Raw genomic sequence first — 56,713 nt, 5'->3', positions numbered from 1 at the left:
GCTCGGATGGCGGAGCTGCTGCTGGAGCGCGGCGTGTACGTCATCGGCTTCTCCTACCCGGTCGTCCCGCAGGGCCAGGCGCGGATCCGCGTCCAGCTGTCGGCCGCGCACTCGACCGATGACGTGCACCGCGCGGTGGACGCCTTCGTGGCGGCGCGGGCCGCGATGGCGGCCGAAGCGGGGTCCGACGCGGGGGAGTGACCCGGCCGCTCCGGCCGGGGCCTGCGAAACTGGGAACATGATCGAAGCACGGCGGCTGCACATCCTGCGCGCGGTGGCCGACCACCGTACGGTCACCGCCGCGGCCGCCGCGCTCTATCTCACCCCCTCCGCGGTCTCCCAGCAGCTGGCCGCCCTGGAGCAGGAGACCGGCCACCGCCTGGTGGAGCGCAGCGCCCGCGGTGTCACGCTGACCGCCGCGGGCGAGATCCTGCTCACCCACGCCAATGCCGTGCTGGCCCAGCTGGAGCGCGCCGAGTCGGAACTCGCCGCATACGGCTCCGGCGAGGCCGGCGTGGTGACCGTCGCGGCCTTCGCCACCGGCATCTCCCTGGTCGTGGCGCCCGCGATCACCGAGCTCGCCGCCTCCTCGCCCGGCATCCGGGTCCGCGTCCGGGACGCCGAGGGCGACGCCAGCCTGCTGATGGTCCTCGACCGGCAGGTCGATGTGGCCGTCGCCGTCGAGTACCGGGGCGCGCCGCGTGCCGACGACCCACGGCTGACCCGCGTCCCCCTGTACGCCGAGCCGTTCGACGCCGTACTCCCGGTCGGCCATCGCCTCGCCGCCGCGGAGCGGGTCGCGGTCGCCGACCTCGCCCAGGACCCCTGGATCGGCCCGTACCCCGGCAACCCCTGCCATGACGTGGTCGTCCTGGCCTGCGAGTACGCCGGGTTCGAGCCGCGGCTGGAGCATTCCTCCGACGACTTCCGGGCGGTGGTCGCGCTGGCGTCGGCCGCGGCGGGGGTGGCGCTGGTCCCACGGTCGGCGCTGGGCGACGAGGACCTGGCGGGGGTGGTGGTCCGCCCCGTCGACGGCGTGGCGCCCACCCGGCGGGTCTTCGCCGCCGTACGCCGCGGGGCCGAGGAACACCCGCTGCTGAGCCCGGTGCTGACGGCCCTCCAGGGGGCGGCGGCACCTCAGGGCTGAGCGCGCGCCGGCCCCGAGCACACCGTCGCCCGGCCGTGTCTCCGCGCCTGCCCGGAGTCCGCATGGCAGGCTCGGCACGGCGGCGGCCGGCGTGACGCCAGGCGGCGCAATCCCGGCTCCGAGGAGGCGATGCGATGTCGGTCGGCCAGTCCGGACCGGTCGGCGGGGCACCGGCCACGGCGCCGCAGGACCCGTTCGCGCCGCTGCGCAGCCGCGGCTACCTCAAGCTCCTGGTGCTGGCCGCGCTGATCGGCGTACCGATCTGCGCCGTGGCGTTCGGCTTTCTCGCGCTGGTCCATGAACTGGAACCGCTGATCTACCAGGACCTGCCGCAGGCGCTGGGCTTCCACGACACCCCGGTGTGGTGGCCGCTGCCGATGCTCGCCACGGGCGGCGCGCTGGTCGCACTGACCATCCGTCACCTCCCGGGCAACGGCGGCCATGAACCGGCCGACGGATTCTCGCCCGCCGGCGCCCCCGCCCTCTCCGCGCTCCCGGGTATCGCGCTCGCCGCGCTGGCCACCCTCTCCCTCGGCGCGGTGCTCGGCCCCGAGGCGCCGCTGATCGCGCTCGGCGGCGGGCTGGCCGTCGGCGCCTTGCGCCTGGTGCAGCGGGGCCTGACGGACCAGGCCGCCGCCGTGGCGGGCGCCGCCGGCAGCTTCGCCGCGGTCAGCGCGCTGCTCGGCTCCCCGCTGCTGGGCGCGTATTTGCTGATGGAGGCCTCGGGGCTGGGCGGCGCGCTGCTGGGAGTGGTGCTGGTTCCCGGACTGCTCGCGGCGGGGATCGGCGGGCTCATCTTCACGGGTCTGGGCAATTGGACCGGACTCGGTACGTACTCGCTCGCCCTCCACAACGTCCCCAAGGCCGCCGAACCGTCCCTTGCGGAATTCGGCTGGGCCCTCGCCATCGGTGCGCTCGCCGCCCTCGCCGGGCTCGGCGTACGCCGGCTCTCCCTCTTCCTCAAGGACCGCGTCGCCCGGCACCGGCTCCCGGCCACGGTGGCGCTGGGCCTCGCGGTGGGTGCCCTGGCCGTCGCCTTCGCCGAGGCCACCGGCAAGCCGCCGTCCGAGGTGCTGTACTCGGGGCAGTCGGCGCTGGGAAACCTCTTCCACGACACCGCCGGCTATTCGGCGGCGGCCCTGGTGCTCCTCGTCGTCTGCAAGGGCCTGGCGTACTGCGCCTCGCTGAGCTGCTTCCGGGGCGGCCCCATCTTCCCGGCGATGTTCGTCGGCGCGGCGGGCGGCGTCGCCCTGGCCCACCTCCCCGGGCTGACGGAAACCGCCGGCTTCGCCATGGGCATCGGTGCGATGACGGCCGCGATGCTCCGGCTCCCGATGTCCGCCCTACTGATGGCCACCCTGCTGATGGGCCCCTCCGGACTCACCGTCATGCCCCTGGTGATCGTGGCCGTGGTGGTCGCGTACGTCCTGACGGCCCGCCTCACCCCTGCGCCCCGGGCAGGCGCACCGGCGCCGAACGCCGCGCACGGGCGCCGGTCGTGAGGGGTCGTCTCTTCGTCGGCGCGCGGGCGTAGGCCGTATCAGGCGACGTTCGGCACATCGCTCCCCGGTAATGGCGTGGTTCGAGATTAAATTTGTCGTATAAGCTGCGGCGAATTTTCGAAACTTGTTGCTCAGGGGTGGGGGATTTCCGGAATGCGCAAGATGTCGCAGGCCGTGGTGGTCGCGGTGGCAGCGGGGGTCGCGATGAGCGTGCTCGGCGGCTGCTCGTTCGGCACGGGCGGGGACGAGAAGAAGAAGGTCGCCGCGAAGAAGCTCGGCGACAAGGGCACGCAGTGCGCACTGCCGGTGCACTTCACCCTCGCGACGTCCTGGAAGGCGGAGGCCATCACGCAGGCGACGGTGGACCGGATGGGTCCGCTCGGCCATCAGGGTCCGCTCACGCCCGCCTGCGAGCTCGACGCCAAGCCCACCGGGCACATCGGCTTCCTCACCGTGTGGTCCGGCACCAAGGGCGCCGCCGCGCCCGGCGGCACCTCCCGCGCCCTGATGAAGAAGTTCGTCGCCGCCGAGCACTTCGCGAACAACGTCAAGTTCCGCGAGGTCAAGGCGGGTGGGCTGCCCGCCACGGAGGTCGGCTACACCGTCACCGACTGGTCCGCCGGCGAGGTCAGGCCCGAACGCGCGCTGGCCGTGATGACCGGGCACGGTGGCGTGGTCATCCATCTCGGAGGCCTCGACGCGAACGAGCACAAGGCGATGCTCCCGGCGTTCGAACTGGCCAAGAAGACCCTCGGCCTGACGTCCTGAGCGCCGCCGCGGGTTGCCCCGACCGGCCGCTCCTCCCGCTCTCCCCCTTCCGGGGGAGAGCGGAGATGGGTCACGTCGGCGATGTCCGGGGGCAGCTGCCACGGAGAGGATCCACGGCATGAACAAAGCCTTCGCCTTCACCACCGCCCCGCTCCTCGTCACCGCCTACGCGGGCCTCCGCGTTCTGGACGGCCTGGACGGCGAGCGCGGCCCCGGTCCGGCCTGGACGACCGGTCACCTCGCGTTCCTCGCCGCGTTGATCCTGTTCGTCCCGGTGTTCCTGGAACTGCGCCGACTGGCGGGCCGCGGCCCGTTCGCCACGGCCACGGCCGTCGTCGGCCTCGTCGGCGCAGTCTGCACCATGGCCCAGATCTCCCTCGACATCGCCGTCGGTGCGCTCGCCGCGGACCACGGCGCCATGCGGGGAATGTTCGCCGAGATCCAGAGCGTCCCCGGGGTGAACGTCGTCGTCTACACCGTGGGACCCGTGCTGCTCTTTCTCGGCCTGCTCGTGCTGTTCTGCCAACTCGCGGTGGCCCGGGCCGTTCCCGTATGGAGGGCGGTGGCGGTGGTGCTCGCCGTGCTGGTCTCCCTCCTGGGGCTGGACGCGCTGCCGGCCGTGGGCCTGCTGCTGTACGCCGGACTCGCGCCGTTCCCCCGCCGCGGCGCCTCTCCCGCCACCGCGCACAGCTGAGGGACCGCCGGAAACCCCGTGGAAGAATCCATCCCCCTATGACCGCGCTGCCCCTGTCCCCTTCGCTCCGCCGGCTGGCGGGTTCGCCGTGGTCGGAGGTCGCGCTCGCCGTCGTCACCACCGTTGCCCAGATGGCGCCCCTGCTTTTCGTGCACAGCGACAGCGGACGCCCCTGGCACTGGTGGGGGTACGTCGTAGCGGGCGGGGCCTCGCTTCCCCTGGCGGTGCGGCGGCGCGCGCCGGTGCCGGTCCTGCTGGTCTGCGCCACGTTCTCCAGCCTCTACGACCTCGCCGCCCCGCTCGCTCCGCAGCCGCTCTGGTACGGAGTCCTCATCGCGTTGCACGGGGTGGCGTCCGTCGCCCCACCCCGGGTGCGGATCCCGGTGTTCCTGGCGATCTGCGCGGCCGGCCTCGCCTCGGTCGGCTCGCCGAACACCGCGACCCGCGGCGTCGTCCTGTACGTCGCCGCGTACGCGCTCGGCCGGGCCTCCGCGGGCTCCCGCGCCGAGGCGGCCGTGCTCACCGAACGTGCCGCCCGCCTCGAACGCGAACGCCGGATGGACGAGGAGCGCGCCGCCGAACGCGAACGCGCCCGGATCGCCCGGGACATGCACGACGTCCTGGCCCATTCGATCAGCCTGATGGTCGTCCAGGCCGAGGCCGGGCCGGTCGTGCTGGACACGGACCCCGCCCGCGCCTCGGCCGCCTTCGGCGCGATCGCCGGCACCGGCCGCGACGCCCTGGACCAGCTGCGCCGGATGCTGGCCGACCTCAAGGACGAGGCCGACCCGCGCGCCCCGCAGCCGACGATCCACGACCTGCCCGCGCTCGCCCGCCAGGTCGCACGGGCGGGCCTGGAAGTGTCCTGCACCGCTGAGGGCGAGCCACGTCCGGTGCCCGCCGACTGCGGTGCCGCGGCGTACCGGATCGTGCAGGAGGCACTGACCAACGTGGTCAAGCACGCCGGCGCGGACCGTGCCGAGGTGCGGCTGCACTGGCGTGACGGCGGGCTGGAGATACGCGTCGTCGACGACGGCCGGGGCACGGGCAAGAACCTTCCGTCCGGCGGGAACGGCCTGAGCGGCCTCCGCGAGCGGGCCGCCGCCTGCGGCGGGACCGCGACGGCGGGCCCCCGGGAGGACCGCCTCCCGGGATTCGAAGTACGGGCGCGGCTGCCCCTGGCCGCGCCGGAAAAGGGGGTGGTGGCGTGACGATCCGTGTGGTGGTGGCCGACGACCAGGAGCTGGTACGCGCCGGGTTCGCCATGATCCTGGCGGCGCAGCCCGGCATCGAGGTCGTCGCGGAGAGCGGGGACGGGTTCGAGGCGGTCGGCGCCGCCCGCGCCCACTGCCCCGACGTCGTCCTGCTCGACATCCGGATGCCGGGGATGGACGGGATCGAGGCGGCCCGGATCATCTGCGGGGAAACGGACTGCCGGGTGATCATGCTGACCACCTGGGGGCAGGACGACTACCTCTTCGACGCCCTGTGCGCGGGCGCGAGCGGCTTCCTGCTCAAGGACGTCCGGCGGGACGACCTCGTGCACGCGGTCCGCGTGGTCGCGGCGGGCGACTCGCTGCTCGCCCCCTCCGTCACCCGCACCCTGATCGCCGCCTTCACCTCGGGCGCCGCCGTGCTGCCGCCGCGGACCGAACGCCTGGACGTCCTCACCGCCCGCGAGCGCGAGACGATGCGGCTGCTCGGCGGCGGCCTGTCCAACGCGGAGATCGCCACGGCGCTGGTGGTGAGCGAGCACACCGTGAAGACGCATGTCAGCAACGTCCTCACCAAGCTCGGACTCCGCGACCGGGTCCAGGCCGTGATCGCCGCCTACGAGACCGGCCTGGTGGTCCCCGGGCGCCTCACGAACTGAACCACGGCGGCGCACGCGTGGACGGGCAAGACACCCGGACGGGGCGACCGGATCACCAACTGCCTTAAGGGAAAGCCGAGTTCGCGTGATGCCGTACCCGATGCGTGCCTGGCGGCGGTGGCGTCGCTCGTAGCCCCATTGATCGCCGGCGGGCGGTGAACGCGGCGGCGGAAACGCCCATGACCGTTCTATGCGGTCCGGTGCCGCGGCGTCCGTCCCGTCTCCGTCCAGGTGGTCAGCTGCCGCTCCGTCCATGTGGTGATGACCCGCTCCGCCGGCACCCCGCACTCCTCTGCGCGGGCGCACCCGTAGATCTGCCAGTCCAGCTGCCCCGGCGCATGCGCATCGCTGTCGATGGCGAACAGTGTTCCGGCGTCCAGCGCCTGACGGAGCAGCCGGCGCGGCGGATCGAAACGGTCGGGACGACAATTGATCTCCACGGCCGTGCGGTGCGCCGCGCAGGCGGCGAACACCTCTTCCGCGTCGAACTGCGACTCCGGCCGCAGCTTGCCGGTGATCTGCCGGCCGGTGCAGTGGCCCAGTACGTCGACCAGCGGGTTGGTGACCGCGGCCAGCAGCCGGCGGGTCATCGGCCCGGCCTCCATGCGCAGTTTGGAATGCACCGAGGCGACCACCACATCGAGTTCCGCCAGCAGCTCCGGCTCCTGGTCCAGCTCGCCGCCGTCGAGGATGTCGCACTCGATCCCGGTCAGCAGCCGGAACGGCGCCAGCCGCTCGTTCACCTCCGCCACCAGCGCCAGCTGCGCGCGCAGCCGGTCCGGGCTCAGCCCGTGGGCGATGGTGAGGCGGGGGGAGTGGTCGGTGAGCACGCACCAGTCGTGCCCGAGGTCGCGGGCGGCCCCGGCCATCGCCTCCACGGGACTGCCGCCGTCCGACCAGTCCGAGTGCAGATGACAGTCGCCGCGCAGCGCCCGCCGCAGCCGCCGTCCTTGCTCCCCTTCGACCAGCGGCCCGCCGGCCTCCTCCTCCAGCCGCGCCAGATACCCGGGCACCTCGCCCGACAGCGCCTCCCCGACCACCCCGGCCGTCTTGGGCCCCAGCCCCTTGAGCCGCGCCAGCGAACCGCTCGCCGCGCGCCTGCGCATCTCGTCGGCGGACAGCCCGCCGATCACCTCCGACGCCTTGCGGAACGCCTGTACGCGGTACGTCACCGCTCCTTGCCGCTCCAGCAGAAAGGCGATCCGCTCCAGCGCCTCGACCGGCTCCACCTGCGGCTCCTTCCCGGCGTGCCGCGCAGTCCCCTCCCACGGTGCCGCACTCCGGGACCGGCTGCCACCGGCGGCCGACGGGCGGGCGGCGGACGGTCCCGGCGGCGGACGGTACCGGTCCATCGCCTGCGATCCGGTCCGATCCGGGGCACGCGCGCCGGGCTCGCGGGTGTGGCGGTGCCGTCGCCGCCGGCATTCCTACGCGGCGGAGGCACCCGGCCGGCTGACGTCCAGTGAAGGGGCGGGCGAAGCAACGCCGTTGGCCGGTGCGTGGCGGGCCCCGCGCGCATCGAAACGGGACGCCGGCGGGAAATCGCCCATTTCGCCCGCATCCCGCGTAGCGACATTATGTGGCTATGTCCGATCTCCGGATATCCGATCCGTTTCTGTCATGATGGCCCGTCAATTACTCCCCGCATTCCCGGCAATATCGCCCAGGAATGCAGTGTGGTGCATGTTTTGGCAATGTCCATGCAACGACTCTGGATAGGTGCCGAGGGCAACCTTGGCAGTTCCTCGGACGGGTCGTGGTCGAGTGTGGCGAAAATTGACGGCCTTCAGAAAATCTGCACATCGAATGCGCAGGCAGCACACGTCGCCTCGTCGTCCATCCATGCTCTGACCTGCGGATCAACGCTTTGCGACGGGAATGTCCAGTTCGGGGTAAAGGGCGCGCCAAAACATCAAGATCGAACCGGTGGGACATGTGAAGAAGCTGCCACCAAGTCATGGATGTGTGTCCACGTCAGGTAATTCGACGGAGGCTTGGAGTCCGGATCCGCGGTCGTCGGATTAGCAGACCAACGCGGCTGCATGCTTTGATCCTTCGCACCGCGGAAGTCGTACACGGGTTCTCGGTTTCGAGGCCCGACAACCGCTGCCGCGACCGGACCGCCCTGCCGGACGGCTCGGTCGCAGCTATTTGATATATGCATCCGAAAGGAATCATCATGCGCGAGATTCAGACCCAGGAAATCGCTGACAGCGAGCTGGACAACGTGGCCGGCGGCCTCGTCGGTGGCCTGGTCGGCACCGTCACCACCACCGCTGACTCCATTGCCCCGGTTTCGGGCGTGGTGAACACCGCCACCGGTCTGGTCGAGCAGACCGCCGGTGTCAACACCGCGGGCGTCACGGGCCTCGTCGCCGGTCTCTGAGACCCCTTGGCAGGTCGGCGTCCCCTCCTTGCCGACATGCCGGACCGGGCGCCCCGGAACCGCCAGGCTTTCGCCGGGTTCCGGGGCACCCGGCCTTCCGCTGTTCGGACCCGCCACCGTACGCTCGGCACCACAGCAGCATCGGCCGGGCCGAGCTGCCCCGTCCGTGGTGTGCCTGACAGATCCGTTGCAGTTGAGGGAAGAGTGTCGTGCAGTTCCGCCAACAGGCCCTTTCCAAGCTGCAGTCACCGGAGGAAATCGATCTCCCGGTGCGCTTCGCCCGGCCCCAGGGCTGGCTCGTACTGATCGTCACGGTCGCCGTGGTGATCGGCGCCTCCATATGGGCGGTGACCGGCACCGTCTCCTCCACGCTCAACGCCCCCGGCATCCTCACCCACGGCCAGGGCAGCTACATCCTGCAGAGCCCCGTCGCGGGTCAGGTGACCGCCGTACTCGCCGAAGAGGGCAAGCGGGTCGCCGCCAATGCGCCCGTGCTCAAGGTCCGTACCGAACGCGGCACCGTCGTCGTCCGCGCGATCGCCGCGGGCCGGCTGACCACCATGGTCGCCACCATCGGCTCCGTCGTCACCACCGGCGCCGACGTCGCCTCCGTGGAACGGGTCGCGGGCTCCGACGACGCCCTTACCGCGACGCTCTACGTCCCCGCCGACAGCGCGGCGACGGTTCCCGTGGGCGCCTCCGTCGATCTCACCGTCCAGTCCGTGCCCGCCCAGCAGTACGGCGTACTGCGCGGCCGGGTGCAGGCGGTCGGCAGGACCGCCCAGACCGGTCAGCGGATCGGCGCCTACCTGGGCAGCAGCCAGCTCGGCGAGCAGTTCTCGCAGCACGGCCCGCCCGTCGCCGTCCTGGTGAAGCTGGACCGCGCGCCCCGCACCAGGTCCGGCTACGCCTGGTCCACCTCCGACGGACCGCCCTTCGCGGTCGACTCGATGACCATGGCCGACGGCGCCGTCCACCTGGCCGCGCAGCATCCGATCGATTGGCTGCTTCCGTGACCGCACCGAACGACGCCGCCGCCCCGACCGGTTCCCCGCGGCAGCTGCCGCCCCCGGGCCGCCGCCGGCACCGCCCGGAACCCGCGCCCAGCGGCCGCCGGTCCCGCCGCGCCGCACCCCCGCAGAAGCCGAAGACCAAGAAGGTCCGGTCGGTACGTACTCCCACCGTCCTCCAGATGGAGGCCGTCGAATGCGGCGCCGCCTCGCTGGCCATGGTCCTCGCGCACTACGGCAAGCATGTGCCGCTGGAGGAGCTGCGGATCGCCTGCGGCGTCTCCCGCGACGGCTCCCGCGCCAGCAATCTGCTCAAGGCCGCCCGCAGTTACGGCCTGACGGCCAAGGGCATGCAGATGGAACCGGCCGCGCTCGCCGAGGTCCAGGCACCCGCCATCCTCTTCTGGGAGTTCAACCACTACGTCGTCTACGACGGCCCGGGCCGCAAGCTCGGCCGCAAGGGCGTCCACATCAACGACCCCGACAAGGGCCGCCGCTTCGTGGCGACGGAGGACTTCGACACCAGCTTCACCGGTGTCGCGCTCGTCTTCGAGCCGTCCGAGTCCTTCGAGAAGGGCGGCCGCAAGCCGGGCGTCCTGGGCGCCGTGCCCGCCCGTCTGCGCGGCACCAAGGGCACCCTGCTGGCCGCCCTGCTCGCCAGCCTGCTGCTGGTCGCCGTCGGCGCCGCGGTGCCCGCGCTCAGCCGCACGTACATCGACATGTTCCTGATCGGCAACCAGACCTCGCTGCTGGGACCGCTCTTCGCGTCGATGACCGCGATGGTCGCGCTCACCGCCGTACTGACCGGACTCCAACAGGCGAACCTGCTGCGCGGCCGGATCATCTCCTCCACCCTCAGCAGCGCCCGCTTCCTGCGCCATCTGCTCAGACTCCCGGTCACCTTCTTCGCCCAGCGCAGCCCCGCCGACCTCGTCCAGCGCCTCCAGTCCAACGACGCGGTCGCCGAAACCCTGGCCCGCGACCTCGCCGCGGCCGGCGTGGACGGCATCGTCGTCGTCCTCTACGCCGTGCTGCTGTGGACCTACGACCCCCAGCTGACCGTCATCGGCATCGGCATCGCGCTGCTCAACGTCGTCGCGATGCGCATCGTGGTACGCATCCGCGCCACCCACACCCAGAAGCTGCGCGCGGACAGCGCCCGGCTGACCAACACCTCCTACACCGGCCTCCAGCTCATCGAGACGATGAAGGCCACCGGCGGCGAGAACGGCTACTTCCGCCGCTGGGCGGGCCAGCACGCGGCCACACTCGAGGAGCAGCAGCGGCTCGGCGTCCCCAGCGCCTGGCTGGCCGTCGTCGCGCCCACCCTCGCCACGCTCAACAGCGCCCTCATTCTGTGGATCGGCGGCCTGAGGGCGGTCGAAGGCCATATCTCCATCGGCCTGCTCGTCGCCTTCCAGGCGCTGGTCACCCGCTTCACCGCACCCATCACCCGACTCAACGGCGTGGCCGGCCGCATCCAGGACTTCGCCGCCGACGTGGCCCGCCTCAAGGACGTCGAGTCCTTCCCCGCCGACACCCTCTACTCGCGCCCCGGGGCGGACGGCACCACCCGCCGCCTCAAGGGCCATGTGACGCTGGAGAACATCACCTTCGGCTACAGCCCGCTCGACAAACCGCTGCTCACCGGCTTCTCCCTCGCCGTCGGCCCCGGCCGCCAGGTGGCCCTCGTCGGCGGCTCCGGCAGCGGCAAGTCCACCGTCTCCAGGCTGATCTCCGGCCTCTACACCCCCTGGGAAGGCACCATCCGCATCGACGGGCAGCGCCTGGAGGACATCTCCCGCAGCGCGCTGGCCGCCTCCGTCTCCTTCGTCGACCAGGACATCTTCCTCTTCGAAGGCACGGTGCGGGACAACGTGGCGCTCTGGGACCCGTCGATACCGGACGACGCCGTCATCACCGCCCTGCGCGACGCCGCCCTCTACGACGACGTCATCGCCCGCCGCCCCGACGGCATCCACAGCCGCGTCGAGCAGGACGGCCGCAACTTCTCCGGCGGACAGCGACAGCGCCTGGAGATCGCCCGCGCACTGGTCCGGCGGCCCAGCATCCTCGTCCTCGACGAGGTCACCAGCGCCCTGGACGCCCAGACCGAGCAGACCATCATCGACAACCTGCGGCGGCGCGGCTGTGCCTGCGTGGTCATCGCCCACCGGCTGAGCACGGTCCGCGACAGCGACGAGATCGTGGTCCTCGACCACGGTGCGGTCGTCGAACGCGGCCGGCACGAGGACCTGGTCGCCGCCCAAGGCGCGTACGCCGAGCTGGTCAAGGAGCACTGACGTGTCATCCATGCATCCGACCGCGGTCGCGGGACCGGGCGAGATCGACGCGGTGACCCAGGCGATGGGCGGCCTCGGCACCGCCGTCGACTGCACCGGACTGCGCAGCGTCCCCCTCGAGGGCCCGCACGTCCTGTGGCTCGTCACCGGCGGCTCCCTCGACCTCTTCGCCGTCGACGCCGCCCAGGAAGGCCACTGGCACTTCCTCGGCCGGCTGGAGTCCGGAACCCTGCTGCTCGGCCCGGTCGAGGGCCCGCAGCACACCCTCCTGGGCCGCCCCTCGCAGGATTGCGCGCTGCGCCGCATCCCGCTGCGCGAGCTGCCCCGCCCCGAATACGGCGCCGAGTACGGGACGTACGGGAACGGGACATACGAGAACGGCTACGGCGATACGTACGCGGGCCAGGACGGCGGCCCGACGCCCCTGGAGCACGCCTTCGCGCTCGGCACCGGCCGCAGCCTGGGCGTGCTGTTCGAGGCCCCGCTGGACGGCCGGCCCGGCGATGACGCGGTGGCCGACGACGACATCCTGTGGATGCCGGTGCCGCCCGGCAGCGTCCAGTACGGCGCCTCCTACAGCGCGGAGGCGGCGGGCGATCTGCTGGTCGACCCCGCGATGTGGCAGCAGATGGTCAATCAGCAGTACCGGCTGCTGTCCGCGGTGGACCGCTGGATCGAGCAGCTGGAGCGGGCGCACGAGGACCGCACGGCTGCCGGCATCAAGGCGGGCGAGGCGGTCCGCGAACGCGCCGACCAGGCGCTGCTGGCCTCCATCGGCCGCCAGGACCGCGGCGGCCGGGGCACCAAGGCCGACCGCGCCACCGACGACGCCACCTTCGCGGTCTGCCGTACGGTCGCCGAAGCGGCCCGGATCACGCTGACCGAGCCCCCGAAGGGCGGCGCGGTCAACGACCGCATCAGCCCCGTCGAGCGGATCGCCGTCAGCTCCCGCATCCGCACCCGCGCCGTCCGGCTCGGCAACCGCTGGTGGCGGACGAACACCGGCCCCCTGGTGGGCCATCGCGCCAAGTCCGGCGCCGCGGTCGCGCTGCTGTGGCGCCGCGGCGGCTACGAGGCGGTCAACCCGGCCTCCGGGCTGCGCATCCGCATCGGCAAGGACAACGCCGACGAGTTCGAACCGCGCGCCGTCATGTTCTACCGCCCGCTGCCCGAGCGGCCCATGACGATGTGGCGGCTGATGCGCTTCAGCCTGACCGGCACCCGTATGGACGTCCGCAACCTCGCCGTCAGCGGACTGGTGACGGTCGGCCTCGGCGCGCTGGTCCCGATCGCGACCGGCAAGGTCCTCGGCGTGTACGTCCCGGCCGCCGAACGCAGCCTGATCGTCCAGGTCGCCCTCGCCGTCATCGTCACCAGCGTCGTCACCGCCGCCTTCATGCTGCTCCAGAACCTCACCGTGCTGCGCATGGAGGGCCGCATCGAGAGCGCCCTGCAGCCGGCGGTGTGGGACCGGCTGCTGCGCCTGCCGACCAAGTTCTTCACCGAACGCTCCACCGGAGAGCTGGCCAGCGCGGCGATGGGCATCAGCGCCATCCGGCGGGTGCTGTCCGGCGTCGGCCCGGTGGCCGTCCAGTCGGTCACGGTCGGCGCGATGAACCTCGTCCTGCTGCTCCTCTACAGCGTGCCGCTGGCGCTGGCGGCCATCGGCATGCTGGTCGTCATCGGCGCGGTGTTCCTCGCCATGGGCCTGTGGGAACTGCGCTGGCAGCGGCGGCTGATCAAGCTCAGCAACAAGCTCAACAACCAGGCGTTCCAGACCCTGCGCGGACTGCCCAAGCTGCGCGTCGCCGCGGCCGAGAGCTTTGCGTACGCGGCCTGGGCGCGCGAGTTCGCCCGTTCGCGCGAGCTCCAGCAGAAGGCCGGCCGGATCAAGAATCTGACCACCGTCCTCAACGCCGTCTATCTGCCGCTCTGCACGCTCACCATGTTCATGCTGCTCGCCGGCCCGGCCCGCGGCAGCATGTCGGCCGGGTCGTTCCTGACCTTCAGCACCTCCCTGACCATGCTGCTGACCTCGGTCACCCAGATCACCGGTGCCTTCGTCTCGGCGGCCGCCGCGCTGCCGATGTTCGAGCAGATCAAGCCGGTCCTGGACGAGACCCCCGAGGTCCGCGGCGCCAGTGCGCAGCCCGGCGCCCTCACCGGTGGGATCGAGGCCAAGAAGCTCTCCTTCCGCTACACCGACGACGGCCCCCTGGTCCTCGACGACGTCTCCCTCCAGGTCAAGCCGGGCGAGTTCGTCGCCATCGTCGGACCCAGCGGCTGCGGGAAGTCGACGCTGCTGCGGCTGCTCATCGGCTTCGACAAGCCGACCTCCGGCGGCGTGCTCTACGACGGCCAGGACCTGGCCGCCCTCGACCAGGCGGCGGTGCGCCGCCAGTGCGGGGTGGTGCTGCAGAACGCCCAGCCGCTCACCGGCTCCATCCTGGACTGCATCTGCGGCGCCGAGGCCTTCACTCAGGAAGAGGCCTGGGAGGCGGCCGAGATGGCCGGCCTGGCCGAGGACATCAAGCGGATGCCGATGGGCCTGCACACCATGATCTCCGGCGGTGGCGCGATCTCCGGCGGCCAGCGCCAGCGCCTGATGATCGCGCAGGCGCTGATCCGCCGCCCGCGCATCCTCTTCTTCGACGAGGCCACCAGCGCCCTGGACAACGAGACCCAGCGCATCGTCATCGAGAGCACCCGCAAACTCAGCGCCAGCCGCCTGGTGATCGCCCACCGCCTGTCCACCGTGATGGACGCCGACCGCGTCGTCGTCATGGCGGACGGCCGCGTCGTCGAGCAGGGCGCCCCCGCCGAACTGCTCGCCGACACCGGTGGGCACCTCCACGAACTGGTACGCCGCCAGCTGACCTGACGCGACCCGACGAGACCTGGCCCGAATCGACCCGATCCGACCTGACCCGACCCGGACGGCCGGTCCCGGCATCCCCGCATCCCCGTGGAACACCGCATATCGTGCAGGGCAGCGGACGGAGGATGAGATGGCCACAGCGAGGGACCTGTTCGGGGCGATGCCGCCCGACCGGCGCCACCGGCTGACCGAGATCGCCCACGACGTGTCGCTGCCCCGCGCCACCCGCCTCTTCGAGGAGGGCCGTCGGGCGGACCGGTTCTGGATCATCCGCAGCGGACAGGTCGCGCTCGACCAGCGCGTTCCCGGCCGCCAGGCGGCCATCGTGGAAACCCTCGGCCGCGACGAACTGCTCGGCTGGTCCTGGCTCTTCCCGCCGTACCTCTGGCACCTGGGCGCGGAGACCGTCGGCCCGGTGGAGGCGGAGGAGTTCGACGCCGCGGCCGTCCGCGCCCTGTGCGAGTCGGACCCGATCCTCGGCCGGGCGATGTACCACTATGTCGCCGAGTCGCTCGCCAACCGCCTGCACGGCACCCGCACCCGGCTGCTCGACCTCTACGGCCCCCACGGCAGCGGCCTCGAACCCTGAGCTGCCGACGGCCGGCGCCGGGAACCATAACCGCCACCCCGCCGACTACCTGTGCCGGGCCGCGATCGCGGCCGTCGGTGAGTGAGTCGTAGGGGAGAGGTCCATGCGTCCTTGGCAGAGGTGCGGGATGGCGGTGGTCGTCGCGCTGGCCGCGACCGCGTGTGGCGCCGGCAGCGGCGGCGGTACGGGGACGGATACGGACGCCGCGGGGCGCGCGGGCGACGGGTTTCCGGTGCAGGTGGCCGACTGCCGGGGCGCCCGCACCACGTTCGACTCCGCGCCCCGCAAGATCGTGACGAGCAATGCGGCAAGCCTGGAGATGCTGCTGCGGCTGGGCGTGGGCGACCGGGTCATCGGCACCGGATTCCCGCCCGGCAAGGGCGCTCTGCCCGGCAAGCTCGGGGCGCAGGCCCGCAAGGTCCCGGTGCTGGGGAAGTCCGTCATCGCCAAGGAGAAGCTGCTCGGGTCGGGCGCAGATCTCTATGTCGACACCTTCTCCTCGATGGGGAACATGGGCGGCGCGGGCAATGCGCCGACCGAGGAGGAGTTCACCGCGGCGGGGATCAAGCATGTCTATCTCGCGTCCACCGCGTGTGCGTCGATGGCGAAGAAGCCGCAGCGGGATCTGTCCGGGGTGGAGGGGGACATCGTCCGGCTGGGCGCGGTGACGGGGACGTCGCAGCGGGCGCGGGAGATCGTGGCCGGGATGCGGGCGAAGGTCGCCGCGGTGCACAAGGCCATCGGCGACGTACCGGAGCGCAAACGGCCCGGCTACTTCTTCTTCGACTTCGACGCGGGCACCAAACAGCCGATGGCGGTGTGCGGCAAACAGGTCGCCAACGCCGTGATCAGCCAGGCCGGGGCGCGCAATGTCTTTGCCGGGTGCGACGGCGACTTCAAGCCCGTCTCGTGGGAGGACGTGGTCACCAAGGATCCGGACTGGATCCAGCTGGGGGTACGCAACCGGGGCGATGCGGCGGCCACGGCGAAGGCGTACGACCAGGCAGCGGCGTTCCTCAAGAGCTTCCCGGCCACCAAGGGGCTGCGGGCGGTCCGGGACGGGAAGTTCCTGCGGATCGGGTCCGAGCACACGACGATTGCCGGGGTCGGCAATGCGGATGCGGTCGAGCGGATCGCGCGCACCCTCCACCCGGCCGAGTTCCCGGCGGGCCGGTAGTGGCGGCGGTCGCCGACGGGGCGCGCCGTACGGTTCGCGCGGTGCCGCTCGCCGTGGGGATGGGCCTCGCGCTGGCGGCGGCGCTGACCGCGGCCGTGGCGCTCGGCTCCACGGACATCGCCCCCGGCGAGGTGTGGTCGGTGGTGTTCCGGCGCCTGGGCGGCGCGGCCTTCCGGCCCGGCACCAGCGACCTGATCGTGTGGCAACTCCGTGTGCCCAGAGCCCTGTTGGCCGCCCTCGTGGGCGCCGGTCTGGGCCTGGTGGGTACGGCGGCCCAGGCCCTGGTCCGCAATCCGCTGGCGGACCCGTATCTGCTGGGCATCTCCAACGGCGCCTCCCTCGGCGCGGTCGCCGCGATCGTGCTGGGCGCGGGCACCGGAGGGCTGCTGGGCCTCGGGCTGTCCGGGGCCGCCTTCGCGGGCGCGCTCGGCTCGTTCGCGCTGGTGTGGTGCATGGCCCGGCGCGGTGGGGGCTTTTCGCCGCTGCGGCTGGTGCTGGCGGGCGTGGGAATCGGGCAGTTCCTGTCCGGGTTCACCAGCTATCTCGTGCTGCAGACCGGTGACGAGCAGCAGACCCGCAGCGTGCTGTTCTGGCTGATGGGAAGTCTGAGCGGGGCGACCTGGGACGTGCTGTGGCTGCCCGCGCTCGCCGTCGCCGCCGGGCTGCCCCTCCTCCAGGCCCGCGCCCGCGCCATGAACGCGCTGATCATGGGCGATGAGACCGCGGCCGGGGTGGGCGTGGACGTCACCCGGCTGCGCCGCGAGCTGTTCGTGGTGGCCGGCCTGCTGACCGGCGTCCTGGTGGCGGTCTCCGGAGCGATCGGCTTCGTGGGGCTGATGGTGCCGCATCTGTGCCGCCTGCTCGCCGGTGGCGATCACCGTCGCCTCGTGCCGCTGGCCGCGCTCGCCGGGGCGCTGCTGCTGGTGGTCGTCGATGTGGTGTGCCGTACCGCGATGGACGCCCAGGAGCTGCCGGTGGGCGTGGTCACGGCGATGATCGGGGCGCCCGCCCTGCTGTTCATTCTGGACCGGCGGATGGAGGCGGACCGATGAGCGGCGACAGCGGGGCGGCGGCCGACACCGCGGACGGACCGGTGCGGGTCGAGATCGAGGATCTGCACGTCGGCTATGCGGGCCGGGACGTGGTCGCGGGCGTGCACCTCGTGGCGGCCGCCGGCGAGATCGCCGGGCTGGTCGGCCCCAACGGCAGCGGAAAATCCACCGTGCTGCGTACCGTCTACCGCCATCTGCGGCCCACCGCCGGGCGCGTGCTGCTGGCGGGGACCGATATCCGCGCGCTGAGCCCCGGGCAGGCCGCCCGCCAGGTGGCCGCGCTCCCGCAGGAGCGCGGCAGCGACTTCGAGCTGACCGTGCGGGAGGTGGTCGTGATGGGGCGCACGCCGTACAAGCGGGCCTTCGCGAGGGAGGACGACGGCGACCGGGAGGCCGTGACCCGGTCCCTGGCCGCCGTCGGCATGGCCGGGCAGGCCGCCCGGCGGTTCTCCGCGCTGTCCGGAGGCGAGCGCCAACGCGTGTTGCTGGCCCGGGCGTTCGCGCAGGATCCGGACGTACTGGTACTGGACGAGCCGACCAACCACCTCGACGTACGGCACCAGGTGGAGCTGCTCTCCCTGCTCCGCGCACAACGCCGTACCACGCTGATCTCCCTGCACGACCTGAACGCCGCGGCGTCCCTGTGCGACCGGCTGCATGTGCTGCACAAGGGGGAGGTGGTGGCGTCCGGTACGCCGCGCGCGGTGCTCACCCCCGACCTGCTGGCCGAGGTCTTCGGGGTCCGCGCCGCGGTGACCGAACACCCGCTCACCGGCGATCCGTTGATCGCCTTCGACCACCGGCAGTCGGCGCGGGCGCGCGTCGGGGGCTGAGGCCGGGGTCCTCGCACCGGAAGTGGCCAGGTCCGCCCGGTGCGCGGCTCACTCCTCGAAGTCGTGAGAGCCGTATTCGACATAGCCCCGGTCGATCAGCGCCACCTCCAACTCCTCCTCGTCCAGGTCGGAAAGGTCGTCCAGGTCGTCGAGGGGTTCGTCGCCGAGCAGGACGTAGTCGCCGTCCTTCGCGATCTCGCCGACGAGCGGCGGGACGACGACGCCGTCCCAGTCCACGACGGCCTCGATCGCGCCGTCGAAGTCCCGGGCGAACAGTCCATCGGCAAGCTCCGTCTGCACCGTGTACGGATCATCCGCGCCGACGGCGAAGCCGGTGGGCTTGCCCGATCCGCGGAACGTGATGTCCGGATAGCCCTCCACCCGGATCGTGAGGAACGGGTGGAGGTCGATCGAGCGTATGCGTTCGCCCCGCTGATACACGTCCAAGGTCACCTCGGCGCCGTAATCGAAGAGCAGCCAGATGTTGACGGAGTCGTCGAGTTCGTCGTCCAGAGCGGCCTTGGCTTCGTCGAGACTGCCGCAGATGTGGTGCGCATCCTTCCTGGCCGCGCCGGGGGACACGCTGAACGTCACGTCGTAGAAGCTCTTGGGCACCATGCCCGGAAGCCTACGCAGGGGGACTGACAACCGGCGTCCACGGCCGGAATGTCAAGGCGCCTCGAAATGGCTCGGCCGCCCGTCGCGCAGCACCAGGCGGCCGCGCCGCTCGGCGTCCGCACGGCGCATCAACTCGCGCCGCCCGTCGGCATGTTGCAGCACACACGCATGCCACGGCGTCATCCACACATCCGGCGCCTCGAGCAGCCGTATACCGAATTTCGCCGAGCCGCGCGGCTGCGGATGGATGGACAGCCGGACCGCCCCCGGATGGTGTGCGGCGATCAGATCGCCCCAGGCGCGGCTGCGCTGGATCACACCGTATGCGCGGGCCCGGCACGCGCGCTGGAGCGCCGACCGGGTGCCGGTGAAGGACACCGTGTCCTCGAAGAGGAAGCGGGTGATGCCCTGGTACAGCCGCCGGGTCTCTTCGTCGCCGCCGCGCGTCTGTGACCTCAGGGTCTCCAGGGACGGCGCGTACCGTGCGTGGACCCGGGCGCGCTTTTCGTCGTACGGCAGGTCGCCGTGGACATCGCGCAGGTCGAAGAGGCGGAGACGGGTGAGGCCCGCGTCCGCGATCAGCGCGCGCAGGGCGTCGCCGTACGCGTCGATATGCGGGTCGGGGACGTGGACGAGATCGCTGAAGAGGTGGCCGTCCGAGCAGATGACGACCCGTGCACCGGGCGGGTGGACGGCGGCGATGCGGGCGCAGAGGCCGTCGAGGAAGCGCAGCGCGAGCCGTTCGCCCTCGTCGGGGAGGTGGCCCAAAACCTTGGCCGGGTTGGGGGATTTGCAGGGGAAGCCGGGGAGCGTGAACAGGATCGGTTCGCCGGCCGCGATGGCCGGGAAGAGTTGGCGGAGCTGGGGAAGGAAGGCGTCGGGGGCGGCCTCGTGCGGCCCGTCCAGCGTGCGGCGGTAGGGGAGGAGGGTGGCCAGGACCGCTTCGGCGGTCGCCCGGTGGTCGGTGGCCCCGCCGGGGCGCGGCGGTGCGGGGTGGGTCAGCATGTGCGGTCCGTGCCGTGTCCCATGGGGCAACGGGAGGGCGTCGGTTGGTCCGGGTCCGGCCCGTACGCCACCGGTAGCCGGTCGACGCCGCGGGCAAGCACCGCCGGGATCCAGGAGAGTTCGGCGTCCGCTGCGGCCATCCGCAGGCCCGGTAGCCGGCGCAGCAGCGTTCCCAGGGCGATCTGGAGCTCGATGCGGGCCAGCGCCGCGCCGGGGCAGAAGTGGATGCCGTGGCCGAAGGCGAGGTGCGGGTTGGGGGAGCGGTCGAGGTCGAGGGTGTCGGCGTCGGCGAACCGGCGCGGGTCCCGGTTGGCCGCGCACAGCGAGACGATCACGGAGTCGCCCGCCGGGATCCGGGTCCCGTGCAGATCGGCGTCCTCGGCGAAGAAGCGCCAGGTCGTCAGCTCGAAGGCGCTGTCATGGCGGAGCAGTTCCTCGACGGCCCGCGGCAGCAGCTCCGGGCGGCCGGCCAGCGCCGCCAGTTGTTCGGGATGTCGCAGCAGGGCGACCAGGGCGGTGGTGATCTGGTGGGTGACCGGCTCCTGGCCGGCGACCAGCAACTGGAAGATCATGGAGTCGAGCTCCGCCTGCCGCAGCGCTCCGGCATCCCGGGCGGCCACCAGGCGCGCGAGCAGATCCTCGCCGCCCTCACGCCGCTTGTGGTCCACCAGGTCGGCGATGTACTGCTGGAGCCCGCGCAACCGCGCCTCGTATGCGGGGCGGCCGGGGTCCTCGGGGCCGACCGGCGCCACGACCTTCCCCCAGTCGCGGTCGAAGCGGTCGGCGAACTCCCTCGACAGGCCGATGACTTCGGCCAGTACCCGGAAGGGGAAACGGGCGGCGAAGGCGTCGACGAGGTCCGCGCGGCCGGTGCCGGGGAGCGCGTCGAGCAGGGCGTCGGCCATGGCCTGGAAGCGGGGGCGGAGCGCTTCGACGCGCTGCGGGGCGAAGGCGTCGGTGATCAGGCGGCGCATCTCGGTGTGCTTCGGCGGGTCCTGGTGCAGCAGATGCACCTGGAGCTGGGAGTGCTGCGGCTCGGGCATGATCGAGGCGCGGGCTCGCCAGGCGGCGTTCCCCCGCGCATGGTGCTTGCCCAGCCGGGGATCGGTCAGTGCCTGGTGGGCGGCCTCGTATCCGGTGACGAGCCAGGCGCACACTCCGCTGGGGAAGCGGACCCGGTGGACCGGCCCGCGCGCACGCAACTCGGCGTACAGCGGGTAGGGGTCGCGCTTGTAGTCCGTCCCGTACAGCTCTACGGGTTCCGGCGCTGCGGACATGGTGGTGATCTCCTCAACTCCGTGCCCGGACGGCACGGCGTTGGAGAGGTCGGGCGGCGGGCGCCCGGAGTTCCCGCGGGTTTCGGTGATATCGATCGCAGGGCGCGCGGGGCAGGGCGGCCGGCCGTGCAGGGCGCGCAGTAAAGCCCGTTCCGGCAGCTGCACGCCTCTTCGCCGGGACCGCAAACCCAGTTAGTCGGTCGGGCCGGCGGCCGGGTTCCGCCGGAAATGCAGGACAAACCTCACGTGTCCGTCAGGGGCGATGTGGGCGTTGGGCCCCGCCTCCGGCTGTCACCATGGCGCCACCGCGCGGCTCATTCGCAGCCCGGCGCGTTCCTTCGCACTGTGCCACGTCCCCCACTGGAGCGGCGATGTCCCCCTCTCCGGCCGACCGCAGTCGGCCCGTTCTTCCCCAGGCCGTCCAACGGCTGCTGCCCGCCCGGCCGGTCCTCGGCTTCGCCGTCCTGCTGACGGTGCTCTTCGCGCTGTCGTACGGGGTCGGCGCCGCCGCCGGGCCGGTGGCGCCGGGGCTGCACCCCGCGGACGGCTCCCGTACCGGCGGCCCCGGACCCGCCCGCGACGGCGACATGGGCGGCATGCACGGGATGGGCGGCATGCGATGACGGCCACGCCCCCGCGCGATGCCACCGCCCTCCCGGCCCCGCCCCGCAGCACCACTCTCGCGGTCGGCGGGATGACCTGCGCCGCCTGCGTGGGCCGGGTGGAGAAGAAACTCGGGCGGCTGGCGGGCGTATCGGCCTCGGTGAACCTGGCCACCGGGCGGGCCCGGATCAGCCACCCCGCGGAACTGCCGGTCGACGAGCTCATCGCCACCGTCGAGGCCGCGGGATTCACGGCGCGGCTCCCCGAACCCGCCTCGCGGCCGGACGGCGGTGGAGCGTCCGACGAGCGCCCCGCCCCTGCGGACGGCGGCGCCCCCACGGACGGCGGCGCCCCCACGGACGGCGGCGCCCCCACGGACGGCGGCGCCCGCGCGGACCGTCACCGGCTGCTGCTGACGGCCCTGCTCTCCCTCCCCGTCCTGGCCCTGTCCATGGTCCCTGCCTGGCAGTTCCGGCACTGGCAGTGGCTGTGCTTCGCGCTCGCCGCGCCGGTCGCCGTATGGGGCGCGGCCCCCTTCCACACCCGCGCGCTACGGGGCCTGAGGCACGGCGCCGCGACCATGGACACCCTCGTTTCGCTGGGCGTCGCGGCCTCCTTCGGCTGGTCCGCGTACGCACTGTTCCTCGGCGGCGCCGGTGCGCCCGGCATGACGATGCCCTTCACGCTGCTGCCCGCTGCCGGCGACGGAACCGCGCACCTCTACCTGGAAGCCGCCGTCGGCGTCCCGCTGTTCGTGCTGGCCGGCCGCCGGATGGAGGCCAGGGCCCGGCACGGCACCGGCTCCGCGCTGCGCTCGCTCGCCGAACTCGCCGCCAAGGAAGTCACCGTGCCGGCGGACGGCGCCGGGTCGGCGGCTCCGCCGCAGCGGGTGAGCGACCGCGAGTGGCGGAGCATCCCGGTGGAGCGGCTGCGGGTCGGCGACCTCTTCGTCGTACGGCCGGGGGAGCGGGTCGCCACCGACGGCACCGTCACCGAAGGCAGTTCCGCCCTGGACCTGTCGCTGATCACCGGCGAGAGCCGGCCGGTCGAGGCCGGGCCGGGCTCGGAGGTGGTCGGTGGCGCGGTCAACTCCGGCGGGCTGCTGGTGGTCCGGGCCGATGCGGTCGGCGCGGACACCCAACTCGCCCGGATCACGCGGCTGGTGGAGGACGCGCAGACCGGCAAGACCGCGGTGCAACGGCTCGCCGACGCGGTGGCGGCCGTCTTCGTCCCCGCCGTACTGACCGTCTCGGTCACCGTCCTGGGCTTCTGGCTCGGCGCCGGGGCCGACCCGCAGGCCGCGGTCACCGCCGCGGTCGCCGTCCTCGTCGTCGCCTGCCCCTGCGCCCTGGGGCTCGCCACCCCGACCGCCCTGCTGGCCGCCACCGGGCGCGGCGCCCAGCTCGGAATCCTCGTCAGCGGGCCGCAGGCACTGGAGCGACTGCGCCACATCGACACCATCGTCCTGGACAAGACCGGCACCCTCACCACCGGCCGGATGAGCGTGACGGCCCTGACGCCGCGCGCCGACGGCCTCGACCCGGACCGGGTCCTGGGGCTGGCCGCCGCCGTCGAGCGGGGCTCCGAGCATCCCCTGGCCCGCGCCATCGCCGCGCACTCCGCACGGCTGGGTCAACTGCCCTTGTCCGTGGAGGACTTCACCGCCACCACCGGATACGGCGTACGCGGCACGGTGGACGGCCTCCGGGTGGGCGTCGCCCGGCCGCCCGGTGACCCCGCCGGCCTCCCGGCTCCCCTCCCGGCCGCCGTACGCGCCGCCGAATCCGCCGGCCACACCGCGGTCCTGGTCACCGTCGACGGCACCCCCGAGGCCGTCCTCGCCCTCGGCGATGCGCTCCGCCCCGACGCCTACCGGGCCATCGACCATCTGGGCCGCCTGGGCCTGCGGCCCGTGCTGGCCACCGGGGACCGCGAGGCCACCGCCCGCGCCGTGGCCGGACACCTGGCCATCACCGAGATCCACGCCCAGGCCGCCCCGCAGGACAAGGCCGCCCTCGTCACCACCCTCAAGGAACGGGGCGGGCGGGTGGCCGTCGTGGGCGACGGCGTCAACGACGCCGCGGCCCTTGCGCTCGCCGACCTGGGCATCGCCATGGGCAGCGGCACCGACGCCGCGATCGGCGCCGCGGACGTCACCCTGGTGCGCGAGGACCTCCAGGCCATCGCCGACGCGGTACGCCTGGCCCGCCGCACCCTGGGCACCATCCGCGCCAACCTCATCTGGGCCTTCGGCTACAACCTCGTCACCGTGCCGCTCGCCGCCGTGGGCCTGCTCACCCCGATGCTCGCGGCCGCCGCGATGTCCGCCAGCTCACTGCTGGTGGTGGGCAACAGCCTCCGGCTGCGGGCCTGGCGTCCGGCGCGCGAGGCGAAGCGGCCCCGGCGTGCCGACCGCCCCCGTACACACGCTCCTCGGGAGACCTCGTGAAACGACTGTGCGCGGCGGTCGCCGTACCGCTGCTCGTGTGTCTGGCAACGCTGGGCACCCTCACCGCCTGGACCGCCACCGGCAATGCCGGCACCCCGGCGCACCTGACCGCCGCCGAAGGGCGTGTGCTGATCCCCTACGGACCGGAGTCCACCGCGGCGTTCTTCACCGTCCGCAACACCGGCACCGCGGACGACGCGCTCACCGGCGTCACCGGCCCGCCGGGACACCGCGCCATGCTGAGCCGCACCGTCGACATCGGCCGCAACGCCCGGCGGATGGAGATGGTGCGCGCCGCCACCGTCCCGGCGGGCGGCGCGGTGCGGATGACGGCGACCGGCCTGGACGTCATGGTCAGCCCGCCGCCCCGGCTCGTACCGGGGGACCGGCTCACCTTCACCCTGCACTTCCGCGACAGCCCCCCGCTCACAGTGACGGCGCGCGCGGTGACGACGCTCTCCGGGTCGTGAGCGGAACGCGGCGCAGCGCCGAACTCCGGTTGCACTCCCACCCTTTCATAATGGATAGTCGCACTATCGGAAGTGGAGCTATCCGCTATCCATGTGCATCCATGTATCTGGGGGTTGGTTCATGCTGTCGTCATTGGGACGGCTCACGGCACGTCATCGCTGGTGGGTCGTGGTCGCGGCGGTCCTGCTGTCCGTACTGGGCGGAGTCTGGGGGACCGGGACCTTCGGCACGCTGACCGGCGGCGCGGGATTCGACGATCCGGGCAGCGAGTCCGTACGGGCCGACCGGATACTCGCCGGGCCGCTGGGCCGCCAGTCGGCCGATGTGGTGGTGCTCTACAGCAGCAAGGAGCGCACCGTTGACGATCCGGCGTTCGCGGACCCGGTACGGGCGGTGCTACGCGAGGTGCCGCGGCAGGGCATCGCCCGCCTCGCGTCGTACTGGTCGGCCAAGGACGGCAAGGACGGCGGCGAGGCGAGCCGGAGCGGCAACGGTCCCCGCCGGGCCGCCGACTTCGTCTCCCGTGACCGCCATTCCGTCTACGCCACCGTCCAGTTCACCGCCGACGGCGATCAGGACCAGGTGGCCGCCCTCGCCAGGATCAAGGACCGGTTCGCGGTGCCGTCCGCATCCGGCGTCACCGTCCGGTTCGGCGGCACCGCGGCCATGACCGAGCAGGTCAACGCGCGTACCGGCGCCGACATCGGACGCGCCGAAATGCTGTCGATGCCGGTCCTGCTGATCCTCCTGCTGGTGGTCTTCGGCAGCCTTGTCGCGGCATCGCTGCCGCTGGCCGTGGGCATCCTGGTGGCGCTCGGCTCGCTGGTCGTCCTGCGGACGGTGTCCCTGTTCACGGACCTGTCCAGCTCGGTCATCAACGTGATCACCATCCTCGGCCTCGGACTCGCCATCGACTACGCGCTGTTCATGGTCGGCCGGTTCCGCGAGGAGCTGGCCGCCGGGGCCGCCGTGGACGAGGCGGTCGAGCGCACCACCGCCACCGCCGGGCGCACGGTCGCCTTCTCCGGCCTGGCCGTGGCCATCTCCTTCGCGGGCCTCGCCCTCTTCCCCTCCCGCTTCCTCAGCTCGATGGGGTACGCGGCGGTCGCCGTGGTGATCTTCGCCGTCATCGGATCCCTGACGCTGCTGCCCGCGCTGCTGCGGTTCGCCGGGCATCGCATCGACGCGGGACGGGTGCCGTTCCTGAGCCGTCGTAAGGGCCGAACGCGCCGCACCGGCCGCACGGGCGCGGCCCGCACCGCTGATGAACAGGGCCGCTGGTACCGGCTGGCGCACGCGGTGATGCGCCGCCCGCTGCTCACCACCGGCCTCCTCGTCGTCACCCTGCTGGGCCTCGCCGGGCCGACCCTCGGCGTCAACTGGGCGCGCCCGGCCGACTGGGTGCTGCCCGCCGACGCCGACGCCCGTCAGGTCGGCCGACAGCTCGGCGAGCGCTTCGACCACGACCCCACCAAGACGGTCACGGCCGTTGTCACCGGTGCGGGCGGCCCCGCCCGGCTGGGCGCCTACGCGGACCGCCTCGCCACCGTCCCCGGCATCAAGGACACCGCCGTCACCGCCTCCCGCGGCGACACCGCCCGGATCACCCTCCACTACACCCCCGACCCGATGTCCCGCGCGGCCCGCACCATGGTCGGCGACCTGCGTGCGGCCGCGCCGCCCACGGGAGCGCAGACCCTCTTCACCGGCATGCCCGTCTCCCGTGTCGACATCGTCGACATGATCGGCCAACGCGCCCTGTGGATGGGCCTGTTCGTCGCCGCCGTCTCCGCCCTGGTCCTGTTCCTGGCCTTCCGCTCCGTCGCCATCCCGCTGATCACGGTGGCCATGAGCGCCCTGTCCCTGCTCGCCGCCTTCGGCGTGATCACCGTGATCTTCCAGTACGGCATCGGGGCCGGCCTGCTCGGCTTCGAGACCGTCGGCGCCGTCGACGCGAACTTCCCCGTCCTGATCGTCGCCATCGCCTTCGGACTCGCCATGGACTACCAGGTCTTCCTGCTCTCCCGGGTCCGCGAACGCTATGCGGAGACCGGAGACCCGGCCGAGGCCACGGCCGGCGCCCTGCAGCGCACCGCCGGCACCCTCACCAGCGCCGGTCTCCTGCTCGCCGTCGTGGTCGGCGGATTCGCCTTCTCCTCGATCACCTTCCTGAAGATGATCGGCATCGGACTCATCCTGGCCATCGCCCTCGACGTCCTGGTCGTCCGGGCCCTCCTGCTGCCCGCCGTCCTCGGCCTGCTCGGCCACCGCGCCTGGCGCTCCCCGAGGAACCGGGACCCGGGCCGTCGGCCGGCGGCCTCCGTGCCCACCACCGGGCCCCGGGTACGCGCATAACCACCCGGCCCGAAGGGGCCGGCCCCCGCACCGGACCGATGCCGGTGCGGGGGCCGACCGGCTCACTGCCTGCCGTGGCCTGATGCGCCGTCAGGCAACCGCCCCGGCGAGATCGCGCGGCGCGTCACCCGGCACCGGCTCCCGGGCCTCCGCCTCGGCCAGCCGCGCGATCAGCGTCTCCCGCGCCCGCGCCACCCGGGATCTGACCGTCCCCACGGGGCAGCCCATCACCCCGGCCGCCGCCGCGTACGGCAGCTCCAGCATCTGCGTCAGCACGAACGCCTCCCGCCGCCCCGGCTCCAGCGCCGACAGCAGCTCCGCCAGGGCGACGCCCTCGTCGAATCCCGGCACCCCGCGCGGCTGCACCCGCTCCGCCGCCGACTGCCAGTCGTCGGTCGCCGCCAGCCGGGGCCGTACCGCCTGGGAGCGGATCCGGTCCGCCACCACCCGCCGGGCGATGGTCAGCAGCCAGGTCCGCGCCGACGACCGGCCCTCGAACCCCGGCAGACTGCGCAGCGCCCGTACATAGGTGTCCTGCACCAGGTCATCGGTGGCCTGCGGATCGCCGCTGAGGTGCGTCACATAGCGGCGGACGTGCAGCTGCGTGGCTCTGACGAACTGCTCGACGGCCCGTTCGTCACCGCTGCGGGCGGCCAGCGCCCACCCGGTCACCGCCTCGTCATCGCGCATTGCGCGACCGCCCCTCGTCGCGCGCCGATGCGTCGGGGAGGATGGGCCCATGCACTGCGCGCGCATCCGTACGGCACTCTCCGCCCGCCTCGACGGCGAGGAACTGCCGCCCGGCCTCACCGACCGCCGGCTCGACGACCATCTCTCGGGCTGCGCGGACTGCCGCCTCTGGCAGGCGCGGGCACGGGCGCTGGCGGCGGACGTCCGCCGCGCCACGGCGCCCACCGAGGGCGATGCGGCGTCCGTCGACGCGCTGCTGGCACGCTTGCGGCCGGGGTCCGCGCCCGGCTGAGGGGACGCCGGAGCGCCCGGTCCGGACAGGATTCATCATCTGGAGTCCTTGGAGTCCTTGGCGTGATCCGGTCGCCGCACGCGGCGACCGGTGAAGTAGGCCCGGGACCGCCGTCGGCGGATGGCCCGTGCGGCCCGGGAATTCGACCGTGCTGTCAGCCGACAGCCGGCTCACGCGGCGGACCCCGCAAGGACATTGCATGGGCCAGCAGCAGTTTCTGCACCGCACGCCGCGGCTCCTGCCGGGCGGCGCGCACGGGGGGTGGCGCATCGGGCAGTACGACGCGCAGTACGAGCACCAGCGGCGCGAACACCCGCGCCGACACGGTCCGTACGAGCCGGAACGCCGCGCGTTCCCCGCCCCACAGCCACCAGGCGCTCAACAGGGCGACGAGAAGGTGGACGGCGAGCATGCCGCTCGCATCGCCGCCCATGGCATGCGCGCCGGTCATGCCGTGCATCCCGGGTGCACCGCTCATGCCTGCCATGCCGTCATGCATCCCGGGCATCCCCGGCATCCCGTGCGCCATCTGCGGGTGCTGCATCCGCTGAGCGGCATGGATGTCCGCGAGCGACATGCCCTGCGCGCCGCACAGCCAGGTGTCGGCCCATTGGCGCGCCAGGGACAGCCGTTCGCCGCCGGTGGTGGCGACCGCCTGCCCGAGGGAGAACGCGCTGTGCAGGGCGGCCTGCGTGCCCACCGTCAGCAATCCCACGAGCAGCGGCCCGCGTTCGCGCCCGGCCAGGCACCAGGCGCCGGCCGCGGTTGCCGCGCCGGCCGCGAGCAGCATCCACCCGGGCACCGCCGCATCCGACATCGCCATGTGGCCCAGCGCAGCGAGCAGCACACAGACCGCCGCGAACACCGCGGCGCGTAGCCCCCTGAGAACGTGCCCCGCATCCATGACGTGCATATCGTCGCACCCCGCCCGCCCGGCCCGACGGGAGGGGCCGGTGGTGACGGAGGCGGCGTCAGGTGGGGCGGGCGGCCCGCTCCTCGGCCGAGTTCGCGGTCAGCTGGAGCGATTCGAGGGTGGCGCGCGGATCGCCGCCCGCCCTGACCGCATCGCCGATCCGGTCCCGTACGGCATCGCGGACCTTGGGCCACGAACTCCGGTTGACCGGAGCGAACTCGGCCTTCGGCATCTGGTCGATGAACTTCCACAGGGGCCGCTGTGCCGACTGCTTCCGCAGCGCCTCCGAGCCGGAAGCCGTCACCGGCAGGGTCCCCTGGCCCGTCGCGAACCCGGTGGCCGTCTTCTCGCCGTAGAGGAAGCTGAGGAAGGCGCCGCACTCCTTGCGGTGCCCGTTGCGCCGGAACGCCATCAACCAGTCGCTCAGCCCGACCGGCGCCGCCTCGCCGCCGTTCCTCGTCGGGAACGCCGCGTCCCCGTACGGAATCCGGGCCTGTTCGGCCGCCTTGATCAGCATCGGGTGGGCGAGCATCATGCCGACCTCGCCCTTGAGGAATGCGCCGTACGCGGGCGTCCGGCTGAACTGCGCCGGATCGGCACCGGCCAGCCCCGGGGCCACCAGCTCGGTCTTCAGCCAGGTCAGCGCCTCGACGTTCTCCTTCTTCGCGAAGTCGTACCCGCTCGGGCTCGCGTAGCCGCCGTCGGCCGCCAGCATCCACGCCAGCGCCTCGTCCTCGGCCGCTTCCGGCCCGAGCTGGAGTCCGTACGGTGTCGTGACGCCGACCGCCTCGAGCGCCCGGGCGGCGCTGCGCAGCTCACCCCAGGAGGAGGGCGGGCCGCCGATTCCCGCGCGAGCGAAGAGGCTCTTGTTGTAGAAGAGGCGCGGCGTGCTGGCCAGGAACGGAATCCCGTACGGGATGAAGCCGATCTCCCCGGCCCGTGCGAAGGAGGGGACGAAGTCGGCCTGCATGCTGAGGTCGAAGAGCTCGTCGACCGTGTAGAGCCGGCGGGCCTCGGCGTAGTCGGCGAAGACATACGACTGCGCGATGTCGGGGGCCTTTCCGCTCGCGACCCGGCGGGCGAGCGTCTTGTCGATCTGCCCGATGGGGACGAGTTCGAGGTCGACCTTGATCTTCGGGTGCCGCTTCTCGAAAGCGGCGATGGTCTCGTGCCACCGGTCGACGAGGGAGGATCCCAGGCTCTTCCCGTAACTGGCCGCCATCACCGTCAAGGTCACGTCCCTGCCGGCCGGATCCCCCGAGCCACAGCCGGTGAGGCCCCACGCCGCCGCACCCGCCATACCCGCCGTACGAGAAAGAAAGAGCCGTCGACGCACTGCTGTTGCCACCTCTGCTGCGCTGCCCGTGCCCATGGCGCGGGGCCAACCGTATGGATGAAGGTCCAACCGTACGCGGTGGGTGGCAGGCCGCGCCAAGCAGGCATGACTTGCCATAAATTGTCGATCGTCAACTGCGAGTTGACGGTCGGGGCATCGTCAACCTATGGTTGACGCATGGAGGAATCACGCCGCACCACGCATTCGGTTCGCCTCGACGACCTGATCGAGGCCATCAAGAAGGTCCACTCCGACGCACTGGAACAGCTTTCCGACGCGGTCATCGCCGCGGAGCACCTCGGCGACGTGGCCGACCACCTGATCGGCCACTTCGTCGACCAGGCCCGGCGCTCGGGCGCATCCTGGACGGACATCGGCAAGAGCATGGGGGTCACCAAGCAGGCGGCGCAGAAGCGCTTCGTGGCGAAGGGGTCCGGCGAACAGGCCGACCTCGACCCCCAGCAGGGGTTCAGCCGCTACACGCCCCGGGCCCGCAAGGTCATCGTGGCGGCGCAGGAGGAGGCCCGTGCGGCTTCCGGCGTGGAAATCGGCCCCGAGCACCTGGTGCTGGGGCTGCTGGCCGAGCCGGACGGGATCGGCGCACGGGTGGTGGCCGAGCAGGGCGTGTCCGCGGACGCCGTACGGGAGGCCGTCGCCGCGGTGCTGCCGCCGGCGGCCGACGAGATCCCGGCCCTCATCCCCTTCAACGCCCAGGCGAAGAAGGCGCTGGAGCTCACCTTCCGGGAGGCCCTGCGCCTGGGGCACAACTACGTCGGCACCGAGCACATCCTGCTCGCCCTGCTGGAACGCGAGGACGGCACGGGCGTACTCGCCGGACTCGGCCTCTACAAGAAGGCGGTCGAGGACAGGGTCACCGCCCTGCTCGCTCCGTATCTCGCGGCCCAGGAGGAGAACGAGTCCTGACGGGGGCTCCTTCCTGCGAACAGGCGGCGTCGTCCCGGGGCGGCGCCGCCCGCGCACCTACCCGGCCGCACCGCGACGCATCGCCGTCAGCGCAAGCGCCGCCGACGGCGCCGGGGGGCATGGAACAGCGCGGTCGTCCGGATGCGCGGGGCTGCCGAAAGGGAGGGGCCGGTCACGGCCCCCGCCGCGGCTACTGGTCCGTCGCGGCCAGGTCGCGCTGGATGACCCGGGCCGCCCCCTCGATGGCGGCCACCCCGTCCTTCATGGTCCGGTTTCCGTGTGACAGGACGGCCATCCCGTAGTCGTGACCGTTGCCGGTGAAGGCGCCGACGCTGTGCACCCGCCAGCCGTTGGTCGCGCGCGGCAGCCAGCCGTTCTTGACGTGCACCGTGGCCGAGGCGGGCGCTCCGGCGGGCACGCCCCACTGCTGGTCCCGTTCGACCCGGTGCATCAGGTCGAGGGCGTAGGCCCGGTCGGACGCGGAGAGCACCTCGTTCTCCGAGGTGAGCAGCCGCATCAGCGTCAGTTCGTCGCCCGCGGTGATCTGGGTGAGCCCCCATGACCCGCGCTTGCCCGGCTTGGTGTCGTGCATCTTCGCCAGGTCCAGGAACCGCTGGATTCCGGCGGGCCCGACCCGGTGCCAGAGGGCGTCGGTCGAGGCATTGTCCGACTTGGTGATCATGGCGGTGGCCCAGTGGGCCTCCTGCGGCGTGAGGTGGCGGTGCGCCTCCCCGGCCTGGCGGAGCAGCGCCCCGAGCACGGTGACCTTCACCACGCTCGCCGAGTCGAAGTGCGAACCGGCCTGGTAGCGGCAGACGGTCCCGGTCGGCCGGTCGTAGACGGCCAGCGCCGACCGCCCCTTGCGCCCGTCGAGGGCGGCGGCGATGTCCTGGGACAGCTTGGGCGCCAGGCCGGACTTCTCCGAGGTGCACACGACCTTCGAGCCGCCCGCCGGGGCGCTGGCGGTGCTCGCCGCGGCCGGGCTCACCGTATTGAGGGCCGCCAGCAGCGATCCGCCGGCCACCACCGCGAGCAGTCCGCGGCGGGCGCAGCGAGAAATGCGCGATGCGTGCATAAGGGATTCCGTTCCGGCCGCCCGGTGCGGGGTGCGGCTCTCACTTCCGTTTTTGGGCCACGGTGACGATACGGGGCCCGGTGGAGATGACCTCGAAGGAACAGGGGGAAATGTCCAAATTTGTCGGCGTCATCGATATGTGACGTTCGCCAAATCGAGCCCGATTTTTCCGCCCTGTCCCTTCTGTGCCGCGCCCGCTCCTACCCCTCCCGCTGCCCCGCCAGCACCTCCGGTCGCAGCAATGCCGCGAGCCGGTCGGCCGGCAGCAGCCCCCGCTCCAGTACCAGTTCCGCCACCCCGCGCCCCGTGGCCAGCGCCTCCTTCGCGATGGCGGTCGCGGCGGTGTATCCGATGTGCGGATTGAGCGCCGTGACCAGGCCGATGGAGTTCTCCACGGTCGCGCGCAGCGCCTCGGTGTTGGCCGTGATGCCCGCCACACAGCGCTCCGCCAGCGTGCGGCAGGCGGCCCGTAGATGGGTGATGCTCTCCGACAGCGAGTGCAGGATGACCGGCTCGAACGCGTTCAGCTGGAGCTGGCCGGCCTCGGCGGCCATGGTGATGGTGACGTCATTGCCGATCACCTCGAAGGCCACCTGGTTGACGACCTCGGGGATCACCGGGTTGACCTTCCCCGGCATGATGCTCGAACCCGCCTGCACGGGTGGCAGATTGATCTCCGCGAGCCCCGCGCGCGGCCCGGAGGAGAGCAGCCGCAGATCGTTGCAGCTCTTGGAGAGCTTCACGGCGATCCGCTTCAGGACGCCGGACAGATGCACAAAGGCCCCGCAGTCCTGGGTGGCCTCGACCAGATTGGCCGCGGTGACCAGCGGCAGCCCGGTGAGGGCGGCGAGATGGCGCCGGGCCGCCTCCGCGTACCCCTCGGGAGCGTTGAGGCCGGTGCCGATGGCGGTGGCGCCCAGGTTGATCTCATGGATGAGCAGGGCGGCCTCGGCCAGCCGGCTCTGGTCCTCCTCCAGCATCACGGCGTACGCGGAGAACTCCTGCCCCAACGTCATCGGCACGGCGTCCTGGAGCTGGGTACGCCCCATCTTGAGCACATCGCGGAACTCGTCCGCCTTGGCGGCGAACGCCTCCCGCAGCACGGTCATCGCCTCGAGCAGCTCGTGCACGGCGATGATCGTGGCCACCTTCACGGCGGTCGGATAGACGTCATTGGTGGACTGGCCGAGGTTGACGTCCTCGTTGGGATGCAGATGGCCGTAGTCGCCCTTGGCGTGACCCAGGATCTCCAGCGCCCGGTTGGCGATGACCTCGTTGGCGTTCATGTTCGTCGACGTTCCGGCGCCGCCCTGGATGACATCGACGACGAACTGGTCGTGCAGCAGCCCCTCTTCGCGGATGTCCCGGCAGGCGGCGGCGATGGCGTCGGCCTTCTTCGGGGCGAGCAGCCCGAGGTCCGCGTTGGCCCGCGCCGCGGCCTCCTTGACGGCGGCGAGGGCGTTGATCAGATGCGGGTAGGCGGAGATCGCCGTACCGGTGATCGGGAAGTTCTCCGCGGCGCGCAGGGTGTGGACACCCCAGTACGCGTCGGCGGGTATGTCGCGGTCACCGAGGAGGTCGTGTTCGCGGCGGTGGCCGGCGGTGGCATTCATGGTGCAGGTGTTCCTTTGCGAGGGAGGGGGAGGGGGCGGCTACGGGGGAGAGAGGGGTTACGGGAACGGGGTCAGGGGGCGGAGACGGGCGCCAGCGCGCCCGCCGCCCGCAGCGCACCGACGCTCGCGCCGCCCCCGATGACGGGCGCGGCGGCGAATGCGGCAAGGGTCCGGGGATGGACGCCGCAGCGCTCGAGGGCCGCGGCCGTCACCGGCATCCGGGCGCGGTCGGCGCCGTCGGCGATCTTCACGCCGACCGCCCGGCCGTCCGGCAGCGCCGCGATCTGTACTCCTTCGAAGCCGTCCTTGGCGATCAGCCCGGGGACCGCGCGCATCAGCCGGGTGACGTCCCGCCCGTCGCCGGCGACCATCTCCGGATGCGCACGCATGGCGCCGGCCACCCGCCCCTCGTCCGTCTCGGGCGGGGCGGTCGCCAGCCGTGCCACGGCCCTGGTCAGGCCGTGCAGCGATACGGAGAACAGCGGCGCCCCGCAGCCGTCGACCGTGACCCGGGCGATGCCCTGCCCGGTCAGGTCCTCGACCGTCGCGGCGATCTCCCACTGGAGCGGATGCCCGGGATCGAGGTAGTTCTCCAGGCACCAGCCCCGCGCGTGGGCCGTGAGCAGCATGGCGGCGTGCTTGCCCGAGCAGTTCTGCGCGAGCCGGGAGGGCCCCAGCCCCCGCCGCAGCCAGTCCTCGCGTTCCGGGGCTCCGTACGGCAGGTCCGGCACATTGCGCAGGGCGTCCTCGGCCAGCCCGGCCGAGTGCAGCATGCGCCGGGCCGTGGCCAGATGCCGTTCCTCGCCGGAGTGGCTGGCCGCGGTGAGCGCCAGCGAGGCGGGGTCCAGCGGCGGCAGGCCCGCCCGCAGCAGGCCGACCGCCTGCACCGGCTTCAGCGCCGAGCGCGGATAGAACGCGGCCTCGATGTCGCCCGCCTGGAACTCCACGCTGCCGTCCGCCGCCAGCACGACGACCGATCCATGGTGGACGCCCTCGACGAGACCCCCGCGCACCACATGGGCGACCGGCACATGGGCCGGCTCCCGGGCGTCGGGCGGCGCGCCCGGAGTCCGAAGGGACGGTACGGCAGTGTTCTGACCGGTCATCACTTCTCGTTGCTCTCCGCGCCGTTGGGTGCCCCGCTCGCGGCGCCTTCGCGGGCCGCCGCGTCCCGTACGGCCCCGACCCGTCCCCGTACCAGGAACCAGCCCCCGACCAGCGCGGCCACGATCACCGGCAAGGAGAGGATCGTCGTCCGACCGGCCCCGCCGTCGGCCCACATCAGCACCAGCACCAGCGCCAGGAAGACCAGCGTGACGATCTCGGTCCAGGGCGAGCCGGGCAGCCGGTAGTGGGGGCGCACCAGCTGCCCGGCGCGGGCCTTCCGCCAGAAGAGCAGATGGCAGAGCATGATCATGGCCCAGGTGCTGAGGATGCCGATCGCGGCGTAGTTCAGCACGATCTCGAACGCCTCGGTGGGCACCACGTAGTTGAGGCCCACGCCCAGCACGCAGATGCCGGAGGTGAGGAGGATGCCGCCGTACGGGACCTGGCTACGGCTCATCACGCCGGTGAACCGCGGCGCGGACCCGGACATCGCCATGGAGCGCAGGATCCGTCCGGTGGAGTAGAGGCCGGAGTTGAGGCTGGACATCGCGGCGGTCAGCACGACGAGGTTCATCACCCCGCCCGCGGCCGGCACCCCGACGTGGGACAGCACGGTCACGAACGGGCTCTCCGCGGCCGAGTACGAGCTCCACGGCATCAGCATCGCCAGCAGCACCACGGAGCCGACGTAGAACAGCGCCACCCGCCACATGATGGAGTTGATCGCCCTGGGCATGATCTTCTCCGGCTCCGCGGTCTCGCCCGCCGTGACGCCGACCAGCTCGACCGAGGCATAGGCGAAGACGACACCCTGGACGACCAGCAGCATCGCGAGCGTGCCGGTCGGGAAGACGCCGCCGTGGTCCGTGATCAGCGACGGGCCGGGGGCGTGGCCGCCGACCGGGTGCTGCGTGACCAGCAGGAAGATGCCGATCAGCATGAAGACGACCAGCGCGCCGACCTTGATGATCGCGAACCAGAATTCCAGTTCACCGAAGATCTTCACGGAGATGAGGTTCACGGTCAGCACGACCGCGAGCGCGATCAGCGCGATCACCCACTGGGGGACGTCGGAGAACATGCCCCAGTAGTGGGTGTAGGTCGCCACCGCGGTGATATCGGCGATTCCGGTGGTCGCCCAGTTCAGGAAGTACATCCAGCCCGCGATGAACGCCCCCTTCTCGCCGAGGAATTCCCGGGCGTACGAGACGAACGCGCCCGACGACGGCCGGTGCAGCACCAGCTCGCCCAGGGCCCGTACCACGAGAAACGCGAAGATGCCGCAGACCGCGTACGCCACCGCCAGCGACGGCCCGGCGTCCGCGAGCCGGCCGCCCGCGCCGAGGAACAGCCCGGTGCCGATGGCTCCACCGATGGCGATCATGTTCACATGCCGGGACTTCAGGGACTTCCGGTACCCGGCATCGCCCGCGTCGACATGCCCGCCGACGGAACGCTCGTCCGTCGGCAGCTCCTGCTGCCGTGCTGCCTGCCGGAGGGATTGCTCGCTCACGCCTGATCCTCTTCGTCGGGGGAGGGGGTGGCCGTACGGTGCGCCGGGCGCACGATGGTGGTCAGCGTCGATTCGACGCGGGCGAGGTGGTGAGCCATGGCTTCCGCCGCGTCCTGCTCGGAGCGGTCGACCAGCGCCTCGACGATCGCCCGGTGCTCGCGGTTGGACTGCTCGCGCCGCCCGCCCAGCTCATTGAGGAAGGCCGACTGGCGGGCCAGCGCATCGCGGATCTCCTCGATGACCCGCCGGAAGACCGGATTCCGCGCGGCCTGGGCGACGGCCAGGTGGAAGAGGGTGTCCATCGCCACCCAGGCGGTGGTGTCGGTCTCCCGCTCCATCCGCTCCAGCAGATGCGTGAGGTGATCGAGGTCCTCGGCCGTACGGCGCACGGCCGCGTACCCGGCCACCGGGATCTCCACGTGCCGCCGCACCTCCAGGAGGTCGCTGGCCGCGTAGTCACCGAACCGCGGGTCCTCGACCGCACCGGCGGACACGACGAAGGTGCCCTTGCCGGTGCGCGAGACCGTCAGCCCCATCGTCTGCAGTGCCCGCAGCGCTTCCCGGAGCACGGGCCGGCTCACCTCCAGCCGTCGGCACAGCTCCGCCTCCGACGGCAGCTTGTCCCCGACCGCGTAGTCTCCGCGCTCGATGGCGCCGCGGAGATGACTCAGCACCGCTTCCATCGCGCTGATCCGCCTGGGCATATCGCCAGCTGTCTGGCTGTCTGACAGGTTCACTCCGGGATCGTCGGCCGTGCGAGGGCGGGGTGTCAAGGGGTGCGCGCGGTCCGATTGCCGGGCGCCCGGTATCCACGGCGGGAGCGCCTCTGTGGCCCCCGCGCGCCCTGTCCGGATGTCGGACCCGGCCGTCACCATGGGTGCAGCAGCGCCCACGACCGGCTCGGAGGCCGCCTGATGGACGTCACCACTCTCACCCAGCTCACCGACGACAGGTACGAACGGCTCGTCCTCGACAACGCCCACCCTCCGGCACGCGACCGGGAAATCTGGGAGTTACTCGTCAGCCCGTCCCTGATCGACCGCACCCGTGACACGCTGTCCTGCCTCGTGCAGCGCAATGTCTCCGCCTTGCGGAAGCGGAAGGCGGAGCGCGAGGCGTTCCAGGCCGCATGCTTCGCCCGGGGTCCGGCCGGAAAGAAGGACTGGTTCGATACGCGCAACGAGTACGACGAATGGCGGCACCGCGCCGCGAACTTCGCCCGTACGGTGCAGAACGCCCTCGCCGACGTCAACCGCGCCAAGCGCGACCTCAACCGCTCGGCGAACCACAGCGTGGCGCAGGAGCACCGCGACTGTCTGCGCAGGCTCGCCCTCGCGGTACAGCGGCATCAGGCCGCCCACGCGCGGGCCGGCGGCATCGCCGAGCAGCCGGACTACGAGCTGTGGCAGGCGCTGGACCGGATCACGGTGCCGATAGGCCCGAGCAGCGAGCCGACGCCGCTGCGGGCGATGCTCGACATCTATTGGACCGAGGTGGCCTCGGTGGATGCGGCGGCGGAGGAGCGAGCCGGCGCGGAACGGGTCATGCGGTCGGCGCCGGCCGGACCGTCCGGCCGGTTCGGCGGGGTACCGAAGGCCCGTCATGTGGACAACGGGAAGCGGTTGGCCTGAGGGGGCGTCCGCGAAGCCTCGTCCTGGCGTAAGGCGTCCCGACGGACGTCCTGCGCCAGGAGCGAGCCGGGGCGCCTGCCACGGGGGGGCGGCGGTACCCGCGACCGGCTCAGGCGCCCGTCGGCTGCACCGCGCGGGAGAGTTCGCGGCGCAGGCGCTGGAAGGGGCGGGGGCGGTTGACGGCGAGGACGGCCGTGGTGCGGCCGTCGCGTTCGTAGCCGGCCAGGAAGCTGCGGTCGGCGGGGGAGCCCTCGAGGATGCGGGGCGTGTCGGTGGGTCGGCGGTGGCCCGCGAACTGGAGCCGTACGCCGTATTGGTCGGACCAGAAGTAGGGCACCGCGCCTGGGGTGGCGACGGTGCGGCCGGCAAGGAGGTTCCGTACGGCGACGGTGGCCTGCTCGGTGGCGCTGGTCCAGTGTTCGGCGCGGGTGCCGTCCGCTCTGGCGACATCGCCGACCGCCACGACGGCGGGGAGCGGGGTGACGCAGCCCGCGTCACAGCGCACCCCGTCGTCGAGCGGCAGCCCGGAGCCCGCGAGCCAGTCGGTGCGGGGGCGTACGCCGATGCCGACGACGACCACGGAGGCGGGGAGCAGCCGGCCGTCGGTCAGCTCGACTCCGGTGACCCGATGGCCGGGGCCGCCGCCGTGGAGGCGGGCGACGCCGGTCCCGGTGAGCAGCCCGACGCCGTGGTCGGCGTGCAAGGAGGCGCAGAACCGGGCCATTTCGGCGCCGAGTTGGGGGACGAGGGGGAGCGTGGCGGCCTCGACGACGGTGACGTGGTGGCCGAGGGCGGCGCAGGACGAGGCGACCTCGGCGCCGATGAAGCCGCCGCCGATCACCACGACCTCGGACGGGCCCCGGGCCAGGTCCGCGCGGAGGGCCCGGGCGTCGTCGAGGGTGCGCAGGGTGTGGGTTCCGGCGGGCGCGGAGCCGGGGAGGCGTCGCGGGCCGGCTCCGGTGGCGATGACCAGGCCGTCGGTGACGAGTGACCGGCCGCCGTCGAGAAGCACCGTGCGCGCCCCGGTGTCGAGCCCGGTGGCGCGCGTGCCGAGCAGCCACTCGGCGTCGAGTTCGGTGATCTCTTCGGCGTCGGCCAGGGCCAGTTGGTCGTGGTCGACGGTGGCGCCGGTGAGGAAGTCCTTGGACAGCGGCGGGCGGTCGTAGGGCTGGTGGGGCTCGTCCCCGACGACGACCAGGCGGCCGTCGAAGCCCTGGGAGCGCAGGGCCCGGGCGGCATACAGCCCCGCCAGCGAGGCCCCGATCACGGCGACCGATTTCATCGGTTCTCCTTCGTGGATACCCCCGGCTTCAGCCGGGGTGGGGGTGCCTCCCGCTTGGGGGGAAGACGAAGCTCCTGCGGAGCAGGACAGGGGAAGCCGTATCGCTGCCGGGCGATGCGGCGAAGTGAGCCAGGAATCCCCTCGTTCACGAGGGGGAGGTCTCAAGCGGTGATCCCCTCCTCGGCGGTGCGGCGGACGGGGGCGCGGGTGTGCGCCGGGCGGGCCTCGACGGTCGCGGAAGGCGGCGCCGGGCTCCACGGGCGGGTCGCCGGACCGGCGCTCGGCCACGGAGATCGAATGAAGCGGCGCGCAACGGGCAGCCGACCAGACACCTCTTCAGCCGGCCGCCGGAGCGTGCGGCGTCCTGGCGCGGACGGGTGTCGTCGATGGCGTACGGCGCTCCGTCGGCGTGACAGACGGCGATCGGAGGAGTGACATCGATGCGGCAGACGGGAATCACACGGCCCCCCAGTTGCTGTTCGGCCTGTTCGGCACGGTTGCGTTCCGCAGTGCGCACGGTGGAGCGTTATGCGCAACAGAATCCCGATGGGGAGCCGGTGCGTCAAGCGTTCCCCGCGAACGCCGCACCGGGACCGGGGCGCCGGACGGCGGAGTCGGGCGGATGACGGAGGCGACGGCGGAGCCGGCGGCGGATGCGGCAGCGGTGCGGCGGGCGGCGGAGCGGCCGCCGAAAGTGCCGGTCAGCGCGGTGCGGTCGGTGGACCGGGCGGTCACCGTCCTGGAGATCCTCGCCCGGCACGGCGAGGCCGGGGTGACCGAGGTCGCCGAGGAGCTGGGCGTGCACAAGTCGACCGCATTCCGGCTGCTCGGCGTGCTGGAGAACCGGGGGCTGGTGACGCAGCAGCGGGAACACGGCAAGTACTACCTCGGCGCGGGCGTGTTGCGACTGGCCGGCGCGGCGGCCGTGCGGCTGGACATCTCGCGGCAGGGCACGGCGATCTGCCGGCGCCTCGCCGACGAACTGGGCGAAACGGTCAATATCGCGGTGCTCGACAACAATGCCGCCGTCAACATCATGCAGGCGCGCGGCCCGGCATCGGTCACCGCGCAGAACTGGCTCGGCCGGCGCACACCGCTGCACGCCACCTCCAGCGGCAAGGCGCTGCTCGCGCACCAGCCGGAAACGGTCCAACAGGCGGTACTGGCAAGCACATTGGCTCGGCTGACCGAGCGGACGATCACCTCGGCGGCGGCCCTGCGCCGCGAGCTGGCGGAGGTGGTCGAGCGGGGATTCGCGGTGGCGAGGGAGGAGTTGGAGCTCGGGCTGCGGGCGGTGGCCGCGCCGGTGCGGGCGCGTGACGGCGCGGTCGTCGGGGCGATCAGCGTGTCGGTGCCCGCGTACCGGCTGGCCGAGGAGCGGCTTGCGGAGGTGGTCGAGCGGACCGTCGCCGCCGCCGGGGAGCTGTCGCGGCGGATGGGGTGCGCGTGATGACCGGGTGACGAGGGGCGTCGATACGCATGCGGGGCCGGAGCGAATGATCCGGCCCCGCATGCGCGTCCGCGGCCGTAACCAGCCCTTTACGAAGAGCCAGCCCGGACCCCTTGACGCTGCCGAGGCGGCACTCCCACGATGTCTCTCATCGCGCAACCAGTCGTGCACTACGCAACACTGGGCCGGCAGGAGGAGGGCCATGTCCCGTACGCCCGCAAACAGTTCCCGAGTGGTGGTCATCGGCGCCGGCATCGTCGGCTGCTCTCTCGCCGACGAGCTGACCACCCGCGGCTGGACCGACGTCACCGTCCTCGAACAGGGCCCGCTCCCGGCACCCGGCGGCTCCACCTCGCACGCCCCGGGCCTGGTCTTCCAGACCGGTCCGTGCAAGACCATGACCGAGTTCGCCGCCTACACCGTGCAGAAATTCGGCTCCCTGGAGGTCGGCGGGCTGCCCTGCTTCAACGCTGTGGGCGGCCTGGAGATCGCCACCACCGAAGCCCGCTGGGCCGACCTGCACCGCAAGGCCGGACTCGCCGCCTCCTGGGGCGTACGCGGCGAACTCCTCACCCCGCGGCAGTGCAAGCGGCTCTGGCCGATGCTGGACGAGACCCGGCTGCACGGCGGCTTCCACACCCCCGACGACGGCCTGGCCCGCGCCCTGCCCGCCTGCCAGGCCCAGCGGGAACGGGCCGAGCGTCGCGGCGCCCGTTTCCTGGAACGGCACACCGTCACCGGCATCGAGCGGGCGGACGGCCGCGTCACCGGCGTCGTCACCGACCGGGGCACCTTCCCCGCCGACCACGTCGTCTCGGCCGCCGGCTTCTGGGGCCCGGTGATCGGCGCGATGGCAGGAGTGGACGTCCCGCTGCTCCCGCTCGCCCACCAGTACGCCAGGACCGAGCCGCTGCCCGAGCTCGCCGGCGTCGACGACCCGCGTGCGGGTGCCCCCCGCTCAAGCGGTCTCGAGCGCCCGGAGGACGGAGCGAGCAAGCCGATCCTGCGCTTCCAGGACCGCGACCTCTACTTCCGCGAGCACGGCGACCGGATCGGCATCGGCTCGTACGCCCACCGCCCGATGCCCGTCGACCCCTTCACCGTCCCCGCCTTCGACCAGGCTCCCGTCATGCCCTCCTCGCTGCCCTTCACCGAGGACGACTTCGCGCCGAGCTGGCAGGACAGCGTCACCCTGCTGCCCGCGCTCGGCGCATCCCGGGTGGCCGAGGGCTTCAACGGCGTCTTCTCCTTCACCCCGGACGGCATGCCGGTCCTCGGCGAATCCCGCGAACTGCGCGGATTCTGGCTGGCCGAGGCGGTCTGGGTCACCCACTCCGCGGGCGTGGCCAAGGCCGTCGCGGAGTGGATGACGGACGGCCGGCCCGCCATCGACATCCACGAGTGCGACCTCTACCGCTTCGAGGACGCCCAGCGCTCACCCGCGTACACCGCCGACCGCGGCGCCCAGAACTTCATCGAGGTGTACGACGTCATCCACCCGCTGCAACCCATGGAGCAGCCCAGGCCGCTGCGCACCAGCCCCTTCTACGCCCGCCAGCAGGAGCTGGGCGCGTACTTCCTGGAGGCCGGCGGCTGGGAGCGCCCGCACTGGTACGAGGCCAACGCCCCGCTCGCCGAGGGGCTCCAGCTCCCCGAACGCGACGCCTGGTCCGCCCGCTACTGGTCGCCGATCGCCGCCGCCGAGGCCAGGGCCACCCGCGAGAAGGTCGCCCTGTACGACATGACCCCGCTGCGCAGGCTGGAGGTCACGGGAGCGGGCGCGCTGGCCTTCCTGGACCGGATGACCAGCAACAACCTGCGCAAGAAGCCCGGCGCGGTCACCTACACCCTGCTCCTGGACGACACGGGCGGCATCCGCTCCGACCTCACCGTCGCCCGCCTGGCCCCCGACCGCTTCCAGGTCGGCGCCAACTCCCCGGCCGATCTGGACTGGTTGCTGCGGCACGCGCAGGGGGACACCGCCCGCGCAGGGGAGTCCCCCCGCTCGGGCGAAGCCGACAGTGGGGCAGGAGTCCAGATCCGCGACATCACCTCCGGCACCTGCTGCATCGGCGTCTGGGGACCGCTCGCCCGCGACCTCGTCCAGCCGCTGACCCGCGACGACTTCTCGCACGAGGGCTTCGGCTACTTCCGCGCCAAGCAGACGTACCTCGGCCACGTACCGGTGACGGCGATGCGCCTGTCCTACGTCGGTGAGCTGGGCTGGGAGCTGTACACCACCGCCGACCTGGGGCTACGGCTCTGGGACACGCTGTGGGAGGCGGGTCGCGAGCACGGGGTGATCGCGGCCGGCCGCTCGGCCTTCAACAGCCTGCGCCTGGAGAAGGGCTACCGCGCCTGGGGCACCGACATGACCGCCGAGCACAATCCGTACGAGGCGGGGGTCTCCTTCGCCGTCCGCACGGACAAGGACTTCGTGGGCCGGGCCGCACTGGAAGGGCGCGGAACCCCGGCGCGCAAGCTGACCGCGCTGCTGCTCGACGACCCCGCCGCCAACGTCCTCGGCAAGGAGCCCGTCCATGTCGGCGGAACCCCCGCGGGCTATGTGACCAGCGCCTCGTACGGCTACACGCTGGGCCGCTGCGTCGCCTACGCCTGGCTGCCGCCGCTCGCCACCGGCACCGGTGTGCACATCGAGTACTTCGGCGAGAAGGTCCCGGCGACCGTCGCCGACGAGCCGCTCTTCGACCCGAAGATGACCCGCATCCGCCGCTAGCTTGCCCGACCCAGGAGGCGACCATGTCCCCCTCTTACGACGTCATCGTCCTCGGCCTCGGCGGCATGGGCAGCGCCGCCGCCCACCATCTCGCCGCCCGCGGCACCCGGGTCCTGGGGCTGGAGAAGTTCGGCCCGGTGCACAACCGCGGCTCCAGCCATGGCGGTTCGCGCATCACCCGCCAGTCCTACTTCGAGGATCCCGCCTACGTACCGCTGCTCCTGCGGTCGTACGAGCTCTACGAGAAGCTGGAGCGGGACACCGGCCGCGCGGTCGCCACCCTGTGCGGCGGGGTGATGGTCGGCCGCCCCGACAGCCGTACCGTCAGCGGCAGTCTGCGCTCCGCCCGGCAGTGGGACCTCCCGCACGAGATGCTCGACGCGAAGGAGATCCGCCGGCGCTTCCCCACCCTCACTCCGGCCGACGACGAGGTCGCGCTGTACGAGGCGCGGGCCGGGCTGGTGCGCCCCGAGTACACCGTCGCCGCCCATGTCCAGCTCGCCACCCAGGACGGCGCCGAGCTGCACTTCGAGGAGCCGGTCACCCGCTGGGAGGAGCTGCCGGGCGGATCCGGCGTTCGCGTCCACACTCCCGAAAACACCTACACAGCGGGGCAGTTGGTGATCTGCCCGGGTGCCTGGGCGCCGCAGCTGCTGACCGATCTCGGGGTGCCGTTCACCATCGAACGGCAGATCATGTACTGGTTCGCCCCCGAAGGCGGCACCGCGCCGTACGTCGCCCGGCACCACCCGATCTACATCTGGGAGGACGCGGTGGGCGTCCAGATCTACGGCTTCCCCGCGATCGACGGCCCCGAGGGCGGCGCCAAGGTGGCCTTCTTCCGCAAGGGCACCCCCTGCACACCGGAGACCATCGAGCGCACGGTGCACGACCACGAAGTGCGCGCCATGGCCGACCAGGTCCGTCCCCGGATCCCCACCCTCCCCGGCCGCTTCCTCAAGGCCGCCACCTGCATGTACTCCAACACCCCCGACGAACACTTCGTGATCACCCGGCACCCGGCGCACCCGGAGACGGTCACCGTCGCCTGCGGCTTCTCCGGCCACGGCTTCAAGTTCGTACCGGTGGTCGGCGAGATCGTCGCCGATCTGGCGCTGACCGGAGCCACCGCGCACCCCATCGAGCTGTTCGACCCTTCCCTTCGCTTCGCTGGGGAGGCCCCTGGCCGGCCCGCCGCCGCGGCCGTTTGAGGAGGGCACCATGACGACCCCATCCATGACGACCCCATCCATGACGACCCCATCCATGACGAACTGCGCTGTGCCGCCCGCCCCGGCCGCGTCCCCTGTCGCCGCGCCGAGCCTGATCGCCACCCTCGCCGGCCACTACTACACCGACCCCGAGATCTTCCGCCAGGAGCAGGAGAAGATCTTCGAGCGCCTGTGGTTCTGCGCGGTGCGCAGCGCCGACCTGGAAAAGCCCGGCGCGTTCCGGACCGTACGCATCGGCCGGGAAAGCGTCCTGATCACCCGTAACCGCGCGGGCGAGCTGCGCGCCTTCCTCAACATCTGCCGGCACCGCGGGGCGCAGCTGTGCACCGAGGAATCGGGCGAGGTCCGCCGCAACCTGCAATGCCCGTACCACGCCTGGACCTACGACCTGGACGGCCGGCTGATCGCCGCGCCCAATCTGCAGAAGATGCCGGACATCGACCGTACCGAGCGCGGCCTGGTCACCGTCCCGCTCCGCGAATGGCTCGGCTATGCGTGGGTGTGCACGTCCGACGATCCCCCGTCCTTCGAGGAGACGGTGATCGGCGCGGTCGTCGAGCGGCTGGGCGACCCGGCCGCCATCGACCGCTACCGCACCGAAGGGCTCGCCCTGGGCAAGCGCCTCACCTACGACGTCCGGGCCAACTGGAAGCTCATCGTCGAGAACTTCATGGAGTGCTATCACTGCGCGACCATCCACCCCGAACTGACCGATGTCCTCCCGGAGTTCGCGGACGGCTTCGCCGCCCAGTACTACGTCGGCCACGGCGCGGAGTTCGCGGCGGAGGCAGAGGGATTCACGGTGGACGGCAGCGCGGGGTTCGGCCGGCTGCCCGGCATCGAGGATGGCCAGGACCGCCGCTACTACGCGATGACCATCCGGCCGCAGGTGTTCGTCAATCTCGTCCCGGACCACGTCATCGTCCACCGGATGTTCCCGATGGCCGCCGACCGCACCGTCGTCGAGTGCGACTGGCTGTATCTGCCCGAGGTCGTCGGCTCCGGCGCGGATGTCTCCCGTTCCGTCGAACTCTTCCACCGGGTCAACGTCCAGGACTTCGACGCCTGCGAGCGCACCCAGCCGGCCATGGACTCCCGCGCCTACCGGGACGGCGGCGTCCTCGTCCCCAGCGAGCACCACATCGGGGAATTCCATCGCTGGGTCACCGAGCGCCTGGGCTGAGAGCGGGCCGCGCCGCCTGCCGACCGCCGTGGGGCCCGACGCGAGGCCTTCGCGACCGCCCCTCTGCACCGAAGGGCGGTCGCGACCGGGCTCAGTCCTGTGCCTCCGCCGCGACCGGCTTCGGGATCAGGAACGACGTGGCGATGGCGAGGGCCATGATGACGACGCCCGCGATCATGCCGGCCGTGTAGCCGGCGTGCGAAGTGGGGTCCGCGGGCGCACAGGCCGTCTTGACCGCGTACAGGAGGGCGAAGCTGAGGCCCGCGCCGAGGTTGAAGGCGCCCGCGTTGAGGCCGGGCAGGAAGCCCGGGTTCTCGCTGGGGGAGAGGACGATGCCGAGCCCGTTGAGGACGATGTTCGCGACGCCCGCGTAGGTGACGCCGACCAGCAGGGAGGCCGCCAGCAGCAGGATGTGCGAGTGGCTGCCCAGGGTGAGGAACATCAGGACGACGGTCGCCACCGCGCCGATGAGGCCGAGCCGCAGGATGCGGCCGTAGCCGAAGGTGGCGGCGAGGCGGCCGGCGACCGGGCCCATGGCGAGGCCTGCGAGGGCGTAGGGGGTCAGCGTCCACCAGGCGGACTGTTCGGCGCTCATGCCGAGTCCGGCCTGGGCGTCCTGGGCGAACGCCGGGATCAGGCCGTTCATGACGGCGAACACGCCGGTCATGGTGAGCACGGTGGTCAGCAGGGTCGCCCAGGTGGCGCGCTGCTTGAGGTGCCGGGTGGCGACCAGCGGGTGGCCGCTGCGGTTCTCGGTCCGCCAGAAGGCGGCGAAGGCGGCGGCTGCCACGACCACGAGGACGGCGACCAGCGACCAGTCGGCCGCGGCGAGCTTGCCGGCCTCGTTCAGCGCGATCAGCAGGGCGCCGATGGAGACGACGAGGAGGGCGACTCCGGGCCAGTCCATACGGCTCGCGGCCGGTGCCTTGGACTCGGGCGTCAGGGTGGCGATCAGGGCCGTGGCCACGGCCGCGACGCCCGCCATCGCCCAGAAGACCGACTGGAAGCCGTGGTGGTCGGCGAGGTAGCCGCCGGCGAGGGAGTCGACACCGGCGATGCCGCCGTTGACGGCGGTGATCACACCCAGCAGGGTGCCGTACCGCTTCGGCTCCTTCACCTCGACCCGCAGCATGATCAGACACAGCGGGACGACCGGACCGGACACGCCCTGGATGATGCGGCCGGCGAAGAGCATCGGCACGCTGGTCGCGAGCGCCGCGACCACACAGCCGACGACCATCAGGCCGAGCATGCCGGCCAGCACCTTGCGGCGGCCGATGACATCGCCCAGCCGGGGCAGGAAGAGGGAGAACAGCGCCGCCGAGGTGAAGAACGCCGTCTGGGTGAGGCCGATCTCCGCGGAGCTGGCGCCGAGGGTGTCCTCGATGCTCTTGAGCGCGGGGCTGAGCATGCTCGCGTTGAGCTGGAAGGCGAAGCAGGCCACCAGCAGCGCGGTGACCAGGACGCCGATGCGGACGCCGGAGCCCTGCGGTGCGGCGGACGGACGTGTCTCTGTGGTGCTCGTGCTGCTCATGCCGCTCTCCGTGGTGCTGGTGGTGCTCATGCCGCTACGTCGCCGATCCGCTCGAGCGCGTCCACCACGAGGTTCCAGAACCGCTCGTGGTCGAGCTTGACCGCAACCTGGGTGGTGCAGTCCGCGGGGGCGGGCGCGCGGAAGTCCGTCACGGTCATGCCGAGGGTGAGCTCCCCGCGCAGCTCGATGTCGACCGGGGCCTTGCGTACGGTCATCACGTCCGGGTCGATGACATAGGCGACCGCGCAGGGGTCGTGCACCGGCGGGTGGTCGAAGCCCTGGTTCTCCCGGTAGGCCTCGCGGAAGAAGTCCAGCAGCTCCAGGACGAACCGGGCGGGCTCGGTGCCGACGGCGGCGATCTTCGCCTCGACCTCGGGGGTGGCCAGCGCCTGGTGGGTGAGGTCCAGGCCGACCATGGTGACCGGCCACTTCTCGTTGAAGACGATATGGGCGGCCTCGGGGTCGATCTTGATGTTGAACTCGGCGACCGCGCTCCAGTTGCCCTCGTGGTAGCCGCCGCCCATCAGCACGACCTCACGCACCCGCTCCGCGATCCGCGGCTCCTTGCGCACGGCCATCGCGATGTTGGTCAGCCCGGCGGTCGGCACGATGGTGATCTCGCCCGGCTCATGCGCCATCACGGTGTCGATGATCAGGTCGACGGCGTGCCGGGGGTCCAGCTCGAAGGCCGGCTCGGGCAGGTCGGGCCCGTCCAGACCGGTCTCGCCGTGGACTTCCGGGGCGGTCTCGACGTCCCGTACGAGGGGGCGCGGGCAGCCGGCGGCGAAGGGGACACCGGTGATGCCGGCGACGGCGGCCACCGACAGGGCGTTACGGGTGACCTTCTCCAGCGTCTGGTTCCCGACCACGGTCGTCACCGCGACCAGCTCGACATCGGGATTGCCGTGAGCCAGGAGCATGGCGACCGCGTCGTCGTGCCCCGGGTCGCAGTCGAGGATGATCTTTCTGGCCATCGGACGAGCCCCTTTGCTCTGCGGAACGGTGGTGCAGGGTGAAGTCTCTTCGGCGCGCCGCAGGAGGCTGCTACCTCGGGAAAACGTTCTCCGGGAATTTCGCTCATGGGGCCGTCCGATGTCAACGAAATGTGAGGCATACGACCTACTACTCACCGGTACGGACACGGTGCGTGGGCGGTGATAACGTTTGCCGCCACCGTGACCGAGTGCAGCCGTGACCGAGGGCAAAGGGGCGCAACAGCGTGGCCGAAGTGACCTTGAAGGACGTCGCGCGCGCGTCCGGCTGCTCCATCGCCACCGTCTCCCGGGTCCTGGCCGGCACCCGCCCGGTCGGCGCCGAGACCGCCCGCACGGTACGGGACGCCGCCGAACGCCTCGGCTACCGCCCCAACCAGGTCGCCCGCGCCCTGCGCAGCCGCTCCACCGGCACCGTCGGCCTCGTCCTGCCGCAGATCACCAACCCCTTCTTCCCGTCCCTCGTACGGGAGTTGGAGCACGCCCTGCACGCCGAGGGCCGCGCCGTACTGCTCGCCGACTGCGACGACGACCCGCTGACCGAGGCGGCCCGGATCGGCGCCCTCCTGGACCGTCAGGTCGACGCCCTGCTGCTGATACCGGTCGATGAGCGCCGCAGCCGGGACGCGGTGGCGGACGCGGCGACCCGGGTGCCGCTGGTGCTGCTGGACCGCGGCTGCGGCCCCGGCGTCGCCGACTCGGTCGCCGTCGACAACGCCGCCGGTATGGCCCTCGTCCTGGAACATCTGGCCGCCACGGGCCGCCGCCGCCCCTGCTTCGTGGGCGCGGCCGGGACCGCATCGGCGGCCGTCGAGCGGCGGGTGGCGTACGAGACCGGGGCCGCGGCGCTCGACGAAGGGGCCCCCGGACGCATCGAACTCGGCGACTTCTCGGTCGAGTGGGGCCGCGCCGCCGTCGACCGCATCTGGCCCGCCCGCCCGGACGCCGTCGTCTGCGCCAACGACCTCATCGCCGTCGGCGCGCTGCAACGGCTGCGTCAGCTCGGCGCGGACGTCCCCGGCGAGGTCGCCGTCACCGGCTTCGACGACATCCCCCTGGCCGGCCTCGCCGATCCGGCGCTGACCACCGTCCGCCAGCCCGTCGGCGAACTGGCCGCCGAGGCCACCCGGTTGCTCGTCCGCCGCCCCGGCGGAACGGGATCCCGCCGGGCGGTACGGCTCGCACCGGAACTGGTGGTCCGCGCCTCCTGCACGCCGCGGGAGAGCCCGGCCCGCTGATCACCGGTGCAGCCCGGCCATCGGACGGCCCCGGCCGCCCCTCGCAGGAGCCGCGCCCCCGCTGCTACCCGCGCCGCAGCACACCACGGACGAACGCGGCCTGTCCCGCATGCTGCAGATCATCGGTGATCACGCTCACCAGCCGCACGCCCAGCGTGACCGGTGGCGCCCAGCCCTCGTCGACGACCCGGTCCAGGTCCTTGACGTGCAAACCCTTGAGGAACCGGACCGTGTTGTCGTGCACGGCCCCGTGATAGCCGTTCAGCAGCTGCCGGCTCACGTCCCGTACCGCCGCCACGTCCTCGGGGGAGTGGCCGAATCCGGTGTCGGCGTCCGCGAACGGCAGGGCGAACCGCTCGTACCACCCCTGTGCGGTCCACAGCTGCTCGGTACCGGCCGCGTCGGCGATGTGGTCGTCCTGGACGCGGGTGAGGTGCCAGACGAGCCAGCCGATCGAATTGGCGTCCTCGTCGAGCCGGGCGCTGAGTTCGTCGGTGCCGAGTCCGGAGAGCACGTCGTCGACGATTTCCTGGATGCGTCCGAAGGCATCGACGAGAAGGTCCGTGCCGGCGCTCATGGCGGGGCTCCTTTCCTGGGGGGTCGGTTCTCGTGGCGGCGGGCCGTGAGCGGGTCGGGTCTCATGGGGCCGGGTACCCCGAGTGGGACGCCGGGAGGCCCAGCCACCGGTCGGCCCCGGGGGCGACCGTGAACGTCCGCCCGCCGAGCCGCACATGGACCGGCCCGTTGCCCCCGACCGGTACGGCGACCCGTACCCGCTCCGCCCGCAGGGCCAGGCCGATGTCCCAGTGCCGCCGATAGCGGATCCGTACCGCGAACTTCGAGAGCTGCGGAAGCGGCGCCGGCGCCAGCCACAGCGCACCGTCGCGGGTCTCCAGCCCGGTCATGCCGCGCTGGACGAGATCCAACGTGCCCGCCATCGCGCCCAGATGGATGCCCTCGGTGGTGGTGCCGCCCTGGAGGTCCGCGACGTCGCCGGTCAGCGCCTCCTCGCAGTACGACCAAGCGTCGTCGTGCCGTACCCGCGCCAGCACCCAGGCGTGGACCAGGGCGCTCAGCGTCGAGCCATGGCTGGTACGGGCGAGGTAGTACTCGACGGTGCGGCGCCAGATGTCGTCGTCGAGGGCGTAGCCGAGCTGCCGGAAGACGTCGGCGAGTTCGGCCGGTGAGAAGAGGTAACCGAGCATCAGCACATCGGCCTGTTTCGAGGCCTGATAGCGGTTGACGGTGTCGCCCTCCGCCTCCAGGATCCGGTCCAGCCGCCGGATGTCGCCGTACCGCCTGCGGTACTCCGCCCAGTCGAGCTCCGCCAGATCCGGGTAGCCCGCGAACTGGCTGATGACGCCCTGGTGGTAGGGCACATACAGCCGGTGCGCGATGTCGTCCCAGCGCGCCATTTCCTCCTCGCCCAGGTGGTTGCGCTCGCACAGCTCCCGGCGGCACGCCTCGGGAAGCGCGCGGCCGAGATCGAGCGCGCGCCGCAGCACCCACGCGGCGGTGACATTGGTGTACGCGTTGTCGTCCAGCCCCGGCTCCGCCGCGCCCGGATAGCTGTCGTGGTACTCGTCCGGCCCGACGACCCCACGGATGCGGTACCGGCCGATGCTCGGGTCCCAGGTCGCGCAGTCCGCCCAGAACCGTGCGATCCCCAGCAGCATCTCCGCGCCATGTCCGTACAGGAACTCCATGTCGCCGCTGGCCTGGCAGTACTGCCAGATGTTGTACGCGATCGCCGAGCCGACGTGGTGCTGGAGCCGCGAGTGATCGGGCAGCCAGCGCCCCGAGCGCGGGTTCAGATGCAGCTGCTGGGTCTCCTCGCGGCCGTCGCTGCCGCTCTGCCACGGATACATCGCCCCCGCCCGGCCCACCTCCCGCGCCGCCCGGCATGCCGCGGGCAGCCGGCGGTGACGGTAGTCGAGCAGCGCCCGGGAGACCTCCGGCAGATGCAGATTCAGGAACGGCAGCACGAACAGCTCGTCCCAGAAGACGTGTCCGCGGTACGCCTCACCGTGCAGCCCGCGCGCCGGTACGCCGACGTCCAGCTCGGCGGTGTGCGGCGAGAGCGTCTGCAGTACATGGAAGAGATGCAGCTGCAGGATCTCCCCCGCCTCCCCGGGCACCTCCAGCTCCGCCCGCTCCCACAGGTGCTCCCAGGCGGCACGGTGCGTGGCCAGCAGCCGGGGGAAGTCCGGGGCCGCGAGCGCACCGTCGACGGCCGCGCGCAGCGGGCTGCCGATCGCCGGATCGCGCGAGGTGTACAGCGCCACGGTCTTGTCGACGACCGCGGTCGACCCGGTCCCGAGGACGGGCAGCCGCAGCCGCTGCCCGACCCGCTGCCCCCCGCGCTCGGTCGTCCGAGGCGGCACGCCCCGCCCCGAGCCGACCTGGATCCGGGCGGCCAGCGCGATACGGACATCGGAGTCGAGGGTGCGGCAGCTCAACCACACCGTGTCACCCTGCTCGTGTCCGCACTCCCAGTCGGCGAGGTGCCGACTGGCCAGCTCCCGGTAGCGCGCCACGCCGTCATTACGGACGTCCCCGTCGATCCCCGTCTCCACCTCCACCTCGCCCGCCCACCCATCGGCGGTGAACAGCGTGCGCAGCGCGGCCAGATGAGGGTCTCCCATATGGACGAGACGGGTCTGCTTCACCCGCAGCCGCCGCCCGTCCTCCTGCTCGTACGTCGACCAGCGCGTCAGCGTGCCGTGCCGCAGATCCAGCGTCTGGCGGTGTTCCGCCAGCTGCGGATGGTCCGGGGACAGCCATGGCCCCGGGGGCGCGTCGGAGGGACACATGCGGTAGCGCAGCGGCAGCCAGTTGGGCAGGTTGACCATGTCCTCGTTCTCGACCTGCCGTCCCGCCACCGTGGAGGTCAGCCGGTTGTAGCAGCCCGCCGCGTACGTGCCGGGGTAGTGCACGGGGCCGGCGGGCGTCTCGGTCGCCGCGCCCCGCGTGACGAAGTAGCCGTTGCCGAGCGCGCACAGCGTTTCGCGCAGCCGCTCCGCCTGCGGGTCATAGCCCTGGTACGACCAGGTCCAGCCCGAGTTCATCGGTCCTCCCCGGAGGTCAGCAGTTCGCCCGGGTCGGCCACGACCAGGTCCGCGCCGCTGCGGCGCAGGTCGGCCGCGCCGACCGAGCCGTCCGACCGGTCCACGCCCACCACCAGGCCGAAGCCGCCGCGCCGCCCTGCCGCGACGCCGGCCAGCGCGTCCTCCACCACGGCGGTGTCCGCGACCGGGACGCCCAGCCGCCGGGCCGCCTCCACGAAGAGCGCCGGATCCGGCTTGCCGGGCAGCCCCAGCCGATGCGCCTCGTTCCCGTCCACCACGACCCCGAGGAGCCCCAGCACGCCCGCCGCCGACAACAGCTCGCCCGCATGCCGGGAGGCGGAGACGGCGGCACACGGCACCCGCTCGCGCCCCAGCACCCGCAACAGCCGCACCGTGCCGGGCCAGGCCGCCACGCCCGACGCCCGCAGAGCGGCCCGGAACAGCTCGTCCTTTCGGGCCGCGACCGCCCGCACGGTCCGCGTACCCGGCGCATCGTCCGGCTCTCCGAGCGGCAGCCGCACCCCCCGGGAGGCGAGGAACGCGGCCGCCCCGTCCTGCCGGGAACGCCCGTCGACGTAGCGCAGGTACTCGTCCACCGGGTCGAACGGGCGCTGCCCGCCGACGGCCGCCAGACAGGCGTCAAAGGCGCCCTGCCAGGCCGCCGCGTGCACCGGGACGGAGTCCGTGATCACCCCGTCGGTGTCGAAGACCACGGCCCGCAGCGAACGCAGGCTCGCGGCCAGGGACGGCGCGCCGCTCATGATGACGGATCCCTTCGTCAGGGCCTCCTCGCCGGGGATCGTGTCCGGGCCTTCTCTCCATGGCACCACGACTTCCCGCCGGGCGCGCCCGCGCCGGAAGCCCACCGCCAAAGCCGCCCCCGAGGGCGCCAGATCAAGGAGAGCGACGCTTCGGTCACTGGGGGATGCCCGCCGAGGGCGTGGTCCTGGGCCCGCCGGCCGGGGCCGGGATCCGTCCGCTCAGCAGGCGCCCGGCCCCCGGAACGCGGGGTTCCAGGCCGAGTTCCTGCAGGATGCGGTAGGCCGTCGCGGTCGCCGCCGACAGCACCGGCAGACCCGCCGCGTCCTCGACCGGCTGGATCGCGGCGAGCGAGGGCATCTGTACGCAGGCCGAGAGGACCAGGGCATCGGCCCGGCGCAGGTCGAGCCGCTGCCAGTGGTCGCGCAGGGCGGCGGGGTCGAGACGGGCGACCGCAAGGTTGTCCGGCACCTCCAGGCTCAGGGCGTCCACCACCTCCACCCCCGCGTCCTCGATGTAGTCGACGACCAGCGAGGTCAGCTCCTTCATGTACGGCGTGATGACGGCGATGCGGCGGGCGCCCAGGGCGGCGATGCCGTCCAGCAGCGCGCCCGCACTGGAGACCACCGGGGCCGGTGCGCCCTGGCTGCGGAGCGCGGCGGCGATGTCGGCCTCGGCGGCGCAGTGGTGGCCGGGGCCCTGCGCCATGATGGCGACCAGACAGGCGGAGGCGACGACCCCGGGCCGGGCGTCGGCCAGTTCCAGGGCCGCCCGCTCGGTCTGGGCGTTCATACCGCGCAGTTGCTCGGGCGTGACGTGCTGCATCCGCATCCGGCTGCTGTGGAAGAGGAAGCGGTCCCCGGGGTGCTCGCGCTCCCGCTCGTGCAGCATGCGCGGCAGCTCGGTCTCCATCGTGAGGTTGGAGCTGGGGACTATCAGGCCGATGTGGTGGTCGGTGGGACGGTCGATGGGGTGGTCCGTCACGGGTTCTCCTCGGGGAGGGGGAGTGAGGCACCCGTGCGGACGACGGGTGCGGTCAGTGGTCCCCGGCCAGGCTTTCCCAGCGGTCGGCCAGGGAGGTCAGCAGGTGCATCAGATCCGCGCGCTGGGCGTCGTCGTACGGCTGCAGGAGCCGTTCGTCCAGTCGGCGGGCGCGGTCGTGGGCGTCGCGGAGGGTCCGTTCGCCCTCGTCGGTCAGGTGCAGCAGCTTGCGGCGGCCGTCGGCCGTGTCGGTACGCCGTTCCAGCAGGCCCCGGTTCTCCAGCCGACGGGCCACATCCGCCATCGTGGAGGTGTCCAGCGCCACCGCCGACGCCATCGACCGCTGATCGCGTCCCGGGGCCGCATCCACGGCCGTCAGCACCGCGAACTGCGGCCCGGTGAGCGTGGCGTCCACCGCGCGTACCCATATCGCGAGATACGCCTGGTAGAGACGGCGCACCTGATAGCCGGGCGCGGCGGTCAGGGCCTGCGGAATCGCGGGCGCGGGGTCGGAGGAAGCGCTCTCATCAGCCATGGGGCAACTCAATCACGGGGTACCGGCGCATCGCCGACGGCTTCGTCACGGTCGGACGATCACCCAACCATCGGGCGCAGCGCCTGTCGTAGGACTGCCAGTGCCGCGGGCGGGTTGTCCCAGAAAACCATGTGCCCGGCGTCCGGGACGGCGCTGAAGGAGGCGGAGGGCCGCAGGCTACGCGCCTCCGCCACGCCGGCCGCCGTCACCACCGGGCTGTCCGCGCCGTACAGCAGGGCTGTGGGACCGGCGACCGACGGCCACCAGGCGAAGAAGTCCTCGGTCTCGAAGCCGCGGTGGGTGGCGATGATCGCCTGCCGCTCGCAGCTGGACAGCCAGCGGGCCCGCAGTTCCTGTTCCCGGCGCGGCCAGCGCGGCCAGGAAAGGGCCACCTCGTCCGCGTCCGTGCCGCGCTCCGCCTGCGTCAGCTGGCCCAGGAACGCCTCCAGGGCGGTCGGATACGGACCGCGGCCGGGGCCGCTCATCGGCGGGTCCACCAGCACGCTGCCTCCGGTGGCGGCCTTGCCGCGGGCCGCGACCACGGCGGCGATCCGCGCACCCATGGAATGCCCGAAGAGGAGGGGCCGGCGCAGGCCGAGCCCGTGGACGAGGGCCTCGGTGTCCTCGGCGTACTCCTCCAGGCTGTAGGTGCCACCGCCGTCGGAGAGTCCGCGGCCGCGGATGTCGACCACCAACGGGCGGACCAGATCGGTGAGTTCACGCGCGACGAAGTCCATGGTGACGGCCGGGCTGGTGATGCCCGGCAGCATCACCAGGGCGGGGCCGCGGCCGCCGTAGTCCAGGACGTGCAGCCGGGCGCTGCCGGAGCGGACCCATCGGCCGGTGGCCGGGACGTCGGCCAGATCTGCGAGGGCGGACTGCAGTACGGCCCGCGGGGCGTGGGGCACGGAAACCTCCTGAAGGGGAGTGGGAGCCGGTCAGGCGGGGTGGGGCACGGGCCGGGCGAGGTAGTCGACGGCTTCTTTCTGGTCGATGACGTCGCCGTATTTCGCCTGGATGTCGAAGAGGGCCGCATCGTGCGGCCCCTGCGCGCGGTCGCCGACGCATGCCCGGGGGGCGAGGACGGGGAAGCCGGACTGCACGGCGTCGACCGCGGTGGCCCGTACGCAGCCGCTGGTGGTCGCCCCGCAGATCACCGCCGTATCGCAGCCGAGTCCGGTGAGGGTCGCGGCGAGCGGGGTGCCGAAGAACGCCGAGGCGCCCTTCTTGACCACCAGGAGGTCCGACGCGGGGCGGTAGGGCAGCCGCGGGTCCAGGTCGACCGCCTCGCTGCCCGCCACCAGGGCGCGCAGGCCCGGCGCCTTGCGCAGCCAGGCGAGGGAGTCACCGGAGGCCTCCGCGGGGGTGTAGGCGATAGCGGTGAAGATGACCGGGACGGCGGACGTTCGTGCCGCGGAGATCAACTCGCTGGTGGACTCGACTACTTGGGTGAGATCGGCGCCGGTCGGAAAGCGGTCCTCGGTGAAGCCGCGGGTGAGGTCGACGACGATGAGCGCGGGGCGGCGGCCGCGGCGCACCGGGGCGCCGAAGCCGGCGCGGGCGTAGGTGTGGTCGGTGGCCGCTCCGTACCGGCCGGTGCTGGTGCTGGTGCTCATGCGCGTCGGGCCTCCTTGACCT

General features: G+C 72.4%; 50 protein-coding genes (2 of these 50 only partly in view). 27 read left to right on the top strand and 23 right to left on the bottom strand.

Annotation, left to right across the window (positions count from 1 at the left end; translation table 11 throughout):
• The 7 genes from ACIGWZ_RS17215 to ACIGWZ_RS17185 form a co-directional block, all read left to right on the top strand.
• Positions 1-201, top strand: the 3' end of a protein-coding gene (locus tag ACIGWZ_RS17215) for a glycine C-acetyltransferase (protein ID WP_400065310.1). The gene continues 1,023 nt to the left of window position 1, outside the view; the window shows 201 of its 1,224 coding nt (coding positions 1,024-1,224); the start codon falls outside the window, past its left edge; its stop codon occupies positions 199-201.
• A gap of 37 nt (positions 202-238) precedes the next feature.
• Positions 239-1,147 carry a LysR family transcriptional regulator gene (locus ACIGWZ_RS17210; protein WP_400065308.1) on the top strand — a complete coding sequence of 303 codons (909 nt, stop codon included), beginning with the start codon at positions 239-241 and terminating at the stop codon, positions 1,145-1,147.
• 134 nt (positions 1,148-1,281) lie between these two features.
• Positions 1,282-2,649 (top strand): chloride channel protein, encoded by a 1,368-nt coding sequence (locus ACIGWZ_RS17205; protein WP_400065306.1) that lies wholly within the window; start codon positions 1,282-1,284, stop codon positions 2,647-2,649.
• Positions 2,650-2,802: 153 nt separating this feature from the next.
• Entirely contained in the window at positions 2,803-3,417 is a 615-nt protein-coding gene (locus ACIGWZ_RS17200) for a lipoprotein (RefSeq protein WP_400065304.1), read from the top strand.
• Positions 3,418-3,535: 118 nt separating this feature from the next.
• Positions 3,536-4,111 (top strand): hypothetical protein, encoded by a 576-nt coding sequence (locus ACIGWZ_RS17195; RefSeq protein ID WP_400065302.1) that lies wholly within the window; start codon positions 3,536-3,538, stop codon positions 4,109-4,111.
• A 38-nt stretch (positions 4,112-4,149) separates the two neighbouring features.
• Positions 4,150-5,322, top strand: coding sequence for a sensor histidine kinase (locus ACIGWZ_RS17190; RefSeq protein WP_400065300.1), 1,173 nt, complete (start codon positions 4,150-4,152; stop codon positions 5,320-5,322).
• Positions 5,319-5,984 carry a response regulator gene (locus ACIGWZ_RS17185; protein WP_400065298.1) on the top strand — a complete coding sequence of 222 codons (666 nt, stop codon included), beginning with the start codon at positions 5,319-5,321 and terminating at the stop codon, positions 5,982-5,984. The genes ACIGWZ_RS17190 and ACIGWZ_RS17185 overlap by 4 nt, the downstream gene beginning before the upstream one ends.
• 188 nt (positions 5,985-6,172) lie before the next feature.
• Here ACIGWZ_RS17185 and ACIGWZ_RS17180 read toward each other — a convergent pair whose 3' ends face one another.
• Positions 6,173-7,213: a PHP domain-containing protein gene (locus ACIGWZ_RS17180; RefSeq protein WP_400065296.1), complete on the bottom strand. Its 1,041-nt coding sequence runs from the start codon at positions 7,211-7,213 to the stop codon at positions 6,173-6,175.
• 950 nt (positions 7,214-8,163) lie between these two features.
• Between ACIGWZ_RS17180 and ACIGWZ_RS17175 the strand changes: the two genes are divergently transcribed.
• The 8 genes from ACIGWZ_RS17175 to ACIGWZ_RS17140 all read left to right on the top strand — a co-directional run bounded on the left by ACIGWZ_RS17175 (position 8,164) and on the right by ACIGWZ_RS17140 (position 18,212).
• On the top strand, positions 8,164-8,370 hold the full coding sequence (locus ACIGWZ_RS17175) for a type A2 lanthipeptide (protein ID WP_400065294.1): 207 nt from the start codon (positions 8,164-8,166) through the stop codon (positions 8,368-8,370).
• Positions 8,371-8,579: 209 nt separating this feature from the next.
• On the top strand, positions 8,580-9,386 hold the full coding sequence (locus tag ACIGWZ_RS17170) for an HlyD family efflux transporter periplasmic adaptor subunit (RefSeq protein ID WP_400065292.1): 807 nt from the start codon (positions 8,580-8,582) through the stop codon (positions 9,384-9,386).
• Positions 9,383-11,683 (top strand): NHLP family bacteriocin export ABC transporter peptidase/permease/ATPase subunit, encoded by a 2,301-nt coding sequence (locus tag ACIGWZ_RS17165; protein WP_400065290.1) that lies wholly within the window; start codon positions 9,383-9,385, stop codon positions 11,681-11,683. The genes ACIGWZ_RS17170 and ACIGWZ_RS17165 overlap by 4 nt, the downstream gene beginning before the upstream one ends.
• A gap of 10 nt (positions 11,684-11,693) precedes the next feature.
• Positions 11,694-14,564 (top strand): NHLP bacteriocin export ABC transporter permease/ATPase subunit, encoded by a 2,871-nt coding sequence (locus ACIGWZ_RS17160; RefSeq protein ID WP_400065427.1) that lies wholly within the window; start codon positions 11,694-11,696, stop codon positions 14,562-14,564.
• A 127-nt stretch (positions 14,565-14,691) separates the two neighbouring features.
• Positions 14,692-15,150 (top strand): cyclic nucleotide-binding domain-containing protein, encoded by a 459-nt coding sequence (locus ACIGWZ_RS17155; protein ID WP_400065288.1) that lies wholly within the window; start codon positions 14,692-14,694, stop codon positions 15,148-15,150.
• Positions 15,151-15,253: 103 nt separating this feature from the next.
• On the top strand, positions 15,254-16,327 hold the full coding sequence (locus ACIGWZ_RS17150; protein WP_400065286.1) for an ABC transporter substrate-binding protein: 1,074 nt from the start codon (positions 15,254-15,256) through the stop codon (positions 16,325-16,327).
• A 59-nt stretch (positions 16,328-16,386) separates the two neighbouring features.
• The gene (locus ACIGWZ_RS17145) at positions 16,387-17,379 is read left to right on the top strand and encodes a FecCD family ABC transporter permease (RefSeq protein ID WP_400065425.1); all 993 of its coding nucleotides are present in this window, start codon (positions 16,387-16,389) and stop codon (positions 17,377-17,379) included.
• A gap of 41 nt (positions 17,380-17,420) precedes the next feature.
• Complete coding sequence (locus ACIGWZ_RS17140) at positions 17,421-18,212, top strand: ABC transporter ATP-binding protein (RefSeq protein WP_400065423.1); 792 nt, start codon at positions 17,421-17,423, stop codon at positions 18,210-18,212.
• A 48-nt stretch (positions 18,213-18,260) separates the two neighbouring features.
• Here ACIGWZ_RS17140 and ACIGWZ_RS17135 read toward each other — a convergent pair whose 3' ends face one another.
• The 3 genes from ACIGWZ_RS17135 to ACIGWZ_RS17125 are packed head-to-tail and all read right to left on the bottom strand — an operon-like array spanning position 18,261 to position 21,112.
• Entirely contained in the window at positions 18,261-18,830 is a 570-nt protein-coding gene (locus ACIGWZ_RS17135; protein WP_400065284.1) for a hypothetical protein, read from the bottom strand.
• 51 nt (positions 18,831-18,881) lie between these two features.
• Entirely contained in the window at positions 18,882-19,835 is a 954-nt protein-coding gene (locus ACIGWZ_RS17130; protein WP_400065282.1) for an L-tyrosine/L-tryptophan isonitrile synthase family protein, read from the bottom strand.
• Positions 19,829-21,112 (bottom strand): cytochrome P450, encoded by a 1,284-nt coding sequence (locus tag ACIGWZ_RS17125; RefSeq protein ID WP_400065280.1) that lies wholly within the window; start codon positions 21,110-21,112, stop codon positions 19,829-19,831. The genes ACIGWZ_RS17130 and ACIGWZ_RS17125 overlap by 7 nt, the downstream gene beginning before the upstream one ends.
• Before the next feature lie 371 nt (positions 21,113-21,483).
• On the opposite strand from ACIGWZ_RS17125, the gene ACIGWZ_RS17120 reads away from it, so the two are divergent.
• The 4 genes from ACIGWZ_RS17120 to ACIGWZ_RS17105 all read left to right on the top strand — a co-directional run bounded on the left by ACIGWZ_RS17120 (position 21,484) and on the right by ACIGWZ_RS17105 (position 26,990).
• Entirely contained in the window at positions 21,484-21,735 is a 252-nt protein-coding gene (locus ACIGWZ_RS17120) for a hypothetical protein (protein WP_400065278.1), read from the top strand.
• Positions 21,732-24,164: a heavy metal translocating P-type ATPase gene (locus tag ACIGWZ_RS17115; protein WP_400065276.1), complete on the top strand. Its 2,433-nt coding sequence runs from the start codon at positions 21,732-21,734 to the stop codon at positions 24,162-24,164. Before ACIGWZ_RS17120 ends, ACIGWZ_RS17115 begins: the two co-directional genes overlap by 4 nt.
• Entirely contained in the window at positions 24,161-24,634 is a 474-nt protein-coding gene (locus tag ACIGWZ_RS17110) for a copper chaperone PCu(A)C (protein ID WP_400065274.1), read from the top strand. Before ACIGWZ_RS17115 ends, ACIGWZ_RS17110 begins: the two co-directional genes overlap by 4 nt.
• Positions 24,635-24,767: 133 nt before the next feature.
• Entirely contained in the window at positions 24,768-26,990 is a 2,223-nt protein-coding gene (locus ACIGWZ_RS17105; RefSeq protein WP_400065272.1) for an MMPL family transporter, read from the top strand.
• A gap of 90 nt (positions 26,991-27,080) precedes the next feature.
• Here the strand turns inward: ACIGWZ_RS17105 and ACIGWZ_RS17100 are convergent, their stop codons facing one another.
• Entirely contained in the window at positions 27,081-27,680 is a 600-nt protein-coding gene (locus ACIGWZ_RS17100) for a sigma-70 family RNA polymerase sigma factor (RefSeq protein WP_400065270.1), read from the bottom strand.
• 49 nt (positions 27,681-27,729) lie between these two features.
• Between ACIGWZ_RS17100 and ACIGWZ_RS17095 the strand changes: the two genes are divergently transcribed.
• Positions 27,730-27,972 carry a zf-HC2 domain-containing protein gene (locus ACIGWZ_RS17095; RefSeq protein WP_400065269.1) on the top strand — a complete coding sequence of 81 codons (243 nt, stop codon included), beginning with the start codon at positions 27,730-27,732 and terminating at the stop codon, positions 27,970-27,972.
• A gap of 154 nt (positions 27,973-28,126) precedes the next feature.
• Here ACIGWZ_RS17095 and ACIGWZ_RS17090 read toward each other — a convergent pair whose 3' ends face one another.
• Both ACIGWZ_RS17090 and ACIGWZ_RS17085 read right to left on the bottom strand, forming a co-directional pair.
• On the bottom strand, positions 28,127-28,876 hold the full coding sequence (locus tag ACIGWZ_RS17090) for a PE-PGRS family protein (RefSeq protein ID WP_400065267.1): 750 nt from the start codon (positions 28,874-28,876) through the stop codon (positions 28,127-28,129).
• Between the two features lie 67 nt (positions 28,877-28,943).
• A complete protein-coding gene (locus tag ACIGWZ_RS17085; RefSeq protein WP_400065265.1) occupies positions 28,944-30,107 on the bottom strand; it encodes an extracellular solute-binding protein in 1,164 nt (387 codons plus the stop codon).
• A 291-nt stretch (positions 30,108-30,398) separates the two neighbouring features.
• Here ACIGWZ_RS17085 and ACIGWZ_RS17080 point away from each other — a divergent pair, with 291 nt between their 5' ends.
• Positions 30,399-31,145 carry a Clp protease N-terminal domain-containing protein gene (locus ACIGWZ_RS17080; protein WP_400065263.1) on the top strand — a complete coding sequence of 249 codons (747 nt, stop codon included), beginning with the start codon at positions 30,399-30,401 and terminating at the stop codon, positions 31,143-31,145.
• A gap of 190 nt (positions 31,146-31,335) precedes the next feature.
• On the opposite strand, the gene ACIGWZ_RS17075 is transcribed toward ACIGWZ_RS17080, so the two are convergent.
• From ACIGWZ_RS17075 to ACIGWZ_RS17055, 5 genes are all read right to left on the bottom strand, one after another.
• Positions 31,336-32,220 (bottom strand): serine hydrolase, encoded by an 885-nt coding sequence (locus ACIGWZ_RS17075; protein ID WP_400065261.1) that lies wholly within the window; start codon positions 32,218-32,220, stop codon positions 31,336-31,338.
• A 200-nt stretch (positions 32,221-32,420) separates the two neighbouring features.
• Positions 32,421-33,833: an aspartate ammonia-lyase gene (gene aspA, locus ACIGWZ_RS17070; protein ID WP_400065259.1), complete on the bottom strand. Its 1,413-nt coding sequence runs from the start codon at positions 33,831-33,833 to the stop codon at positions 32,421-32,423.
• Between the two features lie 71 nt (positions 33,834-33,904).
• Positions 33,905-34,939, bottom strand: coding sequence for an asparaginase (locus ACIGWZ_RS17065; RefSeq protein ID WP_400065257.1), 1,035 nt, complete (start codon positions 34,937-34,939; stop codon positions 33,905-33,907).
• The gene (locus ACIGWZ_RS17060) at positions 34,939-36,453 is read right to left on the bottom strand and encodes an amino acid permease (protein ID WP_400065255.1); all 1,515 of its coding nucleotides are present in this window, start codon (positions 36,451-36,453) and stop codon (positions 34,939-34,941) included. Before ACIGWZ_RS17060 ends, ACIGWZ_RS17065 begins: the two co-directional genes overlap by 1 nt.
• A complete protein-coding gene (locus ACIGWZ_RS17055; protein ID WP_400065253.1) occupies positions 36,450-37,190 on the bottom strand; it encodes a FadR/GntR family transcriptional regulator in 741 nt (246 codons plus the stop codon). Before ACIGWZ_RS17055 ends, ACIGWZ_RS17060 begins: the two co-directional genes overlap by 4 nt.
• A gap of 177 nt (positions 37,191-37,367) precedes the next feature.
• On the opposite strand from ACIGWZ_RS17055, the gene ACIGWZ_RS17050 reads away from it, so the two are divergent.
• Complete coding sequence (locus tag ACIGWZ_RS17050; RefSeq protein ID WP_400065251.1) at positions 37,368-38,084, top strand: hypothetical protein; 717 nt, start codon at positions 37,368-37,370, stop codon at positions 38,082-38,084.
• A gap of 109 nt (positions 38,085-38,193) precedes the next feature.
• Here the strand turns inward: ACIGWZ_RS17050 and ACIGWZ_RS17045 are convergent, their stop codons facing one another.
• Entirely contained in the window at positions 38,194-39,366 is a 1,173-nt protein-coding gene (locus tag ACIGWZ_RS17045; protein ID WP_400065249.1) for an NAD(P)/FAD-dependent oxidoreductase, read from the bottom strand.
• A 622-nt stretch (positions 39,367-39,988) separates the two neighbouring features.
• Between ACIGWZ_RS17045 and ACIGWZ_RS17040 the strand changes: the two genes are divergently transcribed.
• The 4 genes from ACIGWZ_RS17040 (at position 39,989) to ACIGWZ_RS17025 (ending at position 45,968) form a co-directional block, all read left to right on the top strand.
• Positions 39,989-40,816 carry an IclR family transcriptional regulator gene (locus tag ACIGWZ_RS17040; protein WP_400065247.1) on the top strand — a complete coding sequence of 276 codons (828 nt, stop codon included), beginning with the start codon at positions 39,989-39,991 and terminating at the stop codon, positions 40,814-40,816.
• 202 nt (positions 40,817-41,018) lie between these two features.
• Positions 41,019-43,553: an FAD-dependent oxidoreductase gene (locus tag ACIGWZ_RS17035; RefSeq protein ID WP_400065245.1), complete on the top strand. Its 2,535-nt coding sequence runs from the start codon at positions 41,019-41,021 to the stop codon at positions 43,551-43,553.
• Between the two features lie 23 nt (positions 43,554-43,576).
• Positions 43,577-44,764, top strand: coding sequence for an N-methyl-L-tryptophan oxidase (gene solA, locus ACIGWZ_RS17030; protein WP_400065243.1), 1,188 nt, complete (start codon positions 43,577-43,579; stop codon positions 44,762-44,764).
• Positions 44,765-44,819: 55 nt separating this feature from the next.
• Positions 44,820-45,968 carry an aromatic ring-hydroxylating dioxygenase subunit alpha gene (locus ACIGWZ_RS17025; protein WP_400065241.1) on the top strand — a complete coding sequence of 383 codons (1,149 nt, stop codon included), beginning with the start codon at positions 44,820-44,822 and terminating at the stop codon, positions 45,966-45,968.
• 91 nt (positions 45,969-46,059) lie between these two features.
• Here ACIGWZ_RS17025 and ACIGWZ_RS17020 read toward each other — a convergent pair whose 3' ends face one another.
• Positions 46,060-47,502, bottom strand: coding sequence for an MFS transporter (locus tag ACIGWZ_RS17020; RefSeq protein ID WP_400065239.1), 1,443 nt, complete (start codon positions 47,500-47,502; stop codon positions 46,060-46,062).
• 26 nt (positions 47,503-47,528) lie between these two features.
• A complete protein-coding gene (locus tag ACIGWZ_RS17015; RefSeq protein ID WP_400065237.1) occupies positions 47,529-48,476 on the bottom strand; it encodes a nucleoside hydrolase in 948 nt (315 codons plus the stop codon).
• 254 nt (positions 48,477-48,730) lie between these two features.
• Here ACIGWZ_RS17015 and ACIGWZ_RS17010 point away from each other — a divergent pair, with 254 nt between their 5' ends.
• Positions 48,731-49,732 carry a LacI family DNA-binding transcriptional regulator gene (locus tag ACIGWZ_RS17010; protein WP_400065235.1) on the top strand — a complete coding sequence of 334 codons (1,002 nt, stop codon included), beginning with the start codon at positions 48,731-48,733 and terminating at the stop codon, positions 49,730-49,732.
• A 64-nt stretch (positions 49,733-49,796) separates the two neighbouring features.
• On the opposite strand, the gene ACIGWZ_RS17005 is transcribed toward ACIGWZ_RS17010, so the two are convergent.
• From ACIGWZ_RS17005 to ACIGWZ_RS16970, 8 genes are all read right to left on the bottom strand, one after another.
• Positions 49,797-50,309, bottom strand: coding sequence for a DinB family protein (locus tag ACIGWZ_RS17005; protein ID WP_400065233.1), 513 nt, complete (start codon positions 50,307-50,309; stop codon positions 49,797-49,799).
• 61 nt (positions 50,310-50,370) lie between these two features.
• A complete protein-coding gene (locus ACIGWZ_RS17000; protein ID WP_400065231.1) occupies positions 50,371-52,800 on the bottom strand; it encodes a glycoside hydrolase family 65 protein in 2,430 nt (809 codons plus the stop codon).
• Positions 52,797-53,561 (bottom strand): HAD family hydrolase, encoded by a 765-nt coding sequence (locus tag ACIGWZ_RS16995; protein ID WP_400065229.1) that lies wholly within the window; start codon positions 53,559-53,561, stop codon positions 52,797-52,799. The genes ACIGWZ_RS17000 and ACIGWZ_RS16995 overlap by 4 nt, the downstream gene beginning before the upstream one ends.
• Positions 53,562-53,715: 154 nt before the next feature.
• On the bottom strand, positions 53,716-54,543 hold the full coding sequence (locus ACIGWZ_RS16990; protein ID WP_400065227.1) for an Asp/Glu racemase: 828 nt from the start codon (positions 54,541-54,543) through the stop codon (positions 53,716-53,718).
• A gap of 52 nt (positions 54,544-54,595) precedes the next feature.
• Entirely contained in the window at positions 54,596-55,075 is a 480-nt protein-coding gene (locus ACIGWZ_RS16985; protein ID WP_400065225.1) for a MarR family winged helix-turn-helix transcriptional regulator, read from the bottom strand.
• Between the two features lie 59 nt (positions 55,076-55,134).
• A complete protein-coding gene (locus ACIGWZ_RS16980; RefSeq protein ID WP_400065223.1) occupies positions 55,135-55,983 on the bottom strand; it encodes an alpha/beta fold hydrolase in 849 nt (282 codons plus the stop codon).
• Between the two features lie 30 nt (positions 55,984-56,013).
• Complete coding sequence (locus tag ACIGWZ_RS16975) at positions 56,014-56,691, bottom strand: isochorismatase family protein (protein WP_400065221.1); 678 nt, start codon at positions 56,689-56,691, stop codon at positions 56,014-56,016.
• Positions 56,688-56,713, bottom strand: partial view of an SRPBCC family protein gene (locus ACIGWZ_RS16970; RefSeq protein ID WP_400065219.1) — the end only. The gene runs 646 nt beyond the window's last position; 26 of the gene's 672 nt are visible here — the last part of the coding sequence; its start codon lies beyond the right edge, outside the window; it ends in the stop codon at positions 56,688-56,690. The genes ACIGWZ_RS16975 and ACIGWZ_RS16970 overlap by 4 nt, the downstream gene beginning before the upstream one ends.

Origin of the sequence: Streptomyces sp. NPDC053427 (assembly GCF_044544985.1) — a bacterium.
Lineage (GTDB): Bacteria > Actinomycetota > Actinomycetes > Streptomycetales > Streptomycetaceae > Streptomyces.
This window is presented reverse-complemented; position numbering and strand designations above follow the sequence as displayed.

Coding starts and splice junctions, on each gene's coding strand:
- ACIGWZ_RS17210 (WP_400065308.1), top strand. CDS start 239: ATGATCGAAGCACGGCGGCTGCACATCCTGCGCGCGGTGGCCGACCAC.
- ACIGWZ_RS17205 (WP_400065306.1), top strand. CDS start 1,282: ATGTCGGTCGGCCAGTCCGGACCGGTCGGCGGGGCACCGGCCACGGCG.
- ACIGWZ_RS17200 (WP_400065304.1), top strand. CDS start 2,803: ATGCGCAAGATGTCGCAGGCCGTGGTGGTCGCGGTGGCAGCGGGGGTC.
- ACIGWZ_RS17195 (WP_400065302.1), top strand. CDS start 3,536: ATGAACAAAGCCTTCGCCTTCACCACCGCCCCGCTCCTCGTCACCGCC.
- ACIGWZ_RS17190 (WP_400065300.1), top strand. CDS start 4,150: ATGACCGCGCTGCCCCTGTCCCCTTCGCTCCGCCGGCTGGCGGGTTCG.
- ACIGWZ_RS17175 (WP_400065294.1), top strand. CDS start 8,164: ATGCGCGAGATTCAGACCCAGGAAATCGCTGACAGCGAGCTGGACAAC.
- ACIGWZ_RS17160 (WP_400065427.1), top strand. CDS start 11,694: ATGCATCCGACCGCGGTCGCGGGACCGGGCGAGATCGACGCGGTGACC.
- ACIGWZ_RS17155 (WP_400065288.1), top strand. CDS start 14,692: ATGGCCACAGCGAGGGACCTGTTCGGGGCGATGCCGCCCGACCGGCGC.
- ACIGWZ_RS17150 (WP_400065286.1), top strand. CDS start 15,254: ATGCGTCCTTGGCAGAGGTGCGGGATGGCGGTGGTCGTCGCGCTGGCC.
- ACIGWZ_RS17145 (WP_400065425.1), top strand. CDS start 16,387: ATGGGCCTCGCGCTGGCGGCGGCGCTGACCGCGGCCGTGGCGCTCGGC.
- ACIGWZ_RS17135 (WP_400065284.1), bottom strand. CDS start 18,830: ATGGTGCCCAAGAGCTTCTACGACGTGACGTTCAGCGTGTCCCCCGGC.
- ACIGWZ_RS17130 (WP_400065282.1), bottom strand. CDS start 19,835: ATGCTGACCCACCCCGCACCGCCGCGCCCCGGCGGGGCCACCGACCAC.
- ACIGWZ_RS17125 (WP_400065280.1), bottom strand. CDS start 21,112: ATGTCCGCAGCGCCGGAACCCGTAGAGCTGTACGGGACGGACTACAAG.
- ACIGWZ_RS17120 (WP_400065278.1), top strand. CDS start 21,484: ATGTCCCCCTCTCCGGCCGACCGCAGTCGGCCCGTTCTTCCCCAGGCC.
- ACIGWZ_RS17115 (WP_400065276.1), top strand. CDS start 21,732: ATGACGGCCACGCCCCCGCGCGATGCCACCGCCCTCCCGGCCCCGCCC.
- ACIGWZ_RS17100 (WP_400065270.1), bottom strand. CDS start 27,680: ATGCGCGATGACGAGGCGGTGACCGGGTGGGCGCTGGCCGCCCGCAGC.
- ACIGWZ_RS17095 (WP_400065269.1), top strand. CDS start 27,730: ATGCACTGCGCGCGCATCCGTACGGCACTCTCCGCCCGCCTCGACGGC.
- ACIGWZ_RS17090 (WP_400065267.1), bottom strand. CDS start 28,876: ATGGATGCGGGGCACGTTCTCAGGGGGCTACGCGCCGCGGTGTTCGCG.
- ACIGWZ_RS17085 (WP_400065265.1), bottom strand. CDS start 30,107: ATGGCGGCCAGTTACGGGAAGAGCCTGGGATCCTCCCTCGTCGACCGG.
- ACIGWZ_RS17080 (WP_400065263.1), top strand. CDS start 30,399: ATGGAGGAATCACGCCGCACCACGCATTCGGTTCGCCTCGACGACCTG.
- ACIGWZ_RS17075 (WP_400065261.1), bottom strand. CDS start 32,220: ATGCACGCATCGCGCATTTCTCGCTGCGCCCGCCGCGGACTGCTCGCG.
- aspA (WP_400065259.1), bottom strand. CDS start 33,833: ATGAATGCCACCGCCGGCCACCGCCGCGAACACGACCTCCTCGGTGAC.
- ACIGWZ_RS17065 (WP_400065257.1), bottom strand. CDS start 34,939: ATGACCGGTCAGAACACTGCCGTACCGTCCCTTCGGACTCCGGGCGCG.
- ACIGWZ_RS17050 (WP_400065251.1), top strand. CDS start 37,368: ATGGACGTCACCACTCTCACCCAGCTCACCGACGACAGGTACGAACGG.
- ACIGWZ_RS17045 (WP_400065249.1), bottom strand. CDS start 39,366: ATGAAATCGGTCGCCGTGATCGGGGCCTCGCTGGCGGGGCTGTATGCC.
- ACIGWZ_RS17040 (WP_400065247.1), top strand. CDS start 39,989: ATGACGGAGGCGACGGCGGAGCCGGCGGCGGATGCGGCAGCGGTGCGG.
- ACIGWZ_RS17035 (WP_400065245.1), top strand. CDS start 41,019: ATGTCCCGTACGCCCGCAAACAGTTCCCGAGTGGTGGTCATCGGCGCC.
- solA (WP_400065243.1), top strand. CDS start 43,577: ATGTCCCCCTCTTACGACGTCATCGTCCTCGGCCTCGGCGGCATGGGC.
- ACIGWZ_RS17025 (WP_400065241.1), top strand. CDS start 44,820: ATGACGAACTGCGCTGTGCCGCCCGCCCCGGCCGCGTCCCCTGTCGCC.
- ACIGWZ_RS17020 (WP_400065239.1), bottom strand. CDS start 47,502: ATGAGCAGCACGAGCACCACAGAGACACGTCCGTCCGCCGCACCGCAG.
- ACIGWZ_RS17015 (WP_400065237.1), bottom strand. CDS start 48,476: ATGGCCAGAAAGATCATCCTCGACTGCGACCCGGGGCACGACGACGCG.
- ACIGWZ_RS17005 (WP_400065233.1), bottom strand. CDS start 50,309: ATGAGCGCCGGCACGGACCTTCTCGTCGATGCCTTCGGACGCATCCAG.
- ACIGWZ_RS17000 (WP_400065231.1), bottom strand. CDS start 52,800: ATGAACTCGGGCTGGACCTGGTCGTACCAGGGCTATGACCCGCAGGCG.
- ACIGWZ_RS16995 (WP_400065229.1), bottom strand. CDS start 53,561: ATGAGCGGCGCGCCGTCCCTGGCCGCGAGCCTGCGTTCGCTGCGGGCC.
- ACIGWZ_RS16985 (WP_400065225.1), bottom strand. CDS start 55,075: ATGGCTGATGAGAGCGCTTCCTCCGACCCCGCGCCCGCGATTCCGCAG.
- ACIGWZ_RS16975 (WP_400065221.1), bottom strand. CDS start 56,691: ATGAGCACCAGCACCAGCACCGGCCGGTACGGAGCGGCCACCGACCAC.